Origin of the sequence: Aquimarina sp. I32.4 (assembly GCF_002924285.1) — a bacterium.
Classification (GTDB): Bacteria; Bacteroidota; Bacteroidia; order Flavobacteriales; family Flavobacteriaceae; genus Aquimarina.
Genome location: NZ_PGUB01000013.1, coordinates 11,110 through 68,780, shown reverse-complemented (window position 1 = coordinate 68,780; position 57,671 = coordinate 11,110). Strand labels below are relative to the sequence as shown.

At 32.7% G+C, this 57,671-nt stretch carries 52 protein-coding genes (1 of these 52 running past the window's edge); 25 read left to right on the top strand and 27 right to left on the bottom strand.

The features are described from left to right. Positions 1–1,541: the 3' portion of a CHAT domain-containing tetratricopeptide repeat protein gene (locus CVD18_RS04730; RefSeq protein ID WP_103864294.1), read on the top strand. It extends 1,531 nt beyond the left edge of the window; only the last 1,541 of its 3,072 coding nucleotides appear in the window; the start codon falls outside the window, past its left edge; it ends in the stop codon at positions 1,539–1,541. A gap of 85 nt (positions 1,542–1,626) precedes the next feature. Here the strand turns inward: CVD18_RS04730 and CVD18_RS04725 are convergent, their stop codons facing one another. From CVD18_RS04725 to CVD18_RS04685, 9 genes are all read right to left on the bottom strand, one after another. Then, positions 1,627–2,625 (bottom strand): FAD:protein FMN transferase, encoded by a 999-nt coding sequence (locus CVD18_RS04725; RefSeq protein ID WP_103864293.1) that lies wholly within the window; start codon positions 2,623–2,625, stop codon positions 1,627–1,629. 6 nt (positions 2,626–2,631) lie between these two features. After that, positions 2,632–3,009, bottom strand: a complete 378-nt coding sequence (locus tag CVD18_RS04720) for a Na(+)-translocating NADH-quinone reductase subunit F (protein WP_103864292.1) — start codon at positions 3,007–3,009, stop codon at positions 2,632–2,634. A 38-nt stretch (positions 3,010–3,047) separates the two neighbouring features. Continuing rightward, a complete protein-coding gene (locus CVD18_RS04715; protein ID WP_103864291.1) occupies positions 3,048–3,926 on the bottom strand; it encodes a DUF4846 domain-containing protein in 879 nt (292 codons plus the stop codon). A 112-nt stretch (positions 3,927–4,038) separates the two neighbouring features. Continuing rightward, positions 4,039–5,349: an NADH:ubiquinone reductase (Na(+)-transporting) subunit F gene (gene nqrF, locus CVD18_RS04710; protein WP_103864301.1), complete on the bottom strand. Its 1,311-nt coding sequence runs from the start codon at positions 5,347–5,349 to the stop codon at positions 4,039–4,041. Between the two features lie 4 nt (positions 5,350–5,353). Then, positions 5,354–6,070 carry an NADH:ubiquinone reductase (Na(+)-transporting) subunit E gene (nqrE, locus tag CVD18_RS04705; RefSeq protein ID WP_103864300.1) on the bottom strand — a complete coding sequence of 239 codons (717 nt, stop codon included), beginning with the start codon at positions 6,068–6,070 and terminating at the stop codon, positions 5,354–5,356. A 73-nt stretch (positions 6,071–6,143) separates the two neighbouring features. After that, positions 6,144–6,836, bottom strand: coding sequence for an NADH:ubiquinone reductase (Na(+)-transporting) subunit D (locus CVD18_RS04700; RefSeq protein WP_103864290.1), 693 nt, complete (start codon positions 6,834–6,836; stop codon positions 6,144–6,146). A gap of 3 nt (positions 6,837–6,839) precedes the next feature. Continuing rightward, on the bottom strand, positions 6,840–7,595 hold the full coding sequence (locus CVD18_RS04695; RefSeq protein WP_103864289.1) for a Na(+)-translocating NADH-quinone reductase subunit C: 756 nt from the start codon (positions 7,593–7,595) through the stop codon (positions 6,840–6,842). Positions 7,596–7,598: 3 nt separating this feature from the next. After that, on the bottom strand, positions 7,599–8,825 hold the full coding sequence (locus tag CVD18_RS04690) for an NADH:ubiquinone reductase (Na(+)-transporting) subunit B (RefSeq protein WP_103864288.1): 1,227 nt from the start codon (positions 8,823–8,825) through the stop codon (positions 7,599–7,601). Between the two features lie 4 nt (positions 8,826–8,829). After that, positions 8,830–10,185, bottom strand: coding sequence for a Na(+)-translocating NADH-quinone reductase subunit A (locus CVD18_RS04685; RefSeq protein WP_103864287.1), 1,356 nt, complete (start codon positions 10,183–10,185; stop codon positions 8,830–8,832). A 231-nt stretch (positions 10,186–10,416) separates the two neighbouring features. Between CVD18_RS04685 and CVD18_RS04680 the strand changes: the two genes are divergently transcribed. From CVD18_RS04680 to apaG, 3 genes are all read left to right on the top strand, one after another. Next, the gene (locus CVD18_RS04680) at positions 10,417–11,685 is read left to right on the top strand and encodes a DUF5103 domain-containing protein (RefSeq protein ID WP_103864286.1); all 1,269 of its coding nucleotides are present in this window, start codon (positions 10,417–10,419) and stop codon (positions 11,683–11,685) included. 80 nt (positions 11,686–11,765) lie between these two features. Then, the gene (locus CVD18_RS04675; protein ID WP_103864285.1) at positions 11,766–12,920 is read left to right on the top strand and encodes a DUF3667 domain-containing protein; all 1,155 of its coding nucleotides are present in this window, start codon (positions 11,766–11,768) and stop codon (positions 12,918–12,920) included. 1 nt (position 12,921) lies between these two features. Then, entirely contained in the window at positions 12,922–13,308 is a 387-nt protein-coding gene (gene apaG / locus CVD18_RS04670) for a Co2+/Mg2+ efflux protein ApaG (protein ID WP_103864284.1), read from the top strand. Here apaG and CVD18_RS04665 read toward each other — a convergent pair. Then, positions 13,305–14,294 (bottom strand): DUF6695 family protein, encoded by a 990-nt coding sequence (locus tag CVD18_RS04665; RefSeq protein WP_103864283.1) that lies wholly within the window; start codon positions 14,292–14,294, stop codon positions 13,305–13,307. The two genes, apaG and CVD18_RS04665, sit on opposite strands and share 4 nt — an antisense overlap. A gap of 23 nt (positions 14,295–14,317) precedes the next feature. Then, a complete protein-coding gene (locus tag CVD18_RS04660; protein ID WP_103864282.1) occupies positions 14,318–15,037 on the bottom strand; it encodes an NRDE family protein in 720 nt (239 codons plus the stop codon). A gap of 319 nt (positions 15,038–15,356) precedes the next feature. Here CVD18_RS04660 and pruA point away from each other — a divergent pair, with 319 nt between their 5' ends. Together pruA and CVD18_RS04650 are read left to right on the top strand one after the other, a co-directional pair. Then, positions 15,357–16,985 (top strand): L-glutamate gamma-semialdehyde dehydrogenase, encoded by a 1,629-nt coding sequence (gene pruA / locus CVD18_RS04655; RefSeq protein WP_103864281.1) that lies wholly within the window; start codon positions 15,357–15,359, stop codon positions 16,983–16,985. Between the two features lie 77 nt (positions 16,986–17,062). Then, entirely contained in the window at positions 17,063–17,521 is a 459-nt protein-coding gene (locus CVD18_RS04650) for a GNAT family N-acetyltransferase (protein ID WP_103864280.1), read from the top strand. Positions 17,522–17,651: 130 nt separating this feature from the next. Here CVD18_RS04650 and rsmG read toward each other — a convergent pair whose 3' ends face one another. Continuing rightward, a complete protein-coding gene (gene rsmG / locus CVD18_RS04645; RefSeq protein ID WP_103864279.1) occupies positions 17,652–18,281 on the bottom strand; it encodes a 16S rRNA (guanine(527)-N(7))-methyltransferase RsmG in 630 nt (209 codons plus the stop codon). Between the two features lie 143 nt (positions 18,282–18,424). On the opposite strand from rsmG, the gene CVD18_RS04640 reads away from it, so the two are divergent. The 3 genes from CVD18_RS04640 to CVD18_RS04630 all read left to right on the top strand — a co-directional run bounded on the left by CVD18_RS04640 (position 18,425) and on the right by CVD18_RS04630 (position 21,277). After that, positions 18,425–19,522, top strand: coding sequence for an acyl-CoA desaturase (locus tag CVD18_RS04640; RefSeq protein WP_103864278.1), 1,098 nt, complete (start codon positions 18,425–18,427; stop codon positions 19,520–19,522). A 28-nt stretch (positions 19,523–19,550) separates the two neighbouring features. Beyond that, the gene (locus CVD18_RS04635) at positions 19,551–20,759 is read left to right on the top strand and encodes a pyridoxal phosphate-dependent aminotransferase (RefSeq protein WP_103864277.1); all 1,209 of its coding nucleotides are present in this window, start codon (positions 19,551–19,553) and stop codon (positions 20,757–20,759) included. Between the two features lie 233 nt (positions 20,760–20,992). Then, positions 20,993–21,277: a hypothetical protein gene (locus tag CVD18_RS04630; protein WP_103864276.1), complete on the top strand. Its 285-nt coding sequence runs from the start codon at positions 20,993–20,995 to the stop codon at positions 21,275–21,277. 25 nt (positions 21,278–21,302) lie between these two features. Here the strand turns inward: CVD18_RS04630 and CVD18_RS04625 are convergent, their stop codons facing one another. Beyond that, entirely contained in the window at positions 21,303–22,799 is a 1,497-nt protein-coding gene (locus CVD18_RS04625; RefSeq protein ID WP_103864275.1) for a TrkH family potassium uptake protein, read from the bottom strand. 1 nt (position 22,800) lies between these two features. Further along, positions 22,801–24,150 (bottom strand): Trk system potassium transporter TrkA, encoded by a 1,350-nt coding sequence (trkA, locus tag CVD18_RS04620; protein WP_103864274.1) that lies wholly within the window; start codon positions 24,148–24,150, stop codon positions 22,801–22,803. 418 nt (positions 24,151–24,568) lie between these two features. On the opposite strand from trkA, the gene ubiE reads away from it, so the two are divergent. Together ubiE and CVD18_RS04610 are read left to right on the top strand one after the other, a co-directional pair. Beyond that, positions 24,569–25,300, top strand: coding sequence for a bifunctional demethylmenaquinone methyltransferase/2-methoxy-6-polyprenyl-1,4-benzoquinol methylase UbiE (gene ubiE, locus CVD18_RS04615; RefSeq protein ID WP_103864273.1), 732 nt, complete (start codon positions 24,569–24,571; stop codon positions 25,298–25,300). 89 nt (positions 25,301–25,389) lie between these two features. Further along, positions 25,390–26,100: a porin family protein gene (locus CVD18_RS04610; protein WP_103864272.1), complete on the top strand. Its 711-nt coding sequence runs from the start codon at positions 25,390–25,392 to the stop codon at positions 26,098–26,100. Between the two features lie 7 nt (positions 26,101–26,107). Here CVD18_RS04610 and CVD18_RS04605 read toward each other — a convergent pair whose 3' ends face one another. Continuing rightward, complete coding sequence (locus tag CVD18_RS04605) at positions 26,108–26,839, bottom strand: RNA methyltransferase (protein WP_103864271.1); 732 nt, start codon at positions 26,837–26,839, stop codon at positions 26,108–26,110. A gap of 23 nt (positions 26,840–26,862) precedes the next feature. Between CVD18_RS04605 and CVD18_RS04600 the strand changes: the two genes are divergently transcribed. The 10 genes from CVD18_RS04600 to CVD18_RS04555 all read left to right on the top strand — a co-directional run bounded on the left by CVD18_RS04600 (position 26,863) and on the right by CVD18_RS04555 (position 41,612). Next, the gene (locus CVD18_RS04600) at positions 26,863–29,451 is read left to right on the top strand and encodes a BamA/TamA family outer membrane protein (RefSeq protein ID WP_233194470.1); all 2,589 of its coding nucleotides are present in this window, start codon (positions 26,863–26,865) and stop codon (positions 29,449–29,451) included. 151 nt (positions 29,452–29,602) lie between these two features. Further along, positions 29,603–30,670 (top strand): class II fructose-bisphosphate aldolase, encoded by a 1,068-nt coding sequence (gene fbaA / locus CVD18_RS04595; protein ID WP_103864270.1) that lies wholly within the window; start codon positions 29,603–29,605, stop codon positions 30,668–30,670. 61 nt (positions 30,671–30,731) lie between these two features. After that, positions 30,732–31,589 (top strand): acetyl-CoA carboxylase, carboxyltransferase subunit beta, encoded by an 858-nt coding sequence (accD, locus tag CVD18_RS04590; protein WP_103864269.1) that lies wholly within the window; start codon positions 30,732–30,734, stop codon positions 31,587–31,589. 252 nt (positions 31,590–31,841) lie between these two features. Beyond that, complete coding sequence (locus tag CVD18_RS04585; RefSeq protein WP_103864268.1) at positions 31,842–34,712, top strand: GNAT family N-acetyltransferase; 2,871 nt, start codon at positions 31,842–31,844, stop codon at positions 34,710–34,712. Between the two features lie 227 nt (positions 34,713–34,939). Continuing rightward, on the top strand, positions 34,940–35,209 hold the full coding sequence (gene rpsO / locus CVD18_RS04580) for a 30S ribosomal protein S15 (RefSeq protein WP_103864267.1): 270 nt from the start codon (positions 34,940–34,942) through the stop codon (positions 35,207–35,209). A gap of 225 nt (positions 35,210–35,434) precedes the next feature. Continuing rightward, the gene (locus tag CVD18_RS04575; RefSeq protein WP_103864266.1) at positions 35,435–37,627 is read left to right on the top strand and encodes a polyribonucleotide nucleotidyltransferase; all 2,193 of its coding nucleotides are present in this window, start codon (positions 35,435–35,437) and stop codon (positions 37,625–37,627) included. A 288-nt stretch (positions 37,628–37,915) separates the two neighbouring features. Next, on the top strand, positions 37,916–38,779 hold the full coding sequence (locus CVD18_RS04570) for an RNA polymerase sigma factor RpoD/SigA (protein ID WP_024772554.1): 864 nt from the start codon (positions 37,916–37,918) through the stop codon (positions 38,777–38,779). Positions 38,780–39,153: 374 nt separating this feature from the next. Further along, a complete protein-coding gene (locus CVD18_RS04565; protein WP_103864265.1) occupies positions 39,154–39,561 on the top strand; it encodes a BLUF domain-containing protein in 408 nt (135 codons plus the stop codon). A 188-nt stretch (positions 39,562–39,749) separates the two neighbouring features. Next, a complete protein-coding gene (gene rpe / locus CVD18_RS04560; RefSeq protein ID WP_103864264.1) occupies positions 39,750–40,412 on the top strand; it encodes a ribulose-phosphate 3-epimerase in 663 nt (220 codons plus the stop codon). A gap of 213 nt (positions 40,413–40,625) precedes the next feature. Continuing rightward, a complete protein-coding gene (locus CVD18_RS04555; RefSeq protein ID WP_103864263.1) occupies positions 40,626–41,612 on the top strand; it encodes a YpdA family putative bacillithiol disulfide reductase in 987 nt (328 codons plus the stop codon). A gap of 73 nt (positions 41,613–41,685) precedes the next feature. Here CVD18_RS04555 and CVD18_RS04550 read toward each other — a convergent pair whose 3' ends face one another. The 8 genes from CVD18_RS04550 to CVD18_RS04515 form a co-directional block, all read right to left on the bottom strand. Then, positions 41,686–42,387: a Bax inhibitor-1 family protein gene (locus tag CVD18_RS04550; RefSeq protein ID WP_103864262.1), complete on the bottom strand. Its 702-nt coding sequence runs from the start codon at positions 42,385–42,387 to the stop codon at positions 41,686–41,688. A gap of 58 nt (positions 42,388–42,445) precedes the next feature. Further along, positions 42,446–43,312 carry a zinc-dependent peptidase gene (locus tag CVD18_RS04545; RefSeq protein ID WP_103864261.1) on the bottom strand — a complete coding sequence of 289 codons (867 nt, stop codon included), beginning with the start codon at positions 43,310–43,312 and terminating at the stop codon, positions 42,446–42,448. Positions 43,313–43,879: 567 nt separating this feature from the next. Then, positions 43,880–44,821 (bottom strand): tryptophan 2,3-dioxygenase family protein, encoded by a 942-nt coding sequence (locus tag CVD18_RS04540; RefSeq protein ID WP_103864260.1) that lies wholly within the window; start codon positions 44,819–44,821, stop codon positions 43,880–43,882. Positions 44,822–45,272: 451 nt separating this feature from the next. Next, positions 45,273–46,166, bottom strand: a complete 894-nt coding sequence (locus tag CVD18_RS04535) for an alpha/beta hydrolase fold domain-containing protein (protein WP_103864259.1) — start codon at positions 46,164–46,166, stop codon at positions 45,273–45,275. 11 nt (positions 46,167–46,177) lie between these two features. Then, a complete protein-coding gene (locus tag CVD18_RS04530) occupies positions 46,178–47,095 on the bottom strand; it encodes a GNAT family N-acetyltransferase (protein WP_103864258.1) in 918 nt (305 codons plus the stop codon). Positions 47,096–47,188: 93 nt separating this feature from the next. Beyond that, complete coding sequence (locus tag CVD18_RS04525; RefSeq protein ID WP_103864257.1) at positions 47,189–48,106, bottom strand: GlxA family transcriptional regulator; 918 nt, start codon at positions 48,104–48,106, stop codon at positions 47,189–47,191. A 217-nt stretch (positions 48,107–48,323) separates the two neighbouring features. Then, positions 48,324–49,529 (bottom strand): alpha/beta hydrolase-fold protein, encoded by a 1,206-nt coding sequence (locus CVD18_RS04520; protein ID WP_146052702.1) that lies wholly within the window; start codon positions 49,527–49,529, stop codon positions 48,324–48,326. A 208-nt stretch (positions 49,530–49,737) separates the two neighbouring features. After that, positions 49,738–52,071, bottom strand: a complete 2,334-nt coding sequence (locus CVD18_RS04515) for a TonB-dependent receptor (protein ID WP_103864255.1) — start codon at positions 52,069–52,071, stop codon at positions 49,738–49,740. Between the two features lie 111 nt (positions 52,072–52,182). On the opposite strand from CVD18_RS04515, the gene CVD18_RS04510 reads away from it, so the two are divergent. Continuing rightward, a complete protein-coding gene (locus tag CVD18_RS04510; protein ID WP_146052701.1) occupies positions 52,183–53,169 on the top strand; it encodes an AraC family transcriptional regulator in 987 nt (328 codons plus the stop codon). A gap of 24 nt (positions 53,170–53,193) precedes the next feature. On the opposite strand, the gene CVD18_RS04505 is transcribed toward CVD18_RS04510, so the two are convergent. Then, positions 53,194–53,673, bottom strand: coding sequence for a GNAT family N-acetyltransferase (locus CVD18_RS04505; protein ID WP_103864253.1), 480 nt, complete (start codon positions 53,671–53,673; stop codon positions 53,194–53,196). Between the two features lie 192 nt (positions 53,674–53,865). On the opposite strand from CVD18_RS04505, the gene CVD18_RS04500 reads away from it, so the two are divergent. The 3 genes from CVD18_RS04500 to CVD18_RS04490 are packed head-to-tail and all read left to right on the top strand — an operon-like array spanning position 53,866 to position 56,226. Next, on the top strand, positions 53,866–54,495 hold the full coding sequence (locus CVD18_RS04500; protein ID WP_233194469.1) for an ABC transporter ATP-binding protein: 630 nt from the start codon (positions 53,866–53,868) through the stop codon (positions 54,493–54,495). Next, positions 54,492–55,793 (top strand): ABC transporter permease, encoded by a 1,302-nt coding sequence (locus CVD18_RS04495; protein WP_103864251.1) that lies wholly within the window; start codon positions 54,492–54,494, stop codon positions 55,791–55,793. The genes CVD18_RS04500 and CVD18_RS04495 overlap by 4 nt, the downstream gene beginning before the upstream one ends. Then, on the top strand, positions 55,783–56,226 hold the full coding sequence (locus tag CVD18_RS04490) for a hypothetical protein (RefSeq protein ID WP_233194468.1): 444 nt from the start codon (positions 55,783–55,785) through the stop codon (positions 56,224–56,226). The genes CVD18_RS04495 and CVD18_RS04490 overlap by 11 nt, the downstream gene beginning before the upstream one ends. A gap of 255 nt (positions 56,227–56,481) precedes the next feature. On the opposite strand, the gene CVD18_RS04485 is transcribed toward CVD18_RS04490, so the two are convergent. From CVD18_RS04485 to CVD18_RS04475, 3 genes are all read right to left on the bottom strand, one after another. Next, the gene (locus tag CVD18_RS04485) at positions 56,482–56,769 is read right to left on the bottom strand and encodes a type II toxin-antitoxin system RelE/ParE family toxin (RefSeq protein WP_103864250.1); all 288 of its coding nucleotides are present in this window, start codon (positions 56,767–56,769) and stop codon (positions 56,482–56,484) included. After that, the gene (locus CVD18_RS04480) at positions 56,766–56,996 is read right to left on the bottom strand and encodes an addiction module protein (protein ID WP_233194467.1); all 231 of its coding nucleotides are present in this window, start codon (positions 56,994–56,996) and stop codon (positions 56,766–56,768) included. The genes CVD18_RS04485 and CVD18_RS04480 overlap by 4 nt, the downstream gene beginning before the upstream one ends. 132 nt (positions 56,997–57,128) lie before the next feature. After that, the coding region (locus CVD18_RS04475) for a transposase (RefSeq protein ID WP_233194466.1) at positions 57,129–57,671 on the bottom strand (543 nt) is incomplete at its 5' end.

The window sequence follows — 57,671 nt, the reverse complement described above, 5'->3', positions numbered from 1 at the left end:
ATATACTACAATATCAAATTAATCAACAACAACAATCTCTAGAACAGGCATTTTATTATGCTGAAAAAAGTAAGGCAAACACCTTACAAGGGTTACTGGCAGAATCCAACGCTAAAAACTTTGCCGGATTACCAAAAAAAATTCTTGACCTAGAGAGAAACTTAAAGTCTGAACATGCTTTTTATACCTCAGAGATTATAAATAAACGATCAGAGAAAAGCAAAGACACTGCTATGATCACTTCTTATGAAAATCATTTATTTGATATTACTAAAAAACAAGATTCACTAACCAACGTTGTAGAAAACAATTACCCTAAATATTACCAATTAAAATATCAAAACACCCCCCTTACTGTTGATGATATTCAGAATAATCTGGACATGAACACAACATTGTTAGAGTATTTCTATACAGATAGTATTTCGTATGTATTTACGATTTCTAAACACAACATAGCGGTACAACCATTGACTACAACGACCTTACTTTCTAATATAAAAAAACTTAGAGAATCGATTATTAAACAAAAGATACAAGAATACAAAAGCATTAGCCATACCGTATATAACCAAATCATTGCTCCTGTTGCAGATAAACTTGTAGGAGAAGAAATTATTATGATTCCAGATGGCCCTCTTTGGCATTGTAATTTTGAGTTACTACTTACTCAAAAAGATATATCTAATAATCCTGCGATTTTATCCTATTTACTTAAAGATTACGCAATTTCATATGCCAATTCGGCAAATGTATTATTTGGATTGAATACAATAAATTCCGCATCAAAAAAACGACAAAAATGTCTTGCCTTTTCTTTTTCAGACATTACTACACTGGATACAAACACAATGAGTTTGGCAACCTTAAGAGATAGCCAAGAAGATTTACCTGGTACTCGTAAAGAAATCAAAGCGATTGCCGATATTATTGATGGGCAATATTACTTTGGTTCTCAGGCAATAGAGGCTAATTTTAAGGAAAATGCTAAGAATTACGATATTTTACATTTGGCACTACATGGAGAAGTAGACAATGAACATCCAGAAAACTCTAAACTTTTATTCACAAAAAGCAACGATTCTATAGAGGACAATTATTTATATAGTCATGAATTATTTGCGTTGGATATCCCTGCAGAACTTACAGTACTAAGTGCTTGCAACACTGGCTCAGGTAAAATTGCAAAAGGTGAAGGTATTATAAGCTTAGGAACTGCTTTTCAGTACGCGGGAACCAAAAGCTTAGTCTTAAGTAGTTGGGAGGTATCAGATAGTACTACCCCAGAATTAATGAAAAACTTTTATACGAATCTAAAAGCAGGCATGAATAAAGCTAAAGCTTTACAACAAGCTAAATTACAATACATAGCTACTGCAAATATAAATCGCATGCAACCTTTTTATTGGGGTGGGTTTTATTTGGTTGGAGATACAACCCCTATACCTTTTAAAAGTACTACTGTCTGGTATTGGGTTCTAGGTATTACTATTTTAGGGGTGTTACTTTTTGTCATGAGATGGCACATAAAAACTAAGTAGTATAAAAAAACAGCCTTTACAAGTTTTAATGAATTTGTAAAGGCTAGTACTATTGCGGTAATCATGTAGATAATTAATTTTCCTTCTACTCTTCGGGAAAACCATTTACAGAAAGTGTTTTTAATTCTTTATCCTGATCTTCATATATAAAATATACTTTTAGTTCAGGATGTGTTTCTAGAAATTTCTTTGAACGCTCTAACCCCATTGACATTAAAGCTGTAGCATAGGCATCTGCTTCCATACAGGTATTCGTTAATATCGATACACTTAGTAAATTAGACTTAAGAGGATATCCTGTTTCTGTATTAATTATATGGGCATATCGATTTCCTTGCTCATCCATCTTATATTTACGATAACTCCCAGAGGTAGCCATTGCTTCATCGTGTAGAGATAATATTTTGCTATAGGATTGTGTATCATCAAAATTAGGGTCTTCCACCCCAATTCTCCATGACTTTTGCTTCATTACATTACTTCCTTTTCCTCTAATTTCTCCTCCTATTTCTACTAAATAATTTTTAACCCCTTTATCTTCCAGGAAATTTGCAAAAACATCTACTGCATATCCTTTTGCCAATGCATTAAAATCTATAAATGTATCTGGGTTTTCTTTTACAATTCGCCTTTTACTTAATACTACTTTTTGCAATCCAACTGACCCCAATAAACTATCTATTTTAAGACTGTCTAAAGACTTTATTTTTCCTTTTGGACCAAAATCCCATGCATTCACCAAAACTCCAATAGTTGGATCAAAAACACCAGCAGTTTCCTTATAAATTCGCTTTGAGGTAGTAAACACTTTTTCAAAATGCATATCGATAACAACTGTGGTATCTCCTTTATTTATTCTAGAAATATCAGAACTCTGTATATATGTAGACATCGAGGTATTAATTACGTCTATGATACTATCATAAGAATTTGATAAATCCAACTCTTTTGTATCTATAAACTGAGCAGAAAAGGTAGTACCAAAAGCTTCTCCTTTTGAATAATTAAGATGTACCTCTGGTTCACTTTTACATGAAACACATACTATTATCAGTATTATAATACTGCTTATTTTTCTACTCATAACTAGTTAATTCAAATGTGTTTCTATAGGTTGTAATCCTGCATATTCTAGCACATAATCTTCATTTAAAAAGACTGGCTTATTTGGACTTTCTGCATTTTGTAAACCAACCCCTGCATAGAACACTTTTGCTTCTTGTTCTACCGCATGTTTCTTAAAAGACTCCATCCAGATCACATCATAATTATGCGGATTATCTGGATAGGGAATTGCTTTGACTAGCACAAAGTATCTTTGATTTGATTTATCTATACAGACAAACTGAGGATGTTTTCCGAGTGTACTATTAATTGCAATAAACTCAAATCCTTTTTTTTCTAATTCTTCTCCTACAATATTCATTGCAAGATTATGTAATTCTTGTTTAGTAAGTATCTTCCCCATAGCGCAACAAAGATAACATCTTAATCTTTAAATCTAAATTATTTAAAACGTATAAACCTAGCTTTATTAAAAGAATATCCTGGGGTATATACAGCTTTATTTTCTGTAAATCTATACCATGGAGAGATAGATGTATCTTCAAAATTTTTAAGCAAACATACATTTTGAGCAGGGGTATTACCTTGTGCCAACAAGTACATTTTATTCCCTTTTTGGTCTATAATCTCATCTACTACAATTTCTATATGCCCAGGAGAACCAGGTGTAACCAGCATATCTCCAATCTGAACATTTTTTACAGCCACTTTTGGTAATTCATCATGCATAGATAAGGTTCCTGCATACGTATAAATAAGGTTCAGGTATTTATAAAAATTAGTCTCGGAATGATTTGCAGATGCTGTTTTATGAAAAGTTACCTTATTTCCTTTTATTTTGGGGCGGTACCCTTCTGCATATTTACTCCATGAGCAATAATGCCCTGAGGTAAAATTAAAACCTATTTTACCTTTTTTATTCTTCTTCCATAAATATTCTGACCGCATTCTCATGAGTGCATCTGCACATTGTTGTAATCCATTTGAAGGAACAGGAATCTCTAAAATAGCTTCATGCCAATTTTGTGCAAAATACTCAGTATTATCATAGTTTATGATCTTACTACCATATGTTTTTAATTGATAATGTCGTAAATATTCTTGAAAAGAACCTTTTGGATAGGACACTCTTTTATATCCATCAGGAACAATAACTCGTGTAGAGATTGAGTCTTTCTCTGTATCTATATAATTTGGAGCCAAAACGGTGTTGGTCATTACTCCTTTTAGGTGATTTATAACCAGCCTGCCTTTACTTGTATTTCTAAGAATTAAGAATAGAACCAGAATAATTACTAAAGATAGAATATATTTTTTCATATGTATAAAAATATACTTTTAAAAATAAAGAAACCGATATAATTGCTTATACCGGTTTATAGTGAATTATTTACATCATTTTTATAGATGTATATACTATTGAAATCAAAGATTACCCTCCAAAGTCATCGAATCTAATATTCTCATCTGGCATACCAAAGTCTTCTCCCATTTTCTGAACAGCCTTATTCATTAATGGTGGTCCACAGAAATACAACTCGATATCTTCTGGTGCATCATGGTGATTAAGGTAATTATCGATCACACAATTATGAATAAACCCTACAAAACCATCTCCTTCTTTATCATTAACATCTTTCTTCACCTTCCAATTATCTTCTTCCATTGGTTCCGAAAGTGCCAAGAAAAATTTGAAATTCGGGAATTTATCTTCTAATTGATAGAAATGATCCAAATAGAATAATTCTCTTTTAGAACGACCTCCGTACCAGTAAGTAACGGTTCTACCTGTTTCTAATGTTTTGAATAAGTGGTATAAGTGAGAACGCATTGGCGCCATTCCTGCTCCACCACCAACATATAACATTTCGGCATCAGATTCATTAATAAAGAATTCTCCGTAAGGCCCTGATATCACAACTTTATCTCCTGGTTTTCTAGAAAATATATAAGAAGATGCAACTCCTGGATTCACATCCATCCATCCATTTTTTGATCGATCCCATGGTGGAGTAGCAATACGTACATTAAGCATAACTTCTCTTCCTTCTGCAGGGTAAGAAGCCATAGAATACGCACGTTCTACTGTTTCTGCATTTTTCATTACTAATGGCCACAGACCAAACTTATCCCACTCTGCTTGAAACTTATCTGGGGTTTCATGTTCTTCTGGGTGTGCAGTAATATCAATATCAGAATATTTAATCTCACATTGTGGAATTTCTATCTGAATATATCCTCCTGCTTTATACCCCATATCTTCAGGAATACGTACTACGAATTCTTTGATAAAAGAGGCTACATTATAGTTTCGTACTACTTCTGCTTCCCATTTCTTAATCCCGAATACTTCTTCAGGGATCTCAACGTTCATATCTTGTTTTACCTTCACCTGACATGCCAAACGAGCTCCGTGTTGTAATTCCTTACGCGAAAAATGTGGTGTTTCTGTAGGCAATGCCTCTCCTCCTCCTTCTAAGACATGGCATTCACATTGAATACAAGTTCCACCACCACCACAAGCTGACGGTAAAAATATTTTTTGATTACCTAAGGTAGATAACAATGTCCCTCCTGAAGCAACTTCAATTTCTTTTTTTCCGTTTATAGTAATCTTTACTGGTCCTGATGGTAATAATTTATCTTTTGCAAATAATAAGATTCCTACTAATATAAGAATCAGCACCAAAAACGAAATAATGGTTATCGCTATTGTTCCAGCTGTAGATGCTGCTAAAAATATCATATTATTTAAGTATTGTAACGTTAGTATTTTGGGCTACTTTTTTTGTAGTCTTCTCTTTTTCTACCTGAACAGTCTTAGATTCTTTCTTTTCCTCTTCATCTCCACCTGTCAACATTCCTCCGAAACTCATAAAACCGATTGCCATTAACCCTGTAAGGATAAATGTGATCCCTAACCCTCTCAAAGGAGCTGGCACATTAGAGTATCTAATTTTTTCGCGAATAGCTGCTATTGCCAAAATAGCTAAAAACCACCCTATCCCTGATCCTACTCCATATACCGCTGCATGAGATATGGTTGCAAACTCTTTTTGCTGCATAAATAATGATCCTCCTAATATTGCACAATTTACCGCTATCAAGGGTAAAAATATCCCTAGCGAATTATACAATGACGGAGAGAATTTTTCTACAATAATTTCTACCAATTGTACCATTGTAGCAATGGTAGCAATAAACAAAATAAAGGTAAGAAAACTTAGGTCATAATCAGCATACTCAGCTCCTAACCATACCAAAGCTCCTTCTTTCAGGATGTACTTATCAAGTAAAAAATTCAGTGGTACTGTGATTGCAAGTACAAATATTACCGCAGCTCCCAAACCAACAGCTGTAGAAACTTTTTTAGAAACAGCAAGGTATGAGCACATTCCTAAAAAGAATGCAAAAACCATGTTGTCTATAAATATTGATTTTAAAAATAATTCTAAATACTCCATTTTTTTATCAGTTTTTAGTTGATGATTAATCATTGATAGTTTTTAGACTGCCAACTAACAATTTTTCAACTTTCTAGTGATCTTCAATTAATGTTTTATTTCTACTTCTCTGTATCCAAATAAGAATTCCTACAGTAATCAATGCCATTGGAGCCAATACCATAAAACCATTATTCTCGTACCCGATTGCATATAGACCAGTTTTTTCTATTGGATCTCCTAACACCTTAACACCAAATAATGTTCCTGACCCCAATAACTCTCTAAAAAAAGCTACTATAACCAATAACAATCCGTACCCTGCAGCATTTCCTACTCCATCTAAAAAGGATTTCCAAGGGCCATTACCAAGAGCAAAGGCTTCAAAACGCCCCATTATAATACAGTTGGTAATAATAAGACCAATAAATACAGAAAGTTCTTTACTTAATGTATAAGCAAAGGCTTTTAACACCTGATCTACTACGATCACCAATGCTGCTACCACTACTAGCTGAACAATAATTCGAATTTTTGAAGGAATAATATTTCTCATAAGAGAAATTACCACATTACCTATCCCTAAAACAAAGATTACTGAGATCGCCATAACAATGGATGGCTTTAACTGAGCAGTAATTGCTAATGCAGAACAGATACCCAATACCTGAATAGTGATTGGATTATTATCTGCCAATGGGTCTGTTAATAATTTTTTATTTTTCTTAGAGAACAAAGGTTCTTTAGGCTCTTTTGCTTTAACTTTTTCTTCTGTTACTTCAGCCATCTCTTATTTTTTTAAAGTTTCGAAATAAGGTTGATACATTTTTATTCCTTTCTTTACCATTGCAGTAACACCATCACCTGTGATTGTTGCTCCTGCCATAGCATCTACCTCATTATCACTTTTATCAACATTTTTAGGATCTGCATTTCCTTTTTTTACTGTAATTCCTTTATAGTTTCCAGATGCATCTAATATGTTTTCACCTATAAAATCATCTCTAAAGTATGCTTCCTTGATATTTGCTCCTAATCCAGGTGTTTCTCCTTTATGGTCAAAAAATGCTCCTTTTACCGTTTTGAATTCTTTATCTAAAGAAACATATCCCCAGATCGCATCCCAAAGACCATTTCCTCTCATAGGCACAACATAATATTCTTGTCCTTCTTTTTTTCCTATAAACAAAGGTAGTTTTCTAATGTAATTAGCATCTTGCTTAACCTTATCATTCTCTTTTTTTACTTCTATACCAAAAGCATCAGTTGTTTTCTTTGCAGAACTCCCAGTAATGATATACTGCTCATCTCCTACATATTTATCAAACAATTCCTGAGCTTTTTCTGCTGGCACAAATTCATTAGGGTCTTCAGCATCTGTAACTCCCATAGCAAACAGGATATTTTGCTGTTTCTCTGTACGTTTATTGGCATTTATTTTGTCTTTCAATGAAGATGCCGTAAACGCTAATAGAGAACCTACCACTACCACCATTGCTATGGCAAATATAATTGTATATGAATTTTTATCTGTATTAATAGCCATGATCTACGCAGTTTTAAGTTTTAAACGTTTCATTCTCTTCTTAATATTGCCTTGAACTACATAATGATCTATAGTTGGTGCAAATACATTCATTAACAGAATTGCAAGCATTACTCCTTCTGGATATGCCGGATTAAACACACGAATCAATATTGAGATAAACCCAATCAAGAATCCATATATCCATTTTCCTTTATTAGTTTGAGATGCAGTAACAGGATCTGTTGCCATAAATACAATTCCAAATGCAAAACCACCTATAATCAAATGATGCCAGAACTCTGTACTCATTAAGCTATAAAATTTACTGCCTTCGCTAATCCACCCTGCATTCACTACACCATTAAAAATTAACCCCATTGCAAGAGCTCCTAGCACACCACTTAGCATAATTCTCCAGCTACCTATTTTTGTAAAAACCAAGAATAGTCCTGCTAATAAAATTAATATTGCAGAAGTCTCTCCTACTGAGCCAGGTATAAACCCTAAGAACATATCTGATACTGAATACGAGATTTCTTTTCCTTGAGCTAAACTACCTAGTACTGTTTCTCCTGATATAGCATCTAATTTTGCTCCTCCTGCAATCTCACTTGCTCTTTCTACTGCACCGTGCACCCACACTTTGTCTCCTGACATCCAAGTAGGGTATGCAAAGAATAAAAATGCTCTTATAGTCAATGCTGGGTTAAGAATATTCATTCCTGTTCCTCCAAACACTTCTTTACCTATTACTACACCAAAAATAACTGCTACTGCCAACATCCATAATGGAGTATCTATTGGCACAATTAATGGCACTAACATTCCTGTTACAAGATATCCTTCTTCTACCTCATGCTTCTTGATTACTGCAAATAAAACCTCTACAGCAAGTCCTACTCCATAAGAAATTATGACTAGTGGCAACACTTTCCATAATCCTACCGTAAGGTTCGCAAAAGACCAAAATTCTGGGCTAAAAAAACCGTTGCTTATCTTATCAATTTCTCCTGCTGCTACATGGTGTTGATATCCTGCATTAAACATACCAAATATCAAACATGGCAACAACGCCATAATAACAGTATTCATGGTCCGCTTCAAATCATCTGCTCCACGAACATGAGCGCCAGAATGCGTTGTCTCATTAGGTAAGTATAAAAACGTATGGATTGCATTGAATGCAGGGGCCATCTTTTTATCTTTATACTTAAGTTTTAGTTTATGTAATTTATCTTTTAATCCCATTGCTCTATCCTATTTCTTTTAACATTAGGTCTAATCCTTCTCTTATAATCTGCTGATGTGGTTGTTTTGACACACATATAAACTCTGTAAGAGCAAAATCTTCGGGAGCCACTTCATACATACCTAGTTGCTCCATCGCATCCAGATCATTTACCGCACACGCTTTTAATAATTGTAAAGGATATATATCAAATGGAAACACATCTTCATAACTTCCTGTTACTACAAAAGCTCTATGTTCTCCATTTGTATTTGTATCAAGATCATATTTCTTATTAGGAAACAACCATGAAAAAGTAAGTGCTCTTGATGGTGATATCTTATTAAAGATAGGCTTATTCCAACCAAAGAATTCATAATCATCTCCTTCTGGTATAACCGTTATGGTATCATGATAATACCCTAAGTGACCATCAGGCTTTACATTTTCCCCTGTAAGCACATCACCACTAATAACTCTTATATTACCCTCATCATTTACTCCTGAGTCATACACTACAGAAGACACCTCTGCTCCTATTTTTGTTCTAAAATATTTTGGGTTTTTAACAGAAGAACCTGCTAATGCAACTACTCTTTCGGCATTAAATCTACCTGTCAACAACAATTCTCCTATAACAACCAAGTCTTGCGGGTTTATCACCCATACAACTTCTCCTTTATTAATTGGATCTACATTTGCTATTTGTACACTTACATTACCTGCAGGATGTGGCCCTGAAACAGTATGAGTTGTTACGTTGTTTAAACCTGAAAGAGGTGAATCGCTGTTTTTACCAACAGACACATGCACTTCTCCATCTGTCAATTTATTCAACGCTGTGATTGCAACCTGAACTTCATTTTCTTTACCTGATAGTACATAATCACTATCCGCAGCCAATGGAGCTGTAGTATAACCAGAGACAAAAATAGCTTTTGGAGCTACCTCTGGATTAGCAATTACGTCATAAGGGCGTTGTTTGATAAAAGGCCAGCAACCTGATTGTAGAAGATGAGACTTTACTTCATCTCTATTCATTGAATTCACGTCCTTTACTCCAAAGTCTGCATACTTCTGCTCTTTATCTCCAAGTACTTTGAAAGCTAAAATTTTCCTCTTAGCTCCACGTACAATCTCTACTATCTCACCGCTTACGGGAGAAGGAAACAGCATTTCTTCATTGGACTTTGAGTGAAAAAGTGGTTCGCCGGCTTTAACTTCTGTGCCCTGCTTAGCAATAACCTTTGGCACTATACCGTGAAAATCGTCAGGCTTTATTGCATAAACATTACTTCTGGTAGCATTTGCAGTAACTTTCTCTGCTTCGCCAACAAGCTTAATGTCTAAGCCTTTTCTGATACGAATGTCTTTTGACATATTTGTAGTCTATGTTAATTAACTAAAAAAATCGTGCAAATTTACTAATTAAAACACGTACCTGAAAGCTGGTATTGGTATAAGATTTTTATTTATATTCTTTCTAAATAAAGAATACTGAATTTAATTTTTAAAGACAAAAAAAGTAAAACAAACAATAAACCCTGTACTGAATCTGTTTTTTATAACGAGTGCTTTTTACCTATATTTACATCCAACAATCATCATATCATGCCTGTAAGATCAAAACGACCACTATTTTTTTACATTTTCACACTCTTCTTTCCTTATTACTTTTTTGCTCAACCAGTTGCAAACATATCCCCTACAGCCAATCACATAAGAACCATTCGTCTATACACTGATACTAAGTTTTCTGGCACACCTATTCTTAAGCTAGGAGAACCATTAAAACTCTCTTTTGATGATATCAACGGTGATGAGGCAGATTATTATTATAGAATTCGTCATTGCAATTTTAACTGGTCTCCTTCTTCTTTATACAAAAACGAATATTTAAATGGTTTTGATGAAATCAGAATTCTCAATTATGAAAACTCTTTCAATACTTTACAAATGTATAGTCATTATAGGCTAAGCATCCCAAATGAAGATACTAGAGGCTTTAAAGTAAGTGGCAACTATATCATTGAGGTATACGATGATTATGACGAGGTTGTATTCTCACGAAAATTTATCATCTACGAACCTCTTTCTTCTGTAAAAGTATACACTAAAAGATCTAGGAATTTAGATTTTATTGACACCAAACAATCTGTTCAATTTGAAATTAGTTCTCCTAGTCAAATCATAAGAAACCCTAGACAAAACATAAAAACTTTAGTTATTCAAAACAACAACCTAAACTACTCTATCACAAATTTAACTCCTCAATTCACTATCGCAGATAAATTAGTTTACAAATATGACCAAGAATCCAGTTTTTGGGGCAGTAATGAATATCTGTTTTTTGATAGTAAAGACGTAAGAGCATCTAATACAAGCACAAGAAGCATCGATCTTAAAGATATTTACCATAACTACCTATACACCAACACTGTAAGAGCTAATCGCAGATATACTTACAACCCTGACATTAATGGTAATTTTGTCATTCGTAATCTTGACGCTGATGACAATTCTGTAGAAGCTGACTATGTATGGATGCACTTTTCTCTAGAATGTTATGAACCTTTAGATGGTGGGGAAATTCACCTCTATGGGAATTTCAACAATTATCATCTGGACGACTCTACCCTTCTTGAATACAATAAGGAAAATGGATTGTACTACAACAAAAGGCTTTTTAAACAAGGATTTTATAATTATAAGTATGTTCTTTTAAAACCAGATGGAACCATAGACCCAGGATTTATTAGTGGTAATTTTGATGAAACAGAAAATGAATACACCGTGATCCCCTACTACAGAGCCCCTGGAGCGCGCTATGACAGAGCTATAGGAAAAGGCACAGGAAACTCCTCTACCATCACAAACTAGGAATATTCCCTTGGTTTTTTAGATTGTAATAAAATACTATTACTTTTAGCCCCTTTAGAAAACATCATCAGCCAAGAACAATGAAAGAAATAGGGAGATTCTTAAAAGAGTACAGAGGTAATGAATGTCTTAATTGTGGAGTGCCATTAGATCTTATTGATAGATATTGTCATAATTGTGGTCAAATTAACACCAACAAAAGACTATCGCTTAAAGATTTTTTTAACGAGTTTTTTGCCAGTATATTTTCTTATGATTCTCGTTTAAGACATACTATTGTAGCATTACTCTTTAAACCAGGAAAAATCTCTAAAGAATATATTCAAGGTAAAAGAGTAAAGTACGCCAATCCTTTTCGATTTTACCTGAGTGTTTCTATTATCTTTTTTATTATTAATGGTTTATTCATTGATTTTGATGGTTTCAGAACAGAGGTCGAAGGCCAAGTCAATATTGGAAAAGATGCTGTTAGCGCAATCAAAGAAAACATTACAATGGATGATTCGTTAAAGCAAAAAATTAGCAATCAGATATTGGCAACTAAAGGAATTCCTACATCTAATAAAGAAGCAATCAGCAATGAAATCTTAAAGATAGAAGAACTCCCCTTATTGAATGATGAAGAACTCGAACCCGAAGAAGTCACTTATTATTCACAAGAACAAATAGATAGCATTAGCTTTTTCAACAGAGGCTTCAGGCTATGGTCTATGTATAATGATCATTATGAGAAAACAAAAGAAACATCTACTTATAGAGCTCTATCAGAACTGAAACATAACAAAAACCAATTCAACAAATACATTTACCATAGAGTTTTAAAAACTAAATCAATCGAAGAAAACTATGGACAAGAATTTTTTGAGTTTATATTCAACAAACTACCCTTCATAATATTCTTCTTCCTTCCATTTTTCGCCTTAAGCATGTGGCTTTTATACGCCAGAAGACCTTTTAACTACATGGAGCACCTTGTGTTCATATTTCACACCCAAACCATGTTCTTTATCGTAATAGGTTTTTCTATTTTGATTACCAAAATTACTAACATCAATAGCATGTTCGGGATTGCAATGCTTGTCTTTTTATTTTACTTATATAAGGCAATGCGAAAATTTTATAATCAAAGAAGAGGAAAAACTATTGTTAAATTTCTGTTAGTAAATATATTATTTTTTATCTTAGCAGGCATTGGTTCTATATTAACTATTGTAGGATCGGTCTTTATATTTTAATATGGTACAGCAAATTACCAGAGGCATAAAAATTTCGGTGGACACCACCTTCGAAGGTACTTTTTACAAGAACCATAAGATTCATTTTGCCTTTGGTTATCGAATTACCATAGAGAATCAAAGCAAAGATTCTGTACAACTCACTTCTCGTTTTTGGGAGATCAGAGACGCACTAAACAACACCGAGATAGTTGAAGGAGAAGGCGTTATTGGCAAAAAACCAGTATTAAAACCTGGTGAATCTCACACCTATAATAGCGGCTGTTTATTAAGTTCTCCTTTTGGCGCTATGCAGGGACATTATAACATGGTAAACTTTACGTCTACCAGAAGATTTAAAGTTACAATTCCTCGTTTTAAATTAAGTGCTCCTTTTGCCCTTAATTAATCAATTCTTCTTACAAGTTCTAATCGTATTTTTCTACCATTTTGCTCTATATGGCAATATTTACAATTAGAATCATACACAAAATTATATTTCCTAGTGCTATCAAACTTATTTTCTACAGCTTTAAAAAGACCTTTAAAATCTTTTTGACCACTAGCTGTGTATCTTTTTACTTCAAAAATATCATTTCCTATAGATTGATCTAATCTAAAATAAGCACTACTCCCTGTACCCGAAAGAAAATGAGCCTCTTTTAAAACCTCTTTTGCATCTACAGAAGATTCTCCTTTAAAATCAGGAATATTTTTATCAAAATAATTAGTAAGATTCTCTCTAAAAACTGATCCAGGATACACATTTACTTTTCCTTGCTCCACCTGATACAATGGGTTTCCTGCGGCTGCTTTTTGCACATTTCCTAGGGGACTAGGTGTAAACAATTTATTTCGCAATAATGGCTTTCTTATTTTTGCATAATCTGTACCTGCCAAGATAGTATCTGTTACAATTCTTGAGCAATTACTTCCTTCTTTTCCAAATGCTTTATATAGAATGCTCCCTTTATTTTGAACAGATAGCACAAAATCCTTTGCATCCTTATAATTGATATAGTCACATACAGAAGCTACCAGCCTACCATCTCCATGAGTTTTATCAGGATTTGCTTCTAGCCAAAGCAAAAACTCTTCGGTATTCGCTAATTTTTGTTCTGGCGTAAAAACGGCCTTAAAAGGAATTTCTAGCTCTACATCTGTAATCGCACTTCTTACCCTACCATATCCTTGAGGAGTAATATACCTTCCAAAATCATAATATTCTGCCTTACCCGTTTTATTATCAATAAGCACAAAAGCAGCATGTCCTGCTTTAATATAATTACGCCTACCCAAACCAAAAGCTAACAGCACTTTTGTAGAAGACTCATCTGAGTGCTTTACAAAAGTATCGGGATAAGCAAGTGAAATTATTTTACCTGTATAATCCAATTTTTTTTAATTTAAAACTAACCTTATTGGGCTGTAATGGTTTCAAAAGCCACTGTACTAACTTCTTGGTTATGTAAATTTTCATATCGCATAGCAAGCGCTTCTTCATTTTTTACAATCTGAGTTACACTTCTGGTTTTCAAACCCCCTCTATCTATCTGCAAATCAATATTTTTATCACCCACCCCTGCATTCTTATGAAAATCTAATAGAGAATCAGAAGTAAGCGTGTGTTGTTTTTCATAAGAATTAAACCACTCTCTACGTGTTGCTTTCATTTCTTTGGTATACAATGTAGAAGAAGACCATATATAGGTATCTTTCTCTAGCCTTCTAAAATGTTTTTGTTTCCCATCCCAAACCAACTCAAAAAACAAAAGGTCAGATTTCCAATTGGCAGCAACAATAGTAAAAGGCTCAATACCTCTATATGAATATTCTGAAATTGTTTTTTCTAAATGATCCGACTCTAGCAAATCTTTTACCACAACTCCTCTACTTTTTCTATAGGATGATAATCGTTTATGATTTTCAAAACCACCATTAAGCAAACATATCATTGTATTTTTATCACTAAGCCCTATCCAAGTACCTCCAGCCACAGCATCTTTAGGAAACAACATTCTAGTTTTATTGACCTGATAGAACTCAGGTAGTAGTGTTTTTCGGTTGATCGCTTCATCTCGATTTGATGTTAATATAAAATTATTTTCCTGAATTGGAATTAAAGTAACTGTACACATAGGCAATTGAGTCTGTTAATCATTATACAACTTACAAAAAAAATTAGACTCCTTAAATATGTTCTTAAAGCAAAATACAATGCTATTTTTTTTGACATAAAACCTCAAACTCAGATTTCACATTAAAAACTCTAATTTAACGCTGAAACCACAATAAAACAGACTATTTTATTATGATTCTTACTCCTATACTAAAGTTCTAATACATAATCTAAGTTAAAATAAATTTTAGCCTATATAATTTTCTATCTTTGCTATCTTAAATGACTAATTCATTAGACAAATACATTCTTACTAATTTAAATTAACACATCACATCATGGCAAAAGGTTTTTTTCAAGTTCCTACTGCAATAAATGAGCCCATAAAATCGTATGCTCCTGGAACACCAGAAAGAGAAGAGGTTCTGGCTACATACAAAGCAATGTACAACTCAACAATAGATGTACCTTTATACATTAATGGTGAAGAAATAAAAACTGGGGATACAGGCACTATGAATCCTCCTCACGATCACCAACATTCATTAGGAATATACCATAAAGCAGAAAAGCAACATATACAACAAGCTATTGACACTGCTATTGAAGCAAGAAAAAAATGGGCCGATCTCCCTTGGGAGCAACGTGCGGCAGTATTTTTGAGAGCTGCAGAACTTATTGCTGGACCATACCGTGCAAAAATCAATGCAGCAACTATGCTTGCTCAGTCTAAAAATATATTTCAAGCAGAAATTGATGCTGCATGTGAGTTTATAGATTTCTTACGTTTTAATGTGGAATTTATGACTCAAATCTATGAGGACCAACCATACTCTACATCTGCTGCATGGAACCGACTAGAATATAGACCGCTTGAAGGTTTTGTATATGCTATCACTCCATTCAATTTTACAGCAATTGCAGGTAACCTTCCTGCTAGTGCTGCTTTGATGGGGAATACTGTTGTATGGAAACCTAGTGACAGCCAAATATATTCTGCAAAAATCATTGTTGATATTTTTAAAGAGGCTGGAGTACCTGACGGAGTAATCAATGTAGTATACGGAGACCCTGTAATGATTACTGATACTGTTTTAGCTAGTTCTGATTTTGCAGGAGTTCACTTTACAGGTAGCACTCATGTATTCAAAGATATTTGGGCAAAAATAGGAGCTAATATCCACAACTACAAGACATATCCTAGAATTGTAGGAGAGACTGGTGGTAAAGACTTCATCATGGCTCACCCAAGCGCTAATGCTAAACAAGTAGCTACAGGAATATCTCGTGGAGCTTTTGAGTTTCAAGGACAAAAATGTAGTGCTGCATCTAGAGCATATATCCCAAAAAGTTTATGGGCAGATGTAGAGAAATTCTTAAAAGAAGACATTGCATCTTTCAAAATGGGATCTCCTGAGGATATGAGTAATTTTATCACTGCTGTAATCCATGAAGGGTCATTTGATAAAATCGCTAAATACATTGATCAAGCAAAAAATGATACTAATGCAGAAATTATTGCTGGTGGTAACTATGATAAATCCAAAGGATATTTCATTGAACCAACCGTAATTGTTACCAAAGATGCTAAATACACAACAATGTGTACTGAGCTATTTGGACCTGTAATTACTATTTATGTTTATGATGACAACCAATGGAACGAAACATTGGAGCTTGTTGACGGTACAAGTGAGTACGCTTTAACAGGAGCGATATTCTCTACAGATCGTTATGCTGCAGCTGAAGCTACCAAAGCATTAGAAAACTGTGCTGGTAACTTCTATATAAATGATAAATGTACAGGAGCTGTAGTAGGCCAACAACCATTTGGAGGCGCTAGAGCATCAGGAACAAATGACAAAGCAGGATCATACCTTAACTTATTACGTTGGGTATCTCCTCGTATGATAAAAGAAACTTTCGTTTCTCCAGCTGATTACAGATACCCTTTCTTAGGAGAGTAATCAACATAAATTAAATAAAAAAGCGCCAAATAGGCGCTTTTTTATTTAATTTATATCATATTTATTTCTATTACATTATGACTATAAGACCCGCACATATAGAAGACCTTCCTGTTTTATTGCATTTTGAGCAAAAAATCATTGAAACGGAACGCCCTATGGACCCAACACTAAAAAAGGGGAAAATATCTTACTATGATATTGAATCTTACATAACCGCAAAACACACAGAGGTTATTGTTGCAGAAATTGATGGTAAAGTCGTAGGAAGTGGATATGGACAAATTAGAGACAGAAAAGATTTTTTTGAACAAAAACAGTTAGGTTATATTGGATTCATATATGTTGAAGAAACCTTTAGAGGTAAAGGCATAAGTCAACAAATACTACAAACACTCAATAACTGGTTTAAAACAAAAGGTATTAAAGAGATCAGACTTACTGTATATGAGAAAAACCCACGAGCTATCAAAGCTTATGAAAAAGCAGGTTTTGAAAAACATTTTGTAGAAATGCGAATAAATCTAAATGAGTAATACCATTTACACTTTGAATTTACCGTAATAAAATTCAAAGTATAACTGATATAAACTTCCATCTACGCCACTTTTATTGCAGACTCCAAAAATCTACAAGTGATACACTCAAAAAAGTATTTACTTTTTTTTAAATTTTATATTTCAAAGGCAAGTACACTACCTTCTTTGTTTCAAAAAAATCCTCCTCAAAATAATCCGAAAGGTTATGCTCTATAGCTTTAGGAAACTGAGCTAATTCTTCAGCCAAGTCCCCTCCTTTAAGATACAAAATACCATTATGCAATTCGTGCTGGCTTTTTTTTGCTATATTTTTTCGTATCCATTTCACAAAATCTGGCATGTTGGTTACAGCACGGCTTACTATAAAATCAAAACGATCATCAAACGTTCCTGCTCTGCGTTGTTCTGCTTTTATATTTGGCAGCTCCAATGCCTGTACCACTTCATTCACCACTTTTATTTTTTTTGCAATAACATCAACTAAATAAAACTGAGTATCTGGAAACAAAATTGCCAATGGTACCCCAGGAAATCCCCCTCCTGTTCCTACATCTAGTATACGGGTATCAGGTTTAAACTGCATAATCTTTGCCACTCCTAAAGAGTGTAAAATATGTCGTTCATACAAAGATTCTATGTCTTTACGAGAAATAACATTAATCTTAGCATTCCATTCTTTATATAATTCTTCTAGTTTCGAAAACTTAATCACCTGTTCATCTGTAAGTTCAGGAAAGTACTTGAGTAAAATGTCCATTTTTAACAAAATAAATTAAAGTGTAAAAATACGTGTTAAACTGATATATTTTACTTCTTTTTAAAGACTTAAAAAAATTTAAATACCTAACTTTACCCAATATTTTTATGACAAACATCGTTTTGTCCTAAATCACAGGACTTATGACTACACCCGATATACGTTTTAGCAGAGTAGATTCAACTAAATTCTTTAAGACACTAAATAAACGTGTTAATCTATATTTTAAAGAAAACAACATTAAGCGAACAGGAAATTGGAGGTTACACTTCAAGACAATTATTATGTTCTCACTATTCTTAACCCCATATTTCTTAATTCTTACATTAGATATTTCTCAATGGTGGATGTTACTACTCACTATTGTAATGGGAGTAGGAATGGCTGGAGTAGGAATGAATGTCATGCATGATGGTAATCACGGATCATATTCTTCAAAAAAATGGATCAATAAACTGATGGGAGGCAGCATGTATATTCTTGCAGGAAATGTATATAACTGGCAAGTACAACACAATGTATTGCATCATACATACACCAATATTCATGGTCATGATGAAGATATGGATGCTGGTAGAATTATTCGTTTCACTAAACATTCAAAATGGAGACGTTTTCATAAGTTTCAACACTATTACTCTATATTCTTATATGGTTTATTAACTTTTAACTGGGCATTGACAACAGATTTCAAACAAACAAAAAATTATCTTGCCCGCAAACTTTCTTATGGTAAACTCCCAAGTCCCTTAAAACAATGGAGCACGGTAGTCATTACCAAAATAATATACCTTATGATCTGGATCGTAGTTCCAATGATCATTATGTCTATTGCTTGGTGGAAAATTTTGATAGGGTTTTTTATCATGCATTATGTTGCTGGACTGATATTAAGTGTTGTATTTCAATTAGCACATATGGTAGAAGAAGCGCAAATGCCTGTACCCGATAAAACAGGAACTATGAAAAACACTTGGGCTATACATCAATTATTTACCACTGTTAATTTTTCAACAAGAAACAAAATAGTTAATTGGTTTACTGGTGGGTTAAACCATCAAGTAGAGCATCATATTTTCCCGCACATAAGTCATATTCATTATTCCAAAATTTCTAAGATTGTAAAACAAACTGCTTTAGAATGCAATCTCCCATATAATGAATATAAAACGACACGCAAGGCTGTTATTGCACACTTTAGACATCTTAAAGAAATGGGAATGAAACCAGCTATACAATAATCATAACTTTTATTTACCAGATTAACAAATGAGCACACAAATATCAGAAACAAACATCCAGTTATCAGACAAAATTAATGCATTAAAAGCATCAGCTACTCTAGCCATGGCAGCAAAAGCACGTGAGCTAAGAGGAGAAGGAAAAGACATTATTGGTTTAAGCCTAGGAGAACCCGACTTTAATACGCCCGATTTCATCAAAGAAGCAGCAATACAAGCGGTAAATGACGACTACAACTCATACACTCCTGTTGATGGTTATGTTGAACTAAAAGATGCAATTATCACAAAGTTCAAACGTGATAACAATCTTACTTATGACAGATCTCAAATTGTAGTATCAACAGGTGCCAAACAATCTCTTTATAATGTTGCTCAAGTATACCTAAACCCTGGAGATGAAGTTATACTACCCTGCCCATATTGGGTAAGTTACAGCGACATTGTAAAACTTGCTGAAGGTGTACCTGTAGAAGTCAAAACTTCTATTGATACTGATTTTAAAATGACGGCTGAACAATTAGAAAAAGCCATTACTCCTAATACAAAAATGTTATGGTATAGCTCACCTTGTAACCCTAGTGGATCTATATACAGCAAAGAAGAATTAAGAGCTCTAGCAGATGTATTACAGAAATATCCAGATATCATTGTAGTAAGTGATGAAATATACGAACACATCAACTATATAGGTAGTCATGCATCAATGGCTGAATTTGACGATATGCACAACAGAACAGTAACTGTAAATGGAGTTGCCAAAGCTTTTGCCATGACGGGTTGGAGAATCGGTTATATTGGAGCACCAACTACAATCGCTCGAGCTTGCAACAAAATACAAGGGCAAGTAACCAGTGGAGCAAATTGTATTGCTCAACGCGCTGTAATTACTGCTCTTGAAGCTCCCGTAAGTAAAATCCAATACATGGTAGATGAGTTTAAGGAACGAAGAAAACTAATCTTAGTCTTATTATCTGAAATCCCTGGTTTTAAATGTAACGAACCAGAAGGTGCTTTTTACGTTTTTCCTGATGTTTCATATTATTTTGGAAAAACTATAGAGGGAACAACTATCAAAAATGCTACAGATTTCTCCATGTTTCTACTGGAAAAAGCTAATGTTGCAACTGTAACTGGTGTTGCTTTTGGAAATGATAATAGCATTAGAATTTCTTATGCCGCTAGTACAGAAGAGATCAAAGAGGCTGTCAAACGAATAAAGAAAGCTATTAGCTAAACACAGTCAACAAAATAAGCCACTAAAAAACCGATTACCTTATAATAAGGTAATCGGTTTTTTTATTTTTTAAGAAAACACAAACAAATTTTAACCTTATTTTACAACATAAAAAAACATTTTTTGATACTAAAAAAACGAAATTAGAGTTATACTTTTTATCATACCCATGAATACTTGTTTTTCACCACAAAGCATATGTTCAGAAAAAACCACTTAACGCCACAATCATTATGAATACTCTAGAAAAAGAACGTATCGTCAAAAAAAATATCCTTCAAATTTTTAAAGAAAATTTTGACGTTTCTCAAACGACAGATGATGAAATTTTAAACATCAAACCAGATCGAGAATTAAGCATTAATTATGCTGTATACTATGAGTCGATATTAGACATCTTTTTTATTGAAGACATGGAACCTGAGAGCATCAAAGGCACCGTAAAAGACACTATCAAAAAAGTTACAGAATTATGGCCTATGATCCCAAATTCTTCATGGGAATGGCAGATGCAATAATATAAATACAGTTATTTTATTAGTGCTATCTATTACGCCAGAAAAATGGGGTTAAAAGTATCAACACTGTAAAAAGCTCTAACCTACCTATCAACATAAGGAAACTACACCACCATTTCCCAAAATCAGGCAATACGTCAAAGTTATTAACTGGGCTAAGCTTACCAAAGGCTGGACCTATATTCCCTAAAGAAGAAGCTGCCCCTCCTATTGCGGTTTCAAAATCTAGCCCTAATGCCCCCAACACAACAGCTCCAATTATAAATGAAAGCATATACAGTATAAAAAAGGCAAGTATATTGAACACGATCTCTTTAGAAACCGCTCTAGTATTATATCGCACAGGTAATACTGCTCTTGGATGCAACGTTCGTTTAAATTCTAAAATCCCATTTCTAATTGTAATCAAGTGTCTCATCACTTTTATTCCTCCTGATGTTGACCCAGCAGATCCCCCTAAAAACATAATCCCGAAGAAAAAAACTGTTAAAAAAGGAGTCCACATGGTAAAATCTGCACTCACAAACCCTGTAGTGGTTATCACTGCCAAGACTTGAAATAATGCATGCCTAAAAGCACTTTCTGCTCTCCCCCACACCATAGGATGATCTATAGAAGAAATCGTTACATCTGCTCTATAATATATCACTACTGCAGCGATCAATGTAAACACAATTACAAAGAGAGAATAAAACTTAAACTCCTCATCTTTAATTATTTTCTGAACTTTTCCTTTAAACCCAAAATAACTAAGTACAAAATTCATACCTGCCAAAAACATAAACAATATAATAATGTACTGTATTATTGGTTGATCATTCCAATAAGCAACACTTGCATTTTTGGTAGAAAATCCACCAGTAGATAAAGTACTTAATGCATGATTAATTGCATCAAAGAAATTCATTCCTGCAAGTTTTAAAAGAATAGTTTCTGCTGCAGTATATCCAACATAAATCAACCACAATCGTTTTGCAGTATCTGTAATTCTAGGATGTAACTTATCTGCACTAGGCCCTGGAGCTTCTGCTGCAAATAGCTGCATTCCACCTATACCTAAAAGAGGTAAAATGGCAATTGCCAATACGATGATCCCCATACCACCAATCCAATGAGTTAAACTACGCCAAAACAAAACACCTTTAGGAATAATTTCAATTTCATTAAGGATAGACGCTCCAGTAGTAGTATACCCAGACATCGTTTCAAAAAACGCATTGGTAATAGATGGTATTGCTCCAGAAAATAAATACGGTAAAGTTCCACTTAGAGACATAAATATCCAACCAAATGTCACTACAATATACCCGTCTTTTTTATTGATTACTTTTTGGTGATTTCTAGTCACAAACATCAATGCAATCCCAACAAACATGGTAGCCAAAGATGCCATCATAATTTGTAATGTAACGCCATCTTTATATATAAAGCTAACAATCGTTGCCATCAACATAAACCCACCATTGCAGAGCAACAAAAGCCCCATGATATGTGAAATAATCCTATAGTTTACCTTGTACATATTAGAGGAAAAGCTTTTCTATTTTTTTTATTGATTTTGGCAAACAACATACTACTACCCTGTCTCCTGCTTGAATATAAAAATCTCCCAGAGGGATCATTCCTTCTCCATTTCTAATAACTCCTGCAATTATAGCCGATCGTGGAAAGTCTAAGTCTTTTATCAAATTATCACTCACCTCTGATGTAGATTTCACAACAAACTCTAACAGCTCAGCATTCATATTATTAAGTTTGGTCATCGCAACAACCTCTCCTTTTCTAATAAATCTAAAGATATTATTGGCAGCCAAAAGTTTTTTATTTATCAATGTATCTATTCCAATAGAATGAGACAACTGAAAATAATCCATATTCTCTACAAGAGCAATTGTTTTTCTTACTCCTTTAGATTTTGCTACCAAGCAAGACATAATATTAGTTTCAGAATTACCAGTAACCGCAATAAAAGCATCCATCGCATTAATACCTTCTTCTTGCAACAGCTCTACATTGCGTCCATCACCATTTATTATCATTGCATTAGGCAAATCATCTGCCAGATCAAAAGCTTTTTCTTTATCTTTTTCTATTAGTTTTACTCTAAATTTATGATCACAAAGATCGAGAGAGGTTTTATAACCTATCTTACTACCTCCTAGGATCATAACATTTTTGATTTGTTCTTTTACCTTTCCTGTCAACTTATAAAGTTCTTCTACCCCTCCCTTTGAAGTTACAAAATACACTTGATCATTTTCTTTGAAAGTTGTATCGCCTCTTGGTATCAAAGTATATTGAGTCCCATAGCGTTGAATAGCTATAGGCATAAAATGTAGTTCCGGAAACACTTCTGCCGCCTCTCTTACTGTTTTCCCAACAAACAAAGCTTCTTTTGATAAGGTTGTACCCACCATAGTTAACGCTCCATTCTCAAACTCGTAACTATTATGGAATGCTGATTGATTAAGAAGCAACTCTATCTCACTAGCAGCTAGTGCTTCTGGAGAAATCAGCTCATCTATACCAAATTTAATAAACCCTACTTCTTCTTTGTTTTCTATAAATTCTGTGTTAGAAATCCTTGCAATCGTTCGTTTAGCTCCAAGTTGTTTTGCTAATACACATATCGTAATATTTGTAGTCTCGCTAGAAGTAACACTGATCACCATATCAACATTATCTACTCTTGCCTCTTTTAGAATGGCAATAGAAGTAGAGTCTCCTTTGATAACCCTAATATCCAAATGTGTATCTGCATAATTAAGGCATTCCTTATCTGTATCTATAAGTGTGATATCCTGAGACTCAAACGAGAGAAATTTGGCCAAATGAAATCCTACCTCACCAGCTCCGGCAATAATGATTTTCATTGGTTAAGTTTATTGTTTTTCATCTAATCTATAGGTAAAGTAAAACCAAGACATATTATTTATGTTGAAATAGTAAAAAATCTACATCTTAGCATATAAAAGTCTACAAAGATAATGTAAATTGGCTAACTGGTAAAATCTAGACACACACTAGCACCTAACTCTCTACAAAACAACCCATATCATTGCATAATTATTGTAAAAACCATCTATATTCATCTTAAAAAAACGAATACAAAACTTCTTTTCCACCAGAAATTAAGGATTCTTTCATTACAAATAGACTCTCTACTTTTTTTTCTTCTTACTAATAAGATATCATATAGAAGGTATTCTACCCATAGTATATTTTTTGCTTAAAGAGAAAAACTCAGGATAAGTTCAATATCAAAAATGTATATTTGCCTAAATTTTTTGAATGTCAGAAAAAATAACTCCATATAAAGACAAAACCAGATCTAAAAAAGAACAGGTTGCAGAGATGTTTGATACTATATCAGAAGACTATGACGGACTAAATCGTGTTATTTCTTTTGGTATTGACATCAAATGGCGAAAGAAAGTGGTTCAACTTGTTGGCAAAACAAATCCAAAAAGAATATTGGATGTTGCTACAGGAACTGGTGATCTTGCAATTAATCTATCACAAACTGGTGCTTCTGAAATTATAGGTCTTGACATTTCTAGTGGAATGCTAGAAATAGGGAAACATAAAATCGCAGAAAAAAAATTAAACACCATTATTAGTATGGTTCAAGGGGATAGTGAGAATCTACCTTATAAAGAAAATTATTTTGATGCAATTACAGTAGCGTTTGGAGTACGAAATTTTGAAAATCTTGAAAAAGGCCTTTCAGAAATTCTTAGAGTGCTTAAACCTGGTGGTATTTTTGTCGTCCTAGAAACATCTATACCAACTAAGGCACCATATAAACAAGGCTACAACCTCTATTCTACAAAAATCCTCCCCCTTATCGGACGGTTATTTTCTAAAGACAAAACTGCTTATTCATACCTAAGCAAAAGTGCTGCTGCTTTTCCTTATGGAGAAGCATTCAACAATATTTTGAAAAAAATCGGGTTTATAGAAGTCAAAGATAATCCTAGAACTTTTGGCGTTGCAACTATTTATACCGCAACCAAAAAATAAAAAAGCACAAAAAAGTGACTAAGATAATCGTAGTCCCAAAACAAATGACAAGGAAGATATAAACTAGTAAAAGGTTAATTTTAATTTACATGAAAAGAATATTTATCTTACTAATTGTTTTAGCATGTACTCAAAACCTGAGCGCACAGCTATTTACTAAAGAAAAAGTACAAAATCTCCAGAATTTTGATAAACCACGATTTAGTTATGGTTATATTCTTGGGTTTAATTTTTATGATTTTAATTTTGATTATACCGCAGATGCTCCACTAGACACAGATATTATACATGATGCCTCAACGGGGTTTAGCGTTGGACTCTTAGGGAACATGAGAATAAATGACTATCTAGACTTGAGATTAGAACCAATGGTAACATTCAATACCAGGAATTTAGAATTTTCTAACCCTGAATTTACTTCAAACCTTCAGTCTGTAAGAGAAGTTAAATCTACATATGTTCACATCCCGTTATTACTAAAGGTATCAACAAAAAGAATCAACAACATAAAACCTTTTATTGTTGGAGGTGTTTCTACCTCTATAAATTTATCCAGTAACGAGGATAACCCTGATGATAATAGTGCTGGGCAATTTAGAATGAAAACAAACACTAATTACTATGAAATTGGTTTTGGTGTAGATTTATATTTACACTATTTTAAATTTACGCCATCAATAAGAGGTGTCTTTGCAATGTCTGATGAGCTCATAAAAGATAACGACCCTAATAGTCCTTATACTTCTACTATAGATAAAATGTCTACAAGAGGAGTATTTATAAACTTTACTTTTCAGTAGTTATAAATCATGGTCTTTTGAATTCATTGAGAACTATAGCTGTTGCCGTAGCTACATTTAAACTTTCTGTTTTTTTATGTAATCCAAATCGTGGTATTGTAATTCTATCGGTAATCAATTCTTGTATTTCAGAAGAAATCCCGTTTGCTTCATTCCCCATAACAATCACTCCATTCTCAGTCAATTTCTCTTCATAAATAGAGCGTCCATCCATAAAAGTTCCAAAAACTCTCACATTTGATTGTTTTGAATTTAAAAAATCTTTCAAATCCAAATAATTAATATTCACTCTTGTTATTGACCCCATAGTTGCTTGAATAACTTTTGGGTTATAACAATCTACTGTTTGCATGGAGCAAACCAAATCTTTAATTCCAAACCAATCACACAACCTAATGATAGTTCCCAAATTACCAGGGTCACGTATATCATCTAATACCAAAATAACCCCTTCTGATCTCACTTCTTCAGATTTAGGCACATAAAAAAGAGCTACAGCCACCTGAGGTGTTGTCAAAAAACTAATCTGTTTTAACTCTTCCTTGGTTGTACTCCACATTAATTCTTCGGGGCAATCAAAGATATTTGCTTCTGTTGTATAAACAGAATGAAGCTTAAATCCAGCTTCTAACAGTTCTTTTATTACTTTTTTACCTTCTACAACAAACAACCCATGTTGTTTTCGGTACTTTTTTTGATATAAACTATTTATTAGTTTCTTTTGGTTTTTGCTAACCATACAAATAATGTATTTTTGAATCAATGAATAAATTCGGGTTGAAACACTTTCTGACAAAAATATTATTAATTACGCTAACTATCGCTTTTTTATTTTCATGTAATGCGGTAAAAAGAGTACCAGAAAAAAAGTACTTACTAGACAACAATCAAATTTTTGTTGATAGTACTAAAAGCAAAGACCCTAAATTGTATAGTCAATTATACCAAAAACCAAATATCAAACTACTAGGAATCCCTATTAGACTACATATATATAATCTTGCTAAAACAAATCAGGATTCACTATATCAAGATTGGCTGACCAGAACACCAAATCGAGAAAAAAAATTAATAAAATTGCTATCCAAAAAACAAGTGGATCGATTAGGCGTAGGACTGCACCGTATTAATGAATGGCTAAAAAGCACTGGAGAACCTCCTTCTATAATAAATGAATCCAAAGTCAAACGTTCTGTAAAAAGACTTCAGTCATATTATTGGAACAATGGATGGTTTAATAATAAAATAGATTATAAAATCACAAAAGAGGACACTAAAAAAGCCTCTGTAGATTACTTTGTAAAACCTCATCATCCTTATTTTATTGATTCTCTAAACACTAAAATTGCTTCTAAAGTTGCAGATTCTATATATAGACTTCATATAGACAAGTCTGCTATTATTTCTGGACAACAATACAAAACTCTGGATCTAGAATCTGAACGCGAACGACTAACCTCTCTATACAGAAACTCAGGGTTATTTCATTTTGAGAAACAATTTATAAAATTTGATGCAGATACTATTGGTACTGACCATAAAGTAAACCTCAATCTACTAATAAAAAATCGCCCTGTTACCATTGGAGATTCTACTACGAGAGCTCCTTTTAAGGTCCACAAAATAAGCAAAGTAAATGTTTTTACTGATTACTCTTATCAAAACAGAAATCAAAAACCCAAAGACAGCACTTCTTATAAAGGCTATCATATTTATGGTTTTGATAAGATAAAGTATACTCGTAAAGCAATCACAAATTCTGTCTTAATTACTCCTGGTAAAATATTTAGAGATAAAGATCGTACACTTACTCATAATCAAATCAACAACCTAAGAACGTTTAAATATCCAAATATAAGATACAAGAACGACCCAAAAGACCCAACAGGAAAAAACCTTATTGCCAATATTCTACTAACTCCTAGAAAAAAATATAGCACTAACATAGATTTTGATATATCAACTTCAAATATTCAAGCTTTTGGAATTGGTTTTGGAGGATCTCTCCTAATACGTAATATTTTTGGAGGGGCAGAAATTTTAGAGATCTCTGCAAGAGGAAGTATCGGTTCTTCTAGTGATGCTGTAGATGGAGGAGAGAAGTTCTTTAATATATCTGAAGTAGGTACTGACGTAAAATTAACTTTTCCCAAAATAATATTCCCTCTAAAGACCAATAAAATTATTCCTAAATATATGTCTCCTGTCACCAATCTTATTTTTGGGATGAATGTTCAACAAAACATTGGTCTTGATAAACAGAATGCCACAGGAGTCTTTAATTATAGATGGAAACCTAATAACATAGTAACTAATCAGCTTGACATTGTAAATGTACAGTATGTTAGAAACCTAAACACTAGCAATTACTTCAATATCTATAATGCTTCCTACAGCAAACTAAACAATATTGCCAATCAAGTTCTTGAGCCAAGTTCTGCATTCTTTTCTCAACCAAATGATGGCGTTTCTACCTCATTAAGTATTCCTAGAGGCGCTAATGGATTTATTGCTCAATCGCTAAGTCCAAGTCCAAATCCTAATTTCGATTTAATCGCTAGTCAAATACAAGAAATACGCAATATCAATGAACGAAAAGTTCGCCTTACCGAAGACAACTTAATTTTTGCTTCTAGCTACACATACACAAAAAATAATAGAGAAAACTTATACGACGAAAGCTACTCTAGATTCAGAGCAAAAGTAGAACTCGCAGGAAATGTACTAAGGACCATTTCTAACCTTGCTAGCTTAAAAGAAAATTCTAATGATCGTTTTGAAATATTTGGTGTTGAGTTCTCTCAATATGCAAAAACAGAACTGGATTATATAAAACATTGGGATCTGGGAAGAAAAAATATAATTGCTTTTAGAGCATTTGGTGGTATTGCGATTCCTTACGGCAATGCCAATAGCATTCCTTTTGCAAGAAGTTTCTTTGGAGGAGGACCTAATGATAACCGAGCATGGCTAGTCTATGATTTAGGACCAGGAAGTAGTGGCGGAAGAGATGAATTTAATGAAGCTAACATGAAAATTGCATTAAATGCAGAGTATCGCTATAATATTTTAGGATCACTTCATGGGGCTTTATTTGTTGATGCTGGAAATATCTGGAATGCTCTTGATAGTGTAGAAGAAGAAGACGCTGTCTTTTCTAGACTAGATGACATACAAGAAATAGCTGTTGGAACTGGTTTTGGGCTTCGATACGATTTTAACTTTTTTGTTCTAAGGCTTGATGTTGGCTTCAAGACATTTAACCCTGCAAGTGATGAAGACAAAAGATGGTTTAAGGGGTATAATTTTTCTGAGGCTGTCTATAATTTTGGAATCAATTATCCATTTTAATTCTTATCAATTAAATAATACAAGTACAAAAAAACAATTACTTTTTACCTAAAAAACAATAGGTTAGCTTCAATATTCAATGATTCTTCTAATCGTGTCGGTTTCTGTATTATTTTACTATTTTTGTAGCCTTATAAACCAAAACTAAATTATGAGTCACAACATCAAACCAGGAGTTGCTACAGGAGACGAAGTGCAGGCTATTTTTAAATATGCCAAGGAAAAAGCCTTTGCGTTACCTGCAGTTAATGTAATCGGTTCTAATTCGATTAATGCAGTTTTAGAAACTGCTGCAGATTTAAATTCTCCTGTTATCATTCAATTTTCTAATGGTGGCGCCCAATTTAATGCAGGAAAAGGGCTATCAAATGAAAATCAAAAATCTGCAATAGCAGGAGCTGTTGCAGGAGCTAAACATGTACATTTAATGGCAGAGGCCTATGGGGTACCTGTAATTTTGCATACTGACCACTGTGCAAAAAAACTACTACCTTGGATTGACGGTTTATTAGATGCTGGAGAAATCTTTTACAAAGAAACAGGAAAACCATTGTATAGTTCTCATATGATCGATTTGTCTGAAGAGTCAATCGAAGAAAATATAGAGATTTGTAAAGAATACTTAGCTCGTATGAGTAAAATGGGTATGACTTTAGAAATAGAACTAGGAATCACTGGTGGAGAAGAAGACGGAGTAGACAATAGTGATGTAGATGACTCTAAATTATACACACAACCAGAAGAAGTTGCCTATGCATATGAAGAGCTAAGCAAAGTAAGTGATAAATTTACAGTAGCTGCTGCTTTTGGTAATGTACATGGGGTATACAAACCTGGTAATGTAAAATTAACACCAAAAATTCTTAAAAATTCTCAGGAACATATTTCAGAAAAATATGGAGTCGAACATAACCACATCGATTTTGTATTTCATGGAGGAAGTGGATCTACACTAGAAGAGATTAGAGAAGCGATTGGATATGGTGTTATTAAAATGAATATTGATACTGATCTTCAGTTTGCTTTTAATGAAGGGATTCGTGATTATATGATAAATAATATCGAATACTTAAAAAAGCAAATAGGAAACCCTGAAGGGTCTGAAGAGCCTAATAAAAAATATTATGATCCTAGAAAATGGTTACGAGAAGGTGAAGTCACTTTCAAAAACCGTCTAAAAAAGGCATTCGAAGATTTAAATAATGTAAACACATTATAACTATTGAAAACCAAAGCTGAAACTCATTCGTGACGTTTCAGCTTTTTTTAATTATAACTTTATGGCTTGGTTTAAGAGAACACAAAAAGGTATACAGACTGCTACCGAAGATAAAAAAGATGTCCCAAAAGGACTTTGGTACAAATCTCCTACAGGAAAAATTGTAGATGCAGAACAACTTGAAAAAAATTTCTATGTAAGCCCAGAAGATGGGTATCATGTAAGAATAGGTAGTAAAGAATATTTTGAGATATTATTTGACGACAATAAATTCAAAGAACTTGATAAGAATATTACTTCAAAAGACCCTCTTAAATTCGAAGACAAAAAGAAATATGTCGATCGTATCAAAGAAGCTCAAGAAAAAACAAATCTTAAAGATGCTGTAAGAACAGCAGTAGGAAAATCTTGTGGTAAAGATCTGGTTATTGCTTGTATGGATTTTTCATTTATCGGAGGATCAATGGGAAGCGTTGTAGGTGAAAAAATTGCCCGTGCCGCCAACTATTCACTCAAACACAAAGTTCCTTTTATGATTATCTCTAAATCAGGAGGTGCTCGTATGATGGAAGCTGCATTATCATTAATGCAATTAGCAAAGACATCTGCAAAACTAGCACAATTAGCTGACGCTGGAATACCATACATATCATTATGTACAGACCCAACAACAGGAGGTACTACTGCCTCTTTTGCAATGCTAGGTGATATCAATATTGCCGAACCTGGGGCCTTAATCGGTTTTGCAGGACCTCGAATTGTAAGAGATACTACAGGAAAAGAATTACCAGAAGGCTTCCAAACTTCTGAGTTCCTAAAAGAACATGGGTTTCTTGATTTCATAACCCCAAGACATGAATTAAAACAAAAGGTAAATCTCTATTTAGATCTGATTCTAAACAGACCTTTAGCAAATTAAACACATTACTTTCTATATAATAACAAACCCGACTTTATGTCGGGTTTGTTTATTCATAGCATCACAAAATGAGGGATTCACCCCTTACCAAAAGGGATATTAAACTCTTGCTTATCAGCTATTTATCTTATATTTTTGCTACCTAAAGCATTTAGATAATAAGAGAAATATTATTTTCTCATCTATAGCTTCCTCCCCTTATCATAGTCCCCTATCTAGAATTTTACTCATAATTCGAAAAATAATAAGACCATGAAAAGAAGCACTCTTATCACGAAATCTGATTCATACGTTTTAACATCAAAACTTCTACCTAATAAAAAACCTAGCGTACTTAAGACCTTACTCACTAAACCAGAGATTACAAACCCCAATGATTACACTAAAAATACGTTCAAAAATTTACTTGAAGATTTGCAAAGTATAGGTATTTCTTCATTACAATTCTTGAATTCACTATCTAATTATAAATTAAATGACATTTCAGAAATCGTTGGCTACCTTGATATTGTAACCAATAAAAAAAACTATCATCCTGAAAACTTGTTACTACACTATAAACTACTAAGCATAATTCCTTCTAAACACTATAAAGCGTTATCAAAACTTCTCAAAGAGAGTTACTACAATAGTAGTTTTTCTGAAAATACCGTGTCTTTTATTGAAAGTGAAAAAATAACAAAGATTCTTGATGAAATTTTATTTCAATATATGGGATTATTATCTGGTAAAGCTGAGTCCATCTCAAAAAACATCAATCTTACACTAAGAAGCAAAATACGATTACTAGAATCAATTGGATCATTTCTATCAGAAGATCCTACTATTGGTATTTATTTTCAAAAAATCAGCACTTATGGAGACTTACATTCCTATTATAAAAATGACAAAATCACCCAAGAAGTAGTAAGAAAAATATCTTATAAAGGGTATGACACAGATTATATAGTTTTCAACTCTTCTTTAATTCAAAGTATTGGTCCCAGCAAACTAGAAAAACAATCTGAATGGGATATAAGATTACTAGACATTATCAAAAAAATATTGGGAGGCAAAAACGAAAAACCAGAAATAGACATTAAACAAAATAGAAACAAATTATTCAATACAATCAAAGAACCTTATTCTTTACTCAAAGAGAAAAAAGATAAAAATGCAGCTTTAGAAATCATTCATTGTATTACCCCTGCCCTAGACAAAGGTCATTCTATATTAAAAAAACAAGATGATTTTAATGATGAAACTCAAATTAACAATCTTAAGTTAGAATTAGACTACCTCAAAGACATTCTTCAAAATTATGATGGTGAACTCCCAAAACCAAGAAAACTATATGCAACCCGAAGTTCAAAAAGCTTACCAGAATTACTGTTTGACAACAAGCGATTATCTTGCTGTATATTCAAGCCTTCAGGGCTTTTTCACGGAGAGATAACCCGTTTAACACTTAATCCAACAACTCCAATCATTGAATTTTGGCTGGAACCTTATCAGGAATTTCTAGGAATAGCCACATTGTACCTAGGAGTAAACAAATCTGATCAAAAAACTATATTAGTAGATACGGTAGAGTATGATAATCGCCTTCTTGAATTAAGAGGTAATAATGGTACTATGAAATTTATTCTAAACTCAATAGTAATTGATGCTCACCAAGCAGGAAGTAAAAAAGTAATTGTCTTTGCCGCTCCCTATGGCAAACCAATAAATTTTGTTAACTACATAAAAAACCATAGAGAGAAACAATCTAGCATCACTTACCATAAAGAGTATTATTTTGAATCTGTAGACCCTAACAACACAGCCCTTCACTCTTCTTACACCTCCAAACATCATTATACTGTTGCTCTAGGATACAATACTCCATTAAAAGGCGTCATTGATTATGGATTCACTCAAGTTGGCATAAACAAAGTAGAGAAACTAATGGATGGAAACACAGGAGTATTTGAAATTGATGTAGAAGCTTTTATTAAAGAGAATAAATTGACCACACAGATCTCTAAAAAAGAAAAAACGAGTTTTTATAGTCCAACAATGTCAATTGATCGTCGTCCTGATTATCATAATACCACCATTAAAGAAAGAAAAAAAGAAGTCATCGATGAATACACCATCACACTTGGTAAAAAAATTTCTAACCCTTCCATTGAAATTATTGACAAAACATTTGATGATGCATTAATAGACAAACTCATGTCTATTGAAAAAAGTTCTTTCTCTAATGAATTAAGATACTGCTCTGATGATATTAAAAAAAGGCTGCAACAAAAAGCATCTCAAATACTAATGATTTATGAGAACAAAACACCTATTGGCTTTATTTTATCCTACATAAGTCCATACCTACCAAATGACATTATATATCTAGACACTATAGGTATAATTGCAGAAAAACAAAATCTAGGATTAGGACAAATTGTATTGCAGTTATATTCAAAGCTTTCACTTTTTGAAGGTTTCTCGCAAATATATGTTCTTACAGAAAAAGGAAATAATTCTGAAAACCTACTTAAATTTTATAAAAAGAATGGATTTGAAGTAACTTCTAATTATTCAAAATCAAACAGCAATCTTTTAATCAAATCACTTTCATTAAAAATACCAGAAAACACAGTCTATTTTGATCTGTTAAAAAAAGAACTTGTAGCCAACCTAAAAAACACCATTGCATCTCCTGAAGTAGAGATATTATTAAATTTAGACCACAATGCGCTTCAAACAGTTATTGATCTTGAAAAAGAATTTGATGTTGATTTACGATATAACAAAGAAGAATTAAAAGAAAGATCAAAGTACAACGATATATTTCTTGCTATTATAAAAGATAATAACATCCCCATTGCATCGAGCTTATGTTATTACGATCCTTCTTTATTAGGTCACACTATATTTTTTGATACCATGTGTATCAGAAAAAAATACCAATCCAAAGGAATCGGTAAATTGATTGTAAAAAGTATGCTGCGTATTTCTAAACTATCAAAATATTCTCAGGCTTTATTCTACTGTAAAACACATAGCAAAGAAGGAATCAATCTCATAGAGTTTTATAAAAAACTAGGAGCAAGAGTAGTAGAGGTCTTAGAGACTAAAACCAAAATGATATTTCCTGTTCAATAAATTTTATTACAACACATTATCAAAAAGAGAATGTATCAAACATTAATAAATCGTTTTATAGTCACTACCTTAAAACCATCACTGATAGCATTTTATAATCTGTATAGTTATTAATAAGCTTCGCCATTTTTTGACATAAGATGTAAATCATAATTCAAAAAACACTATATTTGCACGCTGATAGCAAAACGTTATCAATACATAAAAATCATTTAAATAATATTGGAATGTATTTAACAAAAGAAGTTAAAGAAGAAATTTTTTCAAAACACGGTAAGACAAAAAGCGATACTGGTTCAGCAGAAGGTCAGATCGCATTGTTTACACACAGAATTACTCATCTTACTGAGCACTTAAAAAAGAATCGTAAAGATTATAATACAGAGCGTTCTTTAGTAAAACTAGTAGGTAAACGTAGAGACTTGCTTGACTACCTTAACAAGAAACACATCATGAGATATCGTGCTATTGTAAAAGAATTAGGATTGAGAAAGTAATAAAAGAGAGGCTGCGCGCCTCTTTTTTTTATTGTAATAAATTAAAAAACATCTATTCTTTTTCAGAAGTTTAGATGCATGCCTTAGTTTTTCATTGGTTGCGCAATTACAACAACAACAACAACACAACCTTGTCCGCCCAAGTAAGACGGAAAACCAATGTTTAATTAACTATATCAGATATTATCTATATGATTAAAACTGATATGTTAGAATCAAAAAAATATGATTCCAAAAGTTTATAAAGAGGTCATAGACCTTGGTGACGGTAGAGAGATATCTATCGAAACTGGAAAATTAGCAAAACAGGCACATGGCTCTGTTGTTGTACAATCTGGCAAGTGTATGTTATTATGTACAGTTGTTTCAAATTACAAACAAAGTGATGTTGATTTTCTACCATTGACTGTAGATTATAGAGAAAAATTTGCAGCCGCAGGTCGTTATCCTGGTGGTTTTTTCAAAAGAGAAGCTAGACCAAGTGACGGTGAAGTACTAACAATGCGTTTAGTAGATCGTGTATTACGACCATTATTCCCAAAGGATTATCATGCTGAAACTCAGGTAATGATCCAATTGATGTCTCATGATGACGATGTTATGCCAGATGCTATGGCAGGATTAGCCGCATCTGCAGCAATACAATTATCAGATTTCCCTTTTGAGTGTGCTATTTCAGAAGCACGTGTAGGACGTATAAATGGTGAATTTATCATCAACCCAACACGAGCGCAACTAGAAGAATCAGACATCGATATGATGATTGGTGCTTCTGCAGATTCTGTAATGATGGTTGAAGGTGAGATGAAAGAGATTAGTGAAGAAGAAATGGTAGAAGCCATTAAATTTGCGCACGATCACATAAAAATACAATGTGCTGCTCAGATTAAATTAGCAGAAGCCTTTGGAAAAAAAGAAGTTAGAGAATACGAACCTGAAAGAGAAGAAGAAGATCTAGCTAAGAAAATTCATGATATGGCGTATGATAAAGTATACGCAATAGCAAAAGCTGGTTCTTCTAAAAAGGAACGTGGCTTAGCTTTTTCTGAAATAAAAGAAGAAATAACTGCTACTTTTTCTGAAGAAGAACTAGAAGATTTTGGTGATTTAGTATCCAAATATTTTTACAAAGCAGAAAAAGCTGCTATTCGTGATCTTACTTTAAACGAAGGATTACGTCTAGATGGTCGTAAGACTGATGAGATCAGACCAATCTGGTGTGAGGTTGATTACCTACCTTCTACCCACGGTTCTTCTATATTTACAAGAGGAGAAACTCAAGCACTAGCAACAGTGACTTTAGGAACTTCTAGAGAAGCAAATCAAATTGATATGCCATCTTATGAAGGAGAAGAAACATTCTACCTTCACTATAACTTCCCTCCTTTCTGTACCGGTGAAGCAAGACCAATTCGAGGAACTTCTCGTAGAGAAGTAGGTCACGGTAATTTAGCACAACGTGCCCTAAAAGGTATGATTCCTGCCGATTGCCCATATACTGTGCGTGTAGTATCAGAAGTTCTAGAATCTAATGGTTCTTCTTCTATGGCAACCGTATGTTCTGGAACTATGGCCTTGATGGATGCTGGTGTACAAATGATAAAACCAGTTTCTGGTATTGCTATGGGATTAATTTCTGATGGTGAAACAGGAAAATATGCTGTTTTATCTGATATCCTTGGTGATGAAGATCACTTAGGGGATATGGATTTTAAAGTAACTGGTACTGCTGATGGTATTACTGCTTGCCAAATGGACATCAAAGTAAAAGGGCTTTCTTATGAAATCCTTGTAAATGCCTTGAAACAAGCTGCTGATGGTCGTTTACATATTCTTGAGAAATTGACAGACACCATTGAAACACCAAATGCAGATGTAAAAGCACATGCTCCAAAGATGGTTACCAAGACAATTCCTGGAGACTTTATTGGTGCATTGATTGGACCTGGTGGTAAGGTAATTCAAGAATTACAAAAGACAACTGGTACTACTATCGTTATCAATGAAGATCCTGTTACAGAAGAAGGAAATGTAGAGATTCTTGGTACAGATCAAGAAGGAATCGATGCTGTATTAGCCAAGATTGACTCTATTACTTTTAAACCAGTAGTAGGTAGTGTATACGAGGTTAAAGTAATCAAAATGCTTGATTTTGGAGCTGTAGTAGAATATCTGGAAGCTCCTGGTAATGAAGTTTTACTTCATGTTTCAGAATTAGCGTGGGAACGTACAGAGAATGTTAGCGATGTTGTAAACATGGGTGATGTTTTTGATGTAAAATACTTTGGTATTGACTCTAGAACACGTAAAGAAAAAGTTTCTAGAAAAGCATTACTACCAAGACCTCCTAGGCCTGAAGGTAGTGATAAGCCAAGAGGAGACAAAAGACCTCCTCGCAAAGAGCAAAAAGATAATTAATTATCTATAAAAACAGAAAATGCCTTCAAAATATTGAAGGCATTTTTTTTTGCATATAATTCATTTTCTAATAAAAACATCTTTACTTCCTCTAGAATAATAGCTTTAACCCTTTCTACAAAATATCCTTTTATTAATTCCAAAAACGAAACATCTAAAACATTAAAAAACAATTGGTACGGCAAAAAAATAAAAAAAAACAATGTTTTTGTAACATTTCTATAACATATTACGTATAATAAATAAAAAGCCCTAAATATTCACAATTAAACTTCAAGGAGAACATAGATGAGACAACTTAAAATTACGAAGCAGGTAACGAATCGTGAGACTGCATCGCTGGATAAGTATTTGCAAGAGATAGGAAAAGTAGACCTTATTACTGCGGATGAAGAAGTAGAATTAGCACAGCGAATTAAAGCTGGTGATGAGAGAGCCCTTGAAAAATTAACAAAGGCAAACCTTAGATTTGTGGTATCTGTTGCAAAACAATATCAAAATCAAGGACTAACCCTTCCTGATTTAATTAATGAAGGTAACCTAGGGCTTATAAAAGCTGCTAAACGTTTTGATGAAACCAGAGGTTTTAAATTCATATCCTATGCTGTATGGTGGATTCGTCAATCTATACTACAAGCTTTGGCAGAACAATCACGTATTGTGCGTTTGCCATTAAACAAAATTGGATCGATCAATAAGATCAATAAAACATATGCTTTCTTAGAGCAATCTCATGAGCGCCCACCAAGTGCTGAAGAAATTGCAAAAGAGCTAGATATGACGATTAATGATGTCAAAGAGTCTATGAAGAATTCTGGTCGTCATGTAAGTATGGATGCTCCCCTAGTTGAAGGAGAAGACTCAAACCTATATGATGTATTAAATTCTGGGGAATCTCCTAATCCTGATAGAACTTTATTGCATGAATCGCTACGTACAGAGATCGAGAGAGCTCTGGAAACTCTTACACCAAGAGAAGCAGACGTAATACGATTATACTTTGGTCTTGGAGATCAACACCCTATGACTCTCGAAGAAATAGGAGAAACTTTTGACTTGACTCGTGAACGTGTTCGCCAGATCAAAGAAAAAGCTATTCGAAGATTAAAACATACATCTAGAAGTAAAATATTAAAGACTTATTTAGGATAAATTCCTAAATTGCGACTACAAACAGTTTTATAACATAACTGTTCGTTTTTTGATTGATGAATGACCTCCAGCTGATTACTGGAGGTTTTTTCATTTATAAAATTATGACTACCCTATCAGGAAAACGTAATTATCCTCAAAATCTACTACCAGAGATTACCTTTTAACAGTTAAACAAAACCTCATAAAAAAAGAAATTATTTTCTTTTTTTACGGAAAGCCATACGTTTTTTACGGAAACCCATAAATAACTAAAAAACAATATGTTAATATTAAAAAAACGTCATAATAGAAGTCTTATAACTCTAGTAAAAGTGTTACAAAATTTGTATCTTTAAGTACCCCACCTCCTTCTAACATTAAAACGACTTATTATGAGATACATAATCAGTTATGTAAGTACAGCTAGTCCAAGCATATCAAATTCTGATATAGAAAAGCTTGCCGCTTATGTTGGCCATTACAACAATACTATTGGAATAGGAGGTATTTTAATATGTTCTGACCGAAATTTCTTCCAGATTCTTGAAGGAAAAGAAGATACCGTCAAGAATATGTTTGAACGTATAAAAAAAGATACCAGACACCACAATATCATTAAGATGCTTGACCAAGAAATGGGTAATACTTCTTTCTCAGAATATCATTCTCCATTTACTGTCATATCTGACAAAGAAGATCAAAACAAACTACAGCAATTTCTAAAAAAGAAAGAAACCAGTAATCCCGAACATTACAAAAGTATTTCTTATCTAGCTCATAAATTTATAAAAATCACATAGTGTATTATTAATTTTTCTGGCATAAGAAATATCTAACAAACCATAGCGACTGATTATCAAAATGATAACTCTACACATATAAAGCATGGGGTCTTAAAAAATTTAAAAACAGCGTTTTATTAATTCCATTTGAGAACTTGTATAATTTAAAACTTAAATAGTATTTTTGCCCAAAACAACACAATTTTATGTCTTCAAAACGTATTGCCCCTTCTGTATTAGCAGCTGATTTTGCTAATTTACAGCGCGATGTAGAAATGATTAACAAAAGTGAGGCTGATTGGTTTCATATTGATATTATGGACGGTGTATTTGTTCCTAATATTTCTTTTGGAATGCCTGTATTAAGAGATATCGCAAAACATGCAACCAAAACAATTGATGTGCATCTTATGATTGTAGAACCAGATCGATACATCAAAACTTTTGCTGATTTAGGTAGTAATATCCTTACTGTACATTATGAAGCTTGTACGCATCTGCATAGGACACTACAGGCGATCAAAGCAGAAGGAATGAAAGCTGGTGTAGCAATCAACCCACACACAAACGTAAGCTTACTAGAAGATGTCATTAATGACATTGATTTGGTATGTATTATGAGTGTAAACCCAGGGTTTGGAGGTCAATCATTTATTGAGAACACTTATAAAAAGATAAAGCAGTTACGTGAAATCATCACTCAAAATAAAGCAAATACTTTAATTGAAATTGACGGTGGAGTAACCAACAAAAATGCAAAACAACTAATCGATGCTGGTGCAGATGTATTGGTTGCAGGAAGTTTTGTTTTCAAGAGTGAGAATCCTACTCATACTATAAAAGAATTAAAGGAGCTCATTAATCCTTAAGAAATAGAATCTCTTTTTTATAAAACACATATAGAACACCAAAAACTAAGAAAGCTCCTAGTTTTTGGTGTTTTTTTATTCTATTGAAGGAAGTTTAAATCAGAAATAGTATAATAATTTTTCTTTACCCTACTCTTTTTATAAGATAGAGCTTCAATACTCTCAAAAAACTTTAGTTTTACATAAAATTATAAACCTTTGTATTTTTTTATGATGAAACACATAGATCTGATTATAGTAGGTGGCGGACCAATAGGGATTGCCTGCGGCCTAGAAGCTAAGAAAAAAGGGGTCAACTATTGTATTATTGAAAAAGGTACCATCACTAATTCTTTATATAACTACCCGCTTAACATGCAGTTTTTTTCATCTTCGGAAAAACTTGAGATTGATGACATCCCATTTATTAGTAATGAGGCTAAGCCAAAACGAAATGAGGCTCTAGAGTATTATCGTAGAATTGTAACTTCTAATGATTTAAACATTAATTTATTTGAAAAAGTTGTTACGGTACATAAAGAAGGGGGTATTTTTCACCTTACTACTGATAAAGGCCATTATACATCTTCATATATAATTATTGCAACAGGATTTTATGACCTGCCAAATACGATAGATATACCTGGAGAAGATTTGCCGAAAGTTTCTCATTATTATAAAGATCCTCATTTTTTTGCCAAGCAAAAACTGGCAGTTATTGGTGCTAGTAATTCTGCTGTTGATGCTGCCTTAGAATGCTATAGAAAAGGAGCTGATGTAACAATGCTTATTCGTGGACCTGAAATAGGTAAACGTGTAAAATATTGGGTAAGACCAGATATCATGAACCGTATTGAAGAAGGTAGCATCAAGGTTTTTTACAATGTTACTATTAATAAAATACTACCTAAGACAATTGAGATATGTAATCCCGATGGCGAATTTAGTATTCAAAATGATTTTGTTCTAGCACTTACTGGTTATAAGCCAAATTTTGAGTTTCTAAAAAAAATAGGTATTCAATTATCTGACGATCAAAAGTTATATCCTCAATATAATAACGAAACAATGGAAACTAATATCAAGAATCTCTATTTGGCTGGTGTAATCTGTGGAGGTATGGACACCCATATTTGGTTTATCGAAAACTCTAGAGTTCACGCTAAAACAATTCTAAATTCTATATCTAAAAAAAATGATGTAACTTTTTTAAGGATTTAAAAAAGTTACATCATCTCAAAATAAGAGCTAAAAATTTTTAGCTCTTATTCTTATACGTTGTCTATCTAGTGTTCTATTCTCTAGATAGAATACTTAATATATACCAGAATAATAACATTAATGAGGCAAACAACCCTAAGGATGCTCCTACATATTGATCTTCAGAATATTTATGCACCATATTAGAAGTTTGGTATAAAATTGATCCTGATGCCAATACTACCATACCTACACTAAACCATAGTCCAAGGTTAAATCCAAATAACCACCCCGCTACAATAAGTCCTAATGCTATAAAAAAACCAATGGTTAATATAGATCGTAAGAAAGAAAAATCTTTTTTGGTAATCAACACTATAGCAGAAAGGCCTGTAAACAAAGACAGTGTCAAAATTGCTGCTTGATACAAAATATTTGCCCCTCCATCTTGTGCTATCATCATAGCAATTCCTATAAGTGGAATAAATATAAAAGCTTCTGCTACTACATATAATAATAGTCCCAAATATTGCTGATTGATATTATGGTTTTTATGTGCCATTTTTTCTGCATAATTAGTGGCTAACATAAATCCTCCTAACATCACCATCCATCTCCATCCTTGAGTCATAGAAAATGCAAAATTCACAATAGGCTCTATTTGAAAAAATACCCATTCTACAATTACAAAAAGCAATACTGCCATTGCAAGATGCGTATATGTTTTTTTATAAAAAGCAACCCTTTTATCGTCTGTTAATGAACTAACGGGTGCTATTTGTTGAAATTCTTCCATGTATCTAAATTATAATGATTAAGTGGTATAAATATAATTCTTTCTTGATAACAGCCTTCTATTTACCTTCAAAATATCTAAAATTTAGCATTTGTACTACATAATAATATATTTGCGGAAACTGTTCCTTTAACTGATGGGGTGATTCCATAAAGACTTCCACCAATACAGCTATAAATTCGAATTTATCTGTATATGCATATGCTCTTAGTAGTTTAGAGTCTACTATTTTTTTGCGTATTTCTTGATCTCCGAGGTATTGTTCTAGTAATAAAAAAGTATCATAGAAGATTTCACTACTTATATTACTATTTCTAGTAGAATTATAGTGAATTGCATGAGTAAACTCGTGCACTCCTAAATTTTTTCCTTTATCCTGATGTAAATTTCCTTTTTGAAAATGTTTCCATGACAAAGCTAGCGCTTTGAATCTAGGACTAAATTCTCCTAGATTTTCGGTTTTATTCAAGATTGAATAAAATGATGTTGGATACAATACAATAGTATTTAGATACTCTAACAAGTAATGACGCATCCCAAAAGTAAGCTGTGTAATCATTATCACTATCTGCATACGCATAAAATCATCTACAACAAGCCCTTCTCTACCTACAAATTTTGTAGTTTCCAGAAACTTAACAGTTCGATGTATAAAATATCGCTTTCTCTTTTTATCGAGAGCCTTATAAAAATCATTTTCGTTGAGAAATGCTTGTAAATGGGTTGGTAATTTTTTGAGAGTAGGATAAAAGTGAATATAATAAGGACGTTTCTTATATTTTACATAAACTGACTCCAAATATCGTATCACATAATAAAAACATATGCCAATAACTCCCATAGTAACAATAACTCCAATTATATTTTGAAGCAACGTATTTGGAGGGTTTTCTTCAAATAGTAAAGCTATTATATAATAATTCAAGAAAGTAATATAGATTTTAGGACTCCCTTAAAAATAGTGTTTTAGAAATAAAAAAGGTATTAAAATATCTTTTTAACATTCTTATACTCCTCATTTCTAATCCTTACAAACTCTATAAACATCTAATAATTCTATCTATATCACCCCAAAAAACCATTAATCAAGGCATATATTCTTATCATAATTTTAACTATTCATATAAGAGTTGGGAATGAAATTTGATAATTATTTACTCCTATAGTCAGTGTTTAATTTAAAAACAGCAACCAAATACGTACAAAATTACCTATCACATGTTTTTATTTAAGAGAACTCCCCCAAGCTCATTAATTGACATTGACAACTTGTATCAAGATGTTATATCAAAACTCCCTATCTCAAATCGAATTAAATATTGTGAATCTTTGATTTATCGTACTACAGAGGACATTTCTACTTGTAATTGCAGGTTACAAAAAAGAACACTTAAAAAACTTTTGAATGCCTCTAAATTCGAATTAAAAAAACTTAGTTCTGCTTAGGAGTTACTTTTTTCATGTGTTTATTTTATGGATAGACGATCAATCATTATTTCTTTTTATATCCATCTAAATTGGTAATTCCCCAATTGTCTATTTCTTCATCGCCCCATAACTCAGGAAAAAATATACGTTTCTGATATTTTGGATGCATATATTTATGCCAGTCACTACCTCCTGTTGCTTTTGCATTTACCTTACCATGATCCAGATATTTGGCTGCCGCATCATAATGATGCATGACCCAATTAATATTTACTGTATGGTCATAATGCCTCATAGCATTGATTAATTCTTTATTTTTTTGATCTTCTTTGGGTAACTGTTTAAATTTTGTCCATAAATTAATTGTATTGTATTCTTTCATCCATTGGATCAATTCTTTTTTATATTTTGCTTCAAAATTGATCATTAATTTATTTTTCTTTCCTGTTTTATGATCTACTCCTGCTACTTGCCAATACATGTTTTTGTAGGCAAACTCATAGGGTTTACTTCTATCTATTGTTTTTCTATATCTATAGTCTATTAGATTAATCAATTCTGTAGAGGCTATTTCTATTTTGCGATACTGAGCAGACTGAAAACCACTTGCTGGGGTAAGTGTATCTCTAAACTTCATATATTGATCAACCTCCATACCTTCTGCCATTATATCAAATGAATTCGAAAGCATATCAAAGTATCTACTTATTCGCATGAGGTGCATTTCAAATTTTTTGACCTCTATATCTTCACAATAAGAAACCTGATCGATCTCCCAAAGGATCATTTTAAACAATAATTCGTTAATTTGATGATACATAATAAACACCATTTCATCTGGCAGCTGGGTTCTCTGGATTTGCAATCCTAATAAAGCATCTACTTGTATAAAATCCCAATATGTAATAGGTTCGGCATGTAATAATCCTGATAAATGCACATCAGGGTCTTGCCCCATTGCTTTATATTTTTTATCTATTGCTTCTAGTAGTTCTTGTCTGTTCATAATACGGTGTAATCAATTAAATAAGAAGTGTGTTTTTTGAAATTTTATTGCTACTCACCTGCAGAGGCTCTACATCTTATGGAACTCATTTTGACTTTTTGTATATGTTTTGATACTCTATAGATAGAAAATACCATTATGCATGAAAAAAGCAGCTACAATCCAATTGAAACTATTATGAAAAAGGAGATTTTATATTAATATATTCTGAAACTCTATGTACCCAACAAATAGAGTGTTTTGTATTACTTTTTTTGATCCTGCTCATCTTGTTTTGTTCTTTATTACATCCACAAGGTTGTTATAATTGCTTTATTACTATAAACACACAATTACTTATAAATTACTAACAAAGATAAAAAAAAGGGAATTAACATTCCAGCTTTTAAGATTCTATTATACTAAACCACGATACATTTTATAGAGATAGGATTACATCATCTTAAGGTTTTTATTTTTCTCTATCGATACTCTGAAGAATATAACTTATTAGCACCGACATCGCTTGTTTCCCTTCCTTTATTACGGGCAATAATGGCCAGATATGCGGCATTCTGTCTCCAACAATAACTGTTACATCAATGTTATTGTCATTCATTAATTGTACTGCTCTTTCCTGATCTGGTTTTGTAATATCATTTTCTGCAATAAATAATAAGGTTTTAGGAAACCCCTTAAAACCTCCATTGATAGGAGATAGTCTAGCATCACTTAAATCATTATCAAATGCACACATTTTTTTTGCACTTAGTACTCCTTTTTTTGATAACATTGGATCGTCTTTATCTAGATCATCTATTGCTGGATTAGACATAGTTGAATCCATAACTGGCGATATCAAGATCAATCCTATAGGAATAGGCATTCCTTTGATCACCATCCTTTGAACAAGATTTGTAACCAAAGTTCCTCCTGCCGAATCGCCCAATAGTATAATTTTATTTTTATCAAATTCATCTAGAGCTTTTGAGTAGACTGCATCTATATTTTTAGAGATAACATCTATTTTATTTTCGGGTGCTTTGGGGTAATCAATCATCCATACACTACAAGAGGTTTTTGAAATGATTTGTTTTATTGAATCCCAATGATGCTTACTAGGTCCAGAAACAAAAGCGCCTCCATGACAAAATAAAAGTAAAAAACCATTGGGTTGAGCTGGTTTAACTTCTGTCAATAATGTGTCTAGAATACTAAACTTCTTAGACTGTAATCTTCCTAATTTAGGATTACAAACATCTTCTCTTCGTAGTTTTGCATAATCAATAGGGTCTTTACTGAACTCTTTTTTAATCCCTTTTAATCTAATCACAAAAAGGGCTATATAATATGTAATGCTTTTCATCTATCTATAATTTATTGTTCATCACTCCATATCACAGATGATATTTTCCATTCTTCATTTGTTTTAATAAACTGAATAGATTTCATTCCTTTAGATTCAAAATCTACTCCCTTTAGCTTACCCGATTTTTTATAGAGACAAAATCTTTGGGCTATATTGCTATATATTGCTGTCTCATGTGTGATCTCATTTTCTATAAAATCAGTCAATGTTCCATCATTTAATATTTTTTCTCTTGGCATAATAAACTCTTGTATTGTATAGATTTCTGGAACGGCTGTAGTAGTATTTATTATAGTTCCTTTCTCTATAAATAGCGAAACTATGTTACTTACGTCAGGCTTTCTGCCATTTGTATTGGTAAATATATCAAAAAAGCTATGTGTTAGTTTATCAATTTCATTTTTGTCTTTATTTTTTTCTTGTGGAGAAAAGACAAGAACACTACTATATTCTGACAACTGTAATGTTTTATCAACTAGTAATCCGAGTTTGTTTAATAACTTAATAGAAGCAATATTATTGACATCTGTTATACCTATAATTTTATCCAAACCTATTACATGTTTTGTATAATTTATTGTAGCATTGGCTATTTCAAACCCATATCCTTGTTTCATATAATCTGGTAGCATCGCAAAACCTATATCTACATGTTCTAATGAATCTCTATTTATCAAACCACACATACCTATAGGGCTGTAATCTTGTTTTGATTGCACCATCCATAAGCCGTAACCATTTTCTCGGTAACTTTTTAAAAGAGTATTTTTTATATATGCTTTGGCATCTTCATCGGTTTTTACATTTTTATCTCCGATATACTTCAGCCATAAAGGTGTATTTACCAACTCTAGAATAAATTGATAATCTGACAAATCAAATTCTCTAAGAATAAGTCGCTCTGTTTCTAATATTTTATTCTGCATCGCAATTTTATAAATGAGGTTATTAAGAAATTTTAGTAGCTATAAAGATTGATTTTATTTTTAGCATCTCTACTCAATCGTATATTTTACATATCATTTGTTTTTTTTTAATATTCTTTGCAACTGCCTAGCAGAGGTAAAACCACACTCTGAAGCAATAAAGTCAATGGTGTATTCTGGGTTATTTTTAAGTGTCTTTGCTTTCTCTATTCGCAACTTAGTTAGATATTCGATAATCGTTATTCCTGTTTCTTTTTTAAAAACCCTACTTAAACTTCTAGAGCTTATGCTTACATTTTCTGCAAGTTTTTCTATAGTAATTTTACTAGCAATATTTGCTATCATATAATCCTGTACTTGATGTATTTTTGGATTTATGTGATTTCTATAATCAAGATAAATACTATGTTGCGTATGTTTTGAACTACGGCGATGATAGATTACTAATCCTCTAGCTACTTTATTCACAAAAAGAGGACCTTTTAACTCTTCTAATATTGACAAAGCCAAATCTATACCAGCACTAATACCAGCACTCGTATAAATAGTACCGCTTTTTACAAATAATACATCTGTCACTACTCTTGCTTTTGGAAATAGTTCTTTTAATAAATCTATCCTTCGCCAATAGGTAGTACACTCTCTATTATCTAATAACCCTGCTTCTCCCAGAATGAATGCTGCATTAGACATCGCACAGATATGTATCTCTTTTTTCGCATATTCTTGTAACCATATAAGAAATTCTTCTTCTCTTTCTTCTTGCCTTTGCAGGTTTTCAAAATGAACTCCAGGAATAAATATAAAATCTCCTTTTTGGGGCAATGCTTGCTTGTACTCCTTTATTTCTCCTATTGGAAGTCCTGCAGAACTTATCAGTTTTTTATGTAATGCATAAAACTCTATCAATATATCAAAGCCGTAGAACTTTGCTTCTGTAAACACTTGTAAAGGGCCTGCCAGATCCAATAATTCTAATGAGGGTGGGATAATAAAAATGATTTTCTTCATTACATGTAAAGTTACTATAGTTTTTATATGTAAAAAAGGACGATGATGCGACATATACAGACAAAAAAAAGTCCACTATTATGTAGTACTACATAATAGTGGACTTTTTTTAAATTCCCCAGAAAGCGTCTTCAAAAGACACTCTCCGAGAAAAAATCAACAATTATTATAAATAAGTATATATTTATAACGAAATAGTATTTTCTACATACTACTTTTATTTTAATGCTTTTAATTGTTCTACCAACTTTGTAGAATCATCGATCACCTCAATCCCTTTACTCAGTACTTTCTTTGCTTGGGTTTTATTTTCATTTTTCATATAGGCTTTTGCCAATGACAAATATGTATTTTTACTTTTGGGATATAGCTCTGTATTCTTCTTTAAGAATTTGATTGCATTTTCTGGTAATTTTCTTTTAAAACAATATCCAGCAATCCAATCTATAAGCGCTTCTGATGGGTGAATTGTAGTTCCCATTTTTTTTGACATCTCCTCATATTGTATAAATAACACATCTGGGTTTGCGGCAACTACTTTTACCTGAGCTTGATATCCCTCATAAATAAACTGTAACCCTTGATATTCTGCTGGCAGTGATATGGTGCCATGATCTTCATTTTTATAAAAATCATATCCCCAACGTAGTTTTGATACTGTATTATTTTTTAATACTTCATGAAACTGAGTTATTAACTGCAGGTGTTCATCAATATCTTTTTGATATGTTTTAGTAAATTTGTTGGTTGCCTTCTGTTTGTTATCAGCTCTAGCCAGATACAAGGTTTTTCCTTTAAAATGGCTACTCTTTAATTTTTCTTTAGCTTTCTTTAAAATATAAGCATCATCCCACCAAATACTTGGGTCTATTGCCATATATGCATTAAAAAGGTCTCTTTTTTCTAATAGTGCATTCAATACTGTAATTCCTCCAAACGAATGCCCTATCAATGTACGGTATTCATTCGTTCTATATTTTTTTTGAATTTCAGGAATCAGTTCTTTTTCTAAAAAGGATAAAAATTTTAGGTTTCCTCCACTTGTAGGAAAGCTACGCATGCTCTTATCTTTATTGATAACCTGAGTTGGTGTCAGATCTCTTGCTCTATCAGTATTGAGCACTCCTACCATAATCATCTGTGGTAAGGAAGCATATGGCCCTTTACTTAAAAAATCATGAATACCTGTCAACGAATGAAAATGTCTGTCTCCATCTAAAAAATAAGCTACAGGATATTGCTCTGGAGCGTAAATAGTATCGCTATAATTCGGCGGAAGATACACCCAGTACTCTCTTTCTTCGTTTAGGGTTTTTGAAAATAATGTATGCTTTTCTCCTATTTCTATTTTGTCCTGACTAAATACTTGTACGCCATAAAAGCATATAACAAGTACATATAAAGTTTTGTGTAAGAATTTCATCTCGGTATTTTTTTTAGAAAGAGTATAATAAGTAAGTGCATGTAGTAATATCCCACAAAAAAATGTATTAAAAATCAAAAAAACTATAGTATGTCAATCTAAACTTGTCGTAATAAACTCTGTTCTTACGACAAGTCAGACTTGACAATGTGAATTACTCATAGAAAACCTTGGTTTGCTTACATGCGCTTCTTGATTACAATTCTACTTAAAACTTGTAGATAAAGCTTGCAATGACAGTATTCTCTCTTTGTGGCTGTAGGTATGTTCCCATATTTGCCCAATACTTCTCATTGGTTATATTATTGAATTTCAATCCAACTCTAAAATCTTTATGATCATAAAACAAAGCACTATTAAGTACAGTATAGCTTGGTACTGTAAAAGTGTTTGCATCACTTAGGAACGACTCATCTGTATAATTAGCTCCAAAACCAAAACCAAGTCCTTTTAATACACTTTTTGGTAATTTATAGCTTGTCCAAAAATTTAATGTGTTTTCTGGTGCAGCAAATGGGGTATTACCAACTATAGATTCATCTCCTTCTAGGTACTCACTTTTATTATTTGCATATCCTGCAACAATATTCCAGCCTTTTATTGGGTTTGCTATAATTTCTAATTCAAAACCTTTACTTCCTCTTTCTCCATCTTGTATTCTATACCGCTCAACTCCTCTTACCCATCTTACTGCATCACGCACAGTAATATTGTAGTAACTAAATGTTGCGCTTAACTTATTATCAAACAGTTCTGCTTTAATACCTCCTTCTATCTGAATAGCATGCTCAGGATTAAATCGTACTGTTCTATCTGATAATATATCTGGAGAAACATTGCTAAATCCATCCATATAATTACCAAAAACAGATAATTTATCTTCTACAATTTGATACACTGCTCCAAACTTTGGAGAAAAAGTTGTTTGATCAAAATCTCCTTCTTTATCATTAAAATGATCTACTCTCAAACTGGCCATTACAGAAAGTTTTTTTGTTAGCTCTGCAACATTAGAAACATAAGCTCCAACACTTGATTGATCTCTTTGTCCTACACTAAATGCTTCTGTTTCTCCTAGAATAAGATCATATCTTTTTCTATTGAAATCTGCCTGTGGATTAGCATATCCTATTGTATCATATACAAACTGAGTTCTTCTAAAAGGGGTTCTTAAGTGGTAATAATCTGCTCCGATTAATATTTTGTTTTTCACAGAACCTACATCAAATTTCCCAGTAATATTTTGCTGTACTTGTGTAGTATAAAACTGAGCTTCTAAATTCATGATACGTCTTTCTGCATCATTCTTATTTAGAAAATCTAAAAACAAATAATTAGCATTGTTATCTACATTAGATGTAGACACTACTGTTTGCGATGTCCAGTTTTCTGAAATTTTATATTTTGCTTCTGCAAAAATGTTGAATGATTCAGAAGTACTACTTAAATAATCACTACCATATGAATATTCAAAATTGTAGTTTAAATCATCTGTATTGTTTACACCTGCTCTACCTACATTAAAATAAGTACTTGGCGCATCATTTTTATAAAATTCTGCTTCTACATTAAGTTCTAATCTTTCATTAGGTCTATAAGTAAGTGTTGGAGCTATAAATAAGTTTCTGATCAGTCCATAATCCTGAAAATTATGTTCGTTATGCTTAGATGCATTTACTCTAAAAAGTACGGTCTTTTCTTCATTCAACGGTGTGTTTAAATCTGCAGCAATTCTAGACAGGTTATTACTTCCTGTTGAGTATTCTACTGATCCTCCAAAATTTGCATATGCTTTTTTGGTTACACGGTTTACTACTCCTCCATAAGAAGATACCATATTTGTACCAAATAAGGTTCCTGAAGGCCCTTTGATAACTTCAATACGCTCTAAGTTTGCAGGATCTGTTCCTGTTCTAAATGCAGTACCTACACCATTTCTCATAGCTATATCTGCACTAAAACCTCTCATTATAAAATTAAGTCCTACTCCTCCAGAACCAATACCTTGCATTACATTATTGATCCCTGGTGCATTTTGTATCGCTCCCTGTATATCATTTACCTGTAATTCTTGTAATAAACCTTTTGTGATTACTGAATATACCTGTGGGTTTTCTATATTTTTCAAAGGTAATCTTGCTACATATGGTGTTTCTTTTCTATCAAATTTATTTTCTTTCTTAACATTCAAAACAACTTCTCCCAATGCTTGACTACTCGCCTGTAAAAAAACATCATTCATTATAGTTACACCCGATGCTACATTTACAGTAACACTCTTTTTACTTAATCCTACAACAGAAAACACAATAGTCTGTTCCCCTTGAGGAATGTTTTTTATGTTGTATTCTCCATTGGTGTCAGACACACCTCCTAATTTTGTATTTTCTATAAAGATATTAACCCCTGATGCTGGTTTGCTATCATTGGTATACACTTTTCCTTCTATAACTCCTGTATCCTGACCAAATACTGCACTCGTACAACAAAAGACCACCACCAGAGTAAAAAAATTAAGTAGATTAAAATTCGTAATCTTCATATTTCACCTATTTAGATTAATTATAAATTGTTATTTTTGGCAAAAGTAACCTCAAAGGTTTTCTACCGATTAACGCAAAAAGGTTTTTGTACAACGCAAAAAGAAAAAAAAGTGAAAACAATACTCAAAAGTGCAATGTTTGAAAATAACGTTTTTATTAAAAAATTTAATAAAGATTTTAAGGTAGAGGTATATTCTGAAAATAGCATTGAGGTAGACAATTGTTATGAAAAAGGAATGCTTACCGAAATTAATTTTGACGGTATCAGAATGATCATGAGGGATATCGAAACTAAGCACCATACTATTGGTGTGTTTCATGACTTTCCTTTTTTTAAATTACAATTTGAAATTGAAGGCTCTAGTTTATACACTCCTACAGATCCTCAAGAAAAAGAAGTTTATATACCAAAAGGGCATTATAATTTGTTTTATATTCCTAAAGTAGAAGGAACATTAACCTATGAGGCAGATAGTAGAAAAACAGTAGAAATATTGTTTACAGAGCAATACCTAAAAAGATTAATCGGCAATGATTTTAAAGAATCTCTTACTCTCTTTGGAAACGCTATTGAAAATAAACAATCGTTTAAGATGTGGCCAAAAAGTAAACCTATTTCTTCAGAGTTATATAAGTGTATTCATGAAATTACAAATTGCAACTATAAGAAAAGTATAAAAAAGCCTTTTTTAGTAACTAAAGTAAATGAATTGTTACTTGTCTTACTCGCTAAAACAGATGAAACAACACAAGAGAACAAACAGTTATCTGTGAATGACTACATAAGAATTCTTGAAATAGAAAATTACATAAAAAAGAATCTAAAAAAGCCTTTAACCATAAACAAACTAGCCACTGGGTTTGGCATCAATACTTCAAAGTTAAAACATGATTTTAAGGTTGTATTTCCTACTACTATTTTTAAGCATATTACTGCTTTAAGGATGGAAGAGGCCAAAAACATGCTACAATATAAAGGGTTTTCTGTTTCTGAAGCTTCATACGAGGTAGGCTATAAAAACCCACAACATTTTACCGTAGCTTTCAAAAAAGTATACGGAATCCTGCCTAGCTTATTGATGTCTAATTCTATATAAGTATTTTTTAAGTATACTCAAAGATCAAATTTTCTTTGTTAGCACATGTTGTTCTCCCTTTATACCAATGATTACTTTATTATCGTCTATATATCCTGATTTGAGATAGGTATAATATGCATTTTTGTTTTTAAAATTAACTGACAATACTATCTCATTAATTTGAGGAATCTGATCTTTGATAAACTGCGTTGTCAATTGCATTGCATACTTCCCTATTCCTTTACCTTGATATTTTGGGTTTATTGATAACGAACGAATTAATATTGATTTTGGATTATCGGTTAGTTTGTATTTATCATTTCCTTGATCAAAAACAAAAAAACCAACTGGTAATTCCTCAAAAACAATTACTACCAATGTTTTCTCTGGGTTTTCCAAATCTTTCCTCTCATATAAACAATACTCTAAACTTGCTGTAAAATCAGATTGTTTTTTATCTAGACGGTATGAATTGAGAGCTTCAAAAAAAAGAGGAGTATATTCTTTTAATTCTACATTCATAAAAACAATAATCTTATTTATTTTTTTACTCTTATCAAAGATATCAAAAAAACACCTTCATTTATTCACAAAATAAATACCTTGTATCTGTATATAAATACACATTTAACCTTGCTTCTGCATTAATTATGTTTTTTTTAACATGCTTTATAGTAAATTTTAATGCAAATTTGTTGCGTTAAAACTCATAAAGTGATTTCTACAGAAAATTTACAATTCTCATATCCTAATGGTGGCGTTCAGTTACGTTTTCCAGATATATCTCTTGACAAAGGAGAGGAGCTTTTGATTTTGGGTAAATCGGGTATCGGTAAAACTACATTACTTCATCTATTGGCAGGGTTATTACAGCCTAGTACAGGAATCATAAAAATTAATGGCACCACTACGCAATCACTTAGCAATCGTAAAATGGATCAATTTCGGGGAGAAAACATTGGTATTGTTTTTCAGAGAATGCATACTATCCCCTCATTAACTGTAATAGAAACCTTAAAACTCAGGCTGTATTTAGCAAAAAAAAAGAAACCGTATACTCATTTAGATACGATCCTGAAACAACTTAATCTCAGTACTCACAAAAATCATCGGGTAACAGAGTTAAGTACTGGTCAATTACAACGATTAGGTATCGCCTGTGCTGTTATTCATTCTCCTTCATTAATTCTTGCTGATGAACCTACTTCTAGCTTAGATGATGATCACTGTAATCAATCTATAGAATTGTTGAAGTCACAAGCCAAACAATCACAAAGTAACTTGATTATTATTACTCATGATACTCGTATAACTGCTGCTTTTGATACCATTATAACGTTATGAATATTTTTCTTCTAGCCATCAAGAACAGCACATCCAAAATGCTGTCAACATCTTTAAGCTGTATTCTTCTTGCCCTGAGTATAGGGCTATTGCTTTTTATTAGCCAAATTAATAAGGCACTTGATCATCAATTACAAAATAACTTTGCAGGAATCGATATGGTAGTAGGTGCCAAAGGGAGTCCTTTGCAACTCGTACTTTCTTCTGTTTTTCATATTGATAATCCTACAGGAAATATCACCTATGATGAGTATACTAAATTAAAAAAACATCCTTGGACAAAAGAGGTGGTGCCTATATCTCTGGGGGATAATTATAATGGATACCGAATTATAGGTACTACAGCAAATTTTGCTTCTCTCTATAAAACTACGCTCGAAAAAGGTAAAAATGCTACAAATCCTATGGAAGTAGTTCTGGGGAGTCAGGTTGCAGAACAATCAAAGCTTACATTGGGTGATAAAATTCATGGTACACATGGGCTTCTGGCAAATCAAGAAGGAGGTAAACATGAGGAGCATATGATGATTGTGGTAGGGATATATCAATCTACGGGAAAAGTAATTGATCGACTTATCACAACACCACTAGAAACCATATGGATGCTACACCATGAGGATACCGAGGATGGGCATACTGATCATGAAGAACAACATCATGATCCACATAAAGAAGAACACCACTCACATGAAGAGGAACATCATAATCTACATGAAGAGGAACACCACTCACATGAAGGTGAAACTCATATTAAGGAGGTTACCGCTTTACTTGTATCGTTTAGAAATCCAAGAGCTCTATTGATGTTACCCAGACATATAAACGATACTACAGGAACCATGGCTGCCTTACCTAAGTTTGAAATGGATAAACTTACCCAAACTACTGGAATTGGTACTCAAACTATTCAATGGATTGCTTATATCATATTAGGTATTTCTGTATTGAGTATTTTTATACACCTTTATAAAACTATCAAAGAGCGTTCTTATGAATTGGCATTAATGCGTACTTATGGTGCTTCTAGATGGCAATTGGTACAATTAGTTGGCTACGAGGGGATATTAATTACTACTCTGGGGCTTCTGTTAGGAATTCTTTGTTCACAAATTGGTCTCTCTATCATGTTTACTGTTATAGAAAATCAGTATAAACAATCTATAACTACCATACATCTATATATAGATATTATTCAGGTTTCTCTGATACTCGCACTAGTCATATCAATCGTTATCCTATTTGCTATGTACCCTATTACAAAAATGGATATATCAAAAATTTTAAGTCATGAGAATTAAACATTTTATTATTGTAATATCAATATTTCTGGTATCTTCTCAATCGATGATCTGCCAAGAAAAAATAACATGGGATCACCTCGCAAAAGTTACTTTTACCGAAAAATACTTTCCTGCATGGGATACCTATTTTTTATATCCACATTATAAAGAGTCTGTAAAGCAATTGGAAGGAAAAAAAATAACCATCTCTGGGTATTTTCTGGATGTTGACCCCGAAGGAAAATTGTTTTTAATTTCTAAAAACCCAATGGCTTCTTGCTTTTTTTGTGGGGGTGCTGGTCCCGAAACAGCAATGGAAGTGCAGTTTAAAAAGATGCAAAAATTTAAAACCGATGATGTCGTTACATTTACAGGGATTCTCAAATTAAACCCAGATGATCCAGAGCATTTTAATTACATATTGACAGAAGCGGTAGGGCGTTTTAAATAATGTTCTTGATAGTATTTTATATAGTTCGTATTGATATTCCTAAGATGACTCAGGTAGTATGAATTTGTACGTTAAAACAAAAACCAGCTACATCACTGTAACTGGTTCTTTGCTTTTATTGCTCGTATCGTTTACTCATACGCTGCACAGATTACAAATCTGCGCTATCATATCCGAGCTATCGGGTCACCACAAAAAATATTTCCGCACTATCATATCTTAGCCATCAGGTTTATAGATCTGTACTATCTTCTCTTAAGGTTTCTTTTTAGGGTCTTGCCAAGTATTAAATATAGAGTAAATAACTATTTTGTTTTTGATAATTTCGTAAACAATTAAATATGGGTACTTTTTAATCCAAACTTCTCTATATGGATTTTTTTTCACAGGATAATGTTTAGGATTCTTTTGTATTCTGCCCATATAAATATCTAAATGTGCAAAAAATTGTTCTCCTAAACCCATTTGTTGTTCTTCATAATAAAGGTAAGCTTTGATTATTTCTAAACGAGCCTCCTCTTTAATTTCTACTTCGTATTTCATTGAGAGACATCTCTAGCACTTTGTTTCACCTCTTCCCAAGTAAAAGATTTACTTTTCCCTTTCAAGTGACGCTCTCTTCGTTGATCTATTATTTTATATTGCTCTTCTGTTATCGTAAACTCATCTTCATGATAACTTTCCATAACAGCTTTTACTATTTTTAACAGGCGCTCATCTGCTGTATTTACATACTCTGATATAAGACTTCTTAACTCTACTGCTCCCATAATTCTCCTTTTATATTTATAACAAAGATAATGTTTAATATACATGTTTTTTTGCTTATGATGCAAGATGCTTATATTTTTGGGAACTCTGATATCCCCGATAGCGCGGATTTGTAATCCGTGCATGACAACTCAGAACATATCCAAAAGAACAACCTCTAATTCATAATCCAAATCTGCATAATTTCTTGCTGAACTAAAAACATAATCTTCTGGAGCAGATACAATCTTATCTTTTACTGGATTATTATGAATGTAGTTAATTTTTTGTTTTATAAACCTATTGGTATTTACAACTTCTGCATGATATCCATCCTGCCAAACTTTATATTCTTGCCTTCTTTTTAAATGCTTGCATGCATTACTAAAATAGTCAAGCATCCATTCTCTCCTACTTTCAGAGTGTTCTAGTATCGTTTTTATTATCTTTTTTGAGGTAAACTTTTTTAAATCTCTAATAATATCTGATAATATATAATTTTCTTCTGCTTTGCATAACATATGTATATGATTAGACATAATGCAATAAGCGTATACCTCTAAACCTTTGTGTTTTTGGCAATACTTTATACTATCAATGATAACATACTTTTGCCGTAATCTTGTAAAAACATCTAACCAACCAACCGTCGTTATTGTAATAAAATACCCTTTATCGGGCATTGTAGCTTTATA

Coding starts and splice junctions, on each gene's coding strand:
- CVD18_RS04725 (WP_103864293.1), bottom strand. CDS start 2,625: ATGAGTAGAAAAATAAGCAGTATTATAATACTGATAATAGTATGTGTT.
- CVD18_RS04720 (WP_103864292.1), bottom strand. CDS start 3,009: ATGGGGAAGATACTTACTAAACAAGAATTACATAATCTTGCAATGAAT.
- CVD18_RS04715 (WP_103864291.1), bottom strand. CDS start 3,926: ATGAAAAAATATATTCTATCTTTAGTAATTATTCTGGTTCTATTCTTA.
- nqrE (WP_103864300.1), bottom strand. CDS start 6,070: ATGGAGTATTTAGAATTATTTTTAAAATCAATATTTATAGACAACATG.
- CVD18_RS04700 (WP_103864290.1), bottom strand. CDS start 6,836: ATGGCTGAAGTAACAGAAGAAAAAGTTAAAGCAAAAGAGCCTAAAGAA.
- CVD18_RS04695 (WP_103864289.1), bottom strand. CDS start 7,595: ATGGCTATTAATACAGATAAAAATTCATATACAATTATATTTGCCATA.
- CVD18_RS04690 (WP_103864288.1), bottom strand. CDS start 8,825: ATGGGATTAAAAGATAAATTACATAAACTAAAACTTAAGTATAAAGAT.
- CVD18_RS04685 (WP_103864287.1), bottom strand. CDS start 10,185: ATGTCAAAAGACATTCGTATCAGAAAAGGCTTAGACATTAAGCTTGTT.
- CVD18_RS04680 (WP_103864286.1), top strand. CDS start 10,417: ATGCCTGTAAGATCAAAACGACCACTATTTTTTTACATTTTCACACTC.
- CVD18_RS04675 (WP_103864285.1), top strand. CDS start 11,766: ATGAAAGAAATAGGGAGATTCTTAAAAGAGTACAGAGGTAATGAATGT.
- apaG (WP_103864284.1), top strand. CDS start 12,922: ATGGTACAGCAAATTACCAGAGGCATAAAAATTTCGGTGGACACCACC.
- CVD18_RS04660 (WP_103864282.1), bottom strand. CDS start 15,037: ATGTGTACAGTTACTTTAATTCCAATTCAGGAAAATAATTTTATATTA.
- pruA (WP_103864281.1), top strand. CDS start 15,357: ATGGCAAAAGGTTTTTTTCAAGTTCCTACTGCAATAAATGAGCCCATA.
- CVD18_RS04650 (WP_103864280.1), top strand. CDS start 17,063: ATGACTATAAGACCCGCACATATAGAAGACCTTCCTGTTTTATTGCAT.
- rsmG (WP_103864279.1), bottom strand. CDS start 18,281: ATGGACATTTTACTCAAGTACTTTCCTGAACTTACAGATGAACAGGTG.
- CVD18_RS04640 (WP_103864278.1), top strand. CDS start 18,425: ATGACTACACCCGATATACGTTTTAGCAGAGTAGATTCAACTAAATTC.
- CVD18_RS04635 (WP_103864277.1), top strand. CDS start 19,551: ATGAGCACACAAATATCAGAAACAAACATCCAGTTATCAGACAAAATT.
- CVD18_RS04630 (WP_103864276.1), top strand. CDS start 20,993: ATGAATACTCTAGAAAAAGAACGTATCGTCAAAAAAAATATCCTTCAA.
- CVD18_RS04625 (WP_103864275.1), bottom strand. CDS start 22,799: ATGTACAAGGTAAACTATAGGATTATTTCACATATCATGGGGCTTTTG.
- trkA (WP_103864274.1), bottom strand. CDS start 24,150: ATGAAAATCATTATTGCCGGAGCTGGTGAGGTAGGATTTCATTTGGCC.
- ubiE (WP_103864273.1), top strand. CDS start 24,569: ATGTCAGAAAAAATAACTCCATATAAAGACAAAACCAGATCTAAAAAA.
- CVD18_RS04610 (WP_103864272.1), top strand. CDS start 25,390: ATGAAAAGAATATTTATCTTACTAATTGTTTTAGCATGTACTCAAAAC.
- CVD18_RS04605 (WP_103864271.1), bottom strand. CDS start 26,839: ATGGTTAGCAAAAACCAAAAGAAACTAATAAATAGTTTATATCAAAAA.
- CVD18_RS04600 (WP_233194470.1), top strand. CDS start 26,863: ATGAATAAATTCGGGTTGAAACACTTTCTGACAAAAATATTATTAATT.
- fbaA (WP_103864270.1), top strand. CDS start 29,603: ATGAGTCACAACATCAAACCAGGAGTTGCTACAGGAGACGAAGTGCAG.
- accD (WP_103864269.1), top strand. CDS start 30,732: ATGGCTTGGTTTAAGAGAACACAAAAAGGTATACAGACTGCTACCGAA.
- CVD18_RS04585 (WP_103864268.1), top strand. CDS start 31,842: ATGAAAAGAAGCACTCTTATCACGAAATCTGATTCATACGTTTTAACA.
- rpsO (WP_103864267.1), top strand. CDS start 34,940: ATGTATTTAACAAAAGAAGTTAAAGAAGAAATTTTTTCAAAACACGGT.
- CVD18_RS04575 (WP_103864266.1), top strand. CDS start 35,435: ATGATTCCAAAAGTTTATAAAGAGGTCATAGACCTTGGTGACGGTAGA.
- CVD18_RS04570 (WP_024772554.1), top strand. CDS start 37,916: ATGAGACAACTTAAAATTACGAAGCAGGTAACGAATCGTGAGACTGCA.
- CVD18_RS04565 (WP_103864265.1), top strand. CDS start 39,154: ATGAGATACATAATCAGTTATGTAAGTACAGCTAGTCCAAGCATATCA.
- rpe (WP_103864264.1), top strand. CDS start 39,750: ATGTCTTCAAAACGTATTGCCCCTTCTGTATTAGCAGCTGATTTTGCT.
- CVD18_RS04555 (WP_103864263.1), top strand. CDS start 40,626: ATGAAACACATAGATCTGATTATAGTAGGTGGCGGACCAATAGGGATT.
- CVD18_RS04550 (WP_103864262.1), bottom strand. CDS start 42,387: ATGGAAGAATTTCAACAAATAGCACCCGTTAGTTCATTAACAGACGAT.
- CVD18_RS04540 (WP_103864260.1), bottom strand. CDS start 44,821: ATGAACAGACAAGAACTACTAGAAGCAATAGATAAAAAATATAAAGCA.
- CVD18_RS04535 (WP_103864259.1), bottom strand. CDS start 46,166: ATGAAAAGCATTACATATTATATAGCCCTTTTTGTGATTAGATTAAAA.
- CVD18_RS04530 (WP_103864258.1), bottom strand. CDS start 47,095: ATGCAGAATAAAATATTAGAAACAGAGCGACTTATTCTTAGAGAATTT.
- CVD18_RS04525 (WP_103864257.1), bottom strand. CDS start 48,106: ATGAAGAAAATCATTTTTATTATCCCACCCTCATTAGAATTATTGGAT.
- CVD18_RS04520 (WP_146052702.1), bottom strand. CDS start 49,529: ATGAAATTCTTACACAAAACTTTATATGTACTTGTTATATGCTTTTAT.
- CVD18_RS04515 (WP_103864255.1), bottom strand. CDS start 52,071: ATGAAGATTACGAATTTTAATCTACTTAATTTTTTTACTCTGGTGGTG.
- CVD18_RS04505 (WP_103864253.1), bottom strand. CDS start 53,673: ATGAATGTAGAATTAAAAGAATATACTCCTCTTTTTTTTGAAGCTCTC.
- CVD18_RS04495 (WP_103864251.1), top strand. CDS start 54,492: ATGAATATTTTTCTTCTAGCCATCAAGAACAGCACATCCAAAATGCTG.
- CVD18_RS04490 (WP_233194468.1), top strand. CDS start 55,783: ATGAGAATTAAACATTTTATTATTGTAATATCAATATTTCTGGTATCT.
- CVD18_RS04485 (WP_103864250.1), bottom strand. CDS start 56,769: ATGAAATACGAAGTAGAAATTAAAGAGGAGGCTCGTTTAGAAATAATC.
- CVD18_RS04480 (WP_233194467.1), bottom strand. CDS start 56,996: ATGGGAGCAGTAGAGTTAAGAAGTCTTATATCAGAGTATGTAAATACA.